The 57,671-nt window shown below is 43.4% G+C and carries 48 protein-coding genes and 1 pseudogene; 25 read left to right on the top strand and 24 right to left on the bottom strand.

Annotated features, from left to right (window positions below):
* Window positions 1–302: 302 nt before the first annotated feature.
* A complete protein-coding gene (locus tag V7K44_RS21395; RefSeq protein WP_041566417.1) occupies window positions 303–419 on the top strand; it encodes a photosystem II reaction center protein I in 117 nt (38 codons plus the stop codon).
* A gap of 197 nt (window positions 420–616) precedes the next feature.
* Complete coding sequence (locus V7K44_RS21390) at window positions 617–3,526, top strand: DUF3769 domain-containing protein (protein ID WP_334934109.1); 2,910 nt, start codon at window positions 617–619, stop codon at window positions 3,524–3,526.
* On the opposite strand, the gene V7K44_RS21385 is transcribed toward V7K44_RS21390, so the two are convergent.
* The 3 genes from V7K44_RS21385 to murJ form a co-directional block, all read right to left on the bottom strand.
* Window positions 3,523–3,816 carry a hypothetical protein gene (locus tag V7K44_RS21385; protein ID WP_334934107.1) on the bottom strand — a complete coding sequence of 98 codons (294 nt, stop codon included), beginning with the start codon at window positions 3,814–3,816 and terminating at the stop codon, window positions 3,523–3,525. The two genes, V7K44_RS21390 and V7K44_RS21385, sit on opposite strands and share 4 nt — an antisense overlap.
* Before the next feature lie 204 nt (window positions 3,817–4,020).
* Window positions 4,021–4,533, bottom strand: a complete 513-nt coding sequence (locus V7K44_RS21380; protein WP_334934105.1) for an outer membrane beta-barrel protein — start codon at window positions 4,531–4,533, stop codon at window positions 4,021–4,023.
* A 153-nt stretch (window positions 4,534–4,686) separates the two neighbouring features.
* Window positions 4,687–6,291 carry a murein biosynthesis integral membrane protein MurJ gene (gene murJ / locus V7K44_RS21375; RefSeq protein ID WP_334934103.1) on the bottom strand — a complete coding sequence of 535 codons (1,605 nt, stop codon included), beginning with the start codon at window positions 6,289–6,291 and terminating at the stop codon, window positions 4,687–4,689.
* Between the two features lie 761 nt (window positions 6,292–7,052).
* Here murJ and V7K44_RS21370 point away from each other — a divergent pair.
* Window positions 7,053–10,070, top strand: a complete 3,018-nt coding sequence (locus V7K44_RS21370; RefSeq protein WP_334934101.1) for a GAF domain-containing sensor histidine kinase — start codon at window positions 7,053–7,055, stop codon at window positions 10,068–10,070.
* 569 nt (window positions 10,071–10,639) lie between these two features.
* Here V7K44_RS21370 and V7K44_RS21365 read toward each other — a convergent pair.
* From V7K44_RS21365 to V7K44_RS21355, 3 genes are all read right to left on the bottom strand, one after another.
* Window positions 10,640–11,179 carry a hypothetical protein gene (locus tag V7K44_RS21365; protein WP_334934099.1) on the bottom strand — a complete coding sequence of 180 codons (540 nt, stop codon included), beginning with the start codon at window positions 11,177–11,179 and terminating at the stop codon, window positions 10,640–10,642.
* Window positions 11,180–11,225: 46 nt separating this feature from the next.
* Window positions 11,226–11,732, bottom strand: coding sequence for a pentapeptide repeat-containing protein (locus V7K44_RS21360; RefSeq protein ID WP_334934097.1), 507 nt, complete (start codon window positions 11,730–11,732; stop codon window positions 11,226–11,228).
* A gap of 110 nt (window positions 11,733–11,842) precedes the next feature.
* Window positions 11,843–13,360: an LCP family protein gene (locus V7K44_RS21355; protein ID WP_334934095.1), complete on the bottom strand. Its 1,518-nt coding sequence runs from the start codon at window positions 13,358–13,360 to the stop codon at window positions 11,843–11,845.
* Window positions 13,361–13,475: 115 nt separating this feature from the next.
* On the opposite strand from V7K44_RS21355, the gene V7K44_RS21350 reads away from it, so the two are divergent.
* The 3 genes from V7K44_RS21350 (at window position 13,476) to V7K44_RS21340 (ending at window position 16,593) form a co-directional block, all read left to right on the top strand.
* Entirely contained in the window at window positions 13,476–14,540 is a 1,065-nt protein-coding gene (locus V7K44_RS21350) for a mannose-1-phosphate guanylyltransferase (RefSeq protein WP_334934093.1), read from the top strand.
* A 78-nt stretch (window positions 14,541–14,618) separates the two neighbouring features.
* Window positions 14,619–14,915, top strand: a complete 297-nt coding sequence (gene yidD / locus V7K44_RS21345) for a membrane protein insertion efficiency factor YidD (RefSeq protein WP_334934091.1) — start codon at window positions 14,619–14,621, stop codon at window positions 14,913–14,915.
* Window positions 14,916–14,946: 31 nt separating this feature from the next.
* Window positions 14,947–16,593 (top strand): ABC1 kinase family protein, encoded by a 1,647-nt coding sequence (locus V7K44_RS21340; RefSeq protein WP_334934089.1) that lies wholly within the window; start codon window positions 14,947–14,949, stop codon window positions 16,591–16,593.
* A 406-nt stretch (window positions 16,594–16,999) separates the two neighbouring features.
* Here the strand turns inward: V7K44_RS21340 and V7K44_RS21335 are convergent, their stop codons facing one another.
* Entirely contained in the window at window positions 17,000–22,657 is a 5,658-nt protein-coding gene (locus V7K44_RS21335; protein ID WP_334934087.1) for a PAS domain S-box protein, read from the bottom strand.
* A gap of 173 nt (window positions 22,658–22,830) precedes the next feature.
* On the opposite strand from V7K44_RS21335, the gene V7K44_RS21330 reads away from it, so the two are divergent.
* Window positions 22,831–22,974, top strand: coding sequence for a hypothetical protein (locus V7K44_RS21330; RefSeq protein WP_334934085.1), 144 nt, complete (start codon window positions 22,831–22,833; stop codon window positions 22,972–22,974).
* A gap of 139 nt (window positions 22,975–23,113) precedes the next feature.
* Here the strand turns inward: V7K44_RS21330 and V7K44_RS21325 are convergent, their stop codons facing one another.
* Window positions 23,114–23,473, bottom strand: a complete 360-nt coding sequence (locus tag V7K44_RS21325) for a Rieske (2Fe-2S) protein (protein ID WP_334934083.1) — start codon at window positions 23,471–23,473, stop codon at window positions 23,114–23,116.
* Between the two features lie 259 nt (window positions 23,474–23,732).
* On the opposite strand from V7K44_RS21325, the gene V7K44_RS21320 reads away from it, so the two are divergent.
* The 4 genes from V7K44_RS21320 to V7K44_RS21305 all read left to right on the top strand — a co-directional run bounded on the left by V7K44_RS21320 (window position 23,733) and on the right by V7K44_RS21305 (window position 29,782).
* Window positions 23,733–25,577 carry a vWA domain-containing protein gene (locus V7K44_RS21320; RefSeq protein ID WP_334934081.1) on the top strand — a complete coding sequence of 615 codons (1,845 nt, stop codon included), beginning with the start codon at window positions 23,733–23,735 and terminating at the stop codon, window positions 25,575–25,577.
* A 256-nt stretch (window positions 25,578–25,833) separates the two neighbouring features.
* On the top strand, window positions 25,834–26,880 hold the full coding sequence (gap, locus tag V7K44_RS21315; protein ID WP_334934079.1) for a type I glyceraldehyde-3-phosphate dehydrogenase: 1,047 nt from the start codon (window positions 25,834–25,836) through the stop codon (window positions 26,878–26,880).
* A 318-nt stretch (window positions 26,881–27,198) separates the two neighbouring features.
* Window positions 27,199–28,629 carry a pyruvate kinase gene (pyk, locus tag V7K44_RS21310; protein ID WP_334840124.1) on the top strand — a complete coding sequence of 477 codons (1,431 nt, stop codon included), beginning with the start codon at window positions 27,199–27,201 and terminating at the stop codon, window positions 28,627–28,629.
* Window positions 28,630–28,777: 148 nt separating this feature from the next.
* Window positions 28,778–29,782, top strand: a complete 1,005-nt coding sequence (locus V7K44_RS21305) for a transaldolase (protein WP_334934078.1) — start codon at window positions 28,778–28,780, stop codon at window positions 29,780–29,782.
* 239 nt (window positions 29,783–30,021) lie between these two features.
* Here the strand turns inward: V7K44_RS21305 and V7K44_RS21300 are convergent, their stop codons facing one another.
* Both V7K44_RS21300 and psbN read right to left on the bottom strand, forming a co-directional pair.
* On the bottom strand, window positions 30,022–30,243 hold the full coding sequence (locus tag V7K44_RS21300) for a hypothetical protein (protein ID WP_334934076.1): 222 nt from the start codon (window positions 30,241–30,243) through the stop codon (window positions 30,022–30,024).
* Window positions 30,227–30,358 (bottom strand): photosystem II reaction center protein PsbN, encoded by a 132-nt coding sequence (gene psbN, locus V7K44_RS21295; protein WP_012410654.1) that lies wholly within the window; start codon window positions 30,356–30,358, stop codon window positions 30,227–30,229. The genes V7K44_RS21300 and psbN overlap by 17 nt, the downstream gene beginning before the upstream one ends.
* A gap of 85 nt (window positions 30,359–30,443) precedes the next feature.
* Between psbN and psbH the strand changes: the two genes are divergently transcribed.
* From psbH to pth, 3 genes are all read left to right on the top strand, one after another.
* Complete coding sequence (psbH, locus tag V7K44_RS21290) at window positions 30,444–30,647, top strand: photosystem II reaction center phosphoprotein PsbH (RefSeq protein WP_104905475.1); 204 nt, start codon at window positions 30,444–30,446, stop codon at window positions 30,645–30,647.
* 137 nt (window positions 30,648–30,784) lie between these two features.
* Window positions 30,785–31,057, top strand: a complete 273-nt coding sequence (locus V7K44_RS21285; RefSeq protein ID WP_334934073.1) for a TatA/E family twin arginine-targeting protein translocase — start codon at window positions 30,785–30,787, stop codon at window positions 31,055–31,057.
* A 280-nt stretch (window positions 31,058–31,337) separates the two neighbouring features.
* Window positions 31,338–31,979, top strand: a complete 642-nt coding sequence (gene pth / locus V7K44_RS21280) for an aminoacyl-tRNA hydrolase (RefSeq protein WP_334934221.1) — start codon at window positions 31,338–31,340, stop codon at window positions 31,977–31,979.
* Between the two features lie 269 nt (window positions 31,980–32,248).
* Here pth and rpsU read toward each other — a convergent pair.
* Window positions 32,249–32,368 (bottom strand): annotated as a pseudogene (gene rpsU, locus V7K44_RS21275) (30S ribosomal protein S21); the annotation flags it as partial.
* A gap of 19 nt (window positions 32,369–32,387) precedes the next feature.
* A complete protein-coding gene (locus tag V7K44_RS21270) occupies window positions 32,388–32,732 on the bottom strand; it encodes a hypothetical protein (protein ID WP_334934071.1) in 345 nt (114 codons plus the stop codon).
* Between the two features lie 206 nt (window positions 32,733–32,938).
* Between V7K44_RS21270 and V7K44_RS21265 the strand changes: the two genes are divergently transcribed.
* Window positions 32,939–33,067, top strand: coding sequence for a hypothetical protein (locus tag V7K44_RS21265; RefSeq protein WP_334893667.1), 129 nt, complete (start codon window positions 32,939–32,941; stop codon window positions 33,065–33,067).
* A 71-nt stretch (window positions 33,068–33,138) separates the two neighbouring features.
* The gene (locus V7K44_RS21260) at window positions 33,139–33,975 is read left to right on the top strand and encodes an SPFH domain-containing protein (protein ID WP_334934068.1); all 837 of its coding nucleotides are present in this window, start codon (window positions 33,139–33,141) and stop codon (window positions 33,973–33,975) included.
* 3 nt (window positions 33,976–33,978) lie between these two features.
* Here V7K44_RS21260 and folP read toward each other — a convergent pair whose 3' ends face one another.
* Together folP and tpiA are read right to left on the bottom strand one after the other, a co-directional pair.
* Complete coding sequence (gene folP / locus V7K44_RS21255) at window positions 33,979–34,839, bottom strand: dihydropteroate synthase (RefSeq protein WP_334934066.1); 861 nt, start codon at window positions 34,837–34,839, stop codon at window positions 33,979–33,981.
* 52 nt (window positions 34,840–34,891) lie between these two features.
* A complete protein-coding gene (tpiA, locus tag V7K44_RS21250; RefSeq protein ID WP_334934218.1) occupies window positions 34,892–35,623 on the bottom strand; it encodes a triose-phosphate isomerase in 732 nt (243 codons plus the stop codon).
* Window positions 35,624–35,896: 273 nt separating this feature from the next.
* Here tpiA and V7K44_RS21245 point away from each other — a divergent pair, with 273 nt between their 5' ends.
* Window positions 35,897–37,378: a GTP-binding protein gene (locus V7K44_RS21245; RefSeq protein ID WP_334934064.1), complete on the top strand. Its 1,482-nt coding sequence runs from the start codon at window positions 35,897–35,899 to the stop codon at window positions 37,376–37,378.
* A 390-nt stretch (window positions 37,379–37,768) separates the two neighbouring features.
* Here V7K44_RS21245 and V7K44_RS21240 read toward each other — a convergent pair whose 3' ends face one another.
* Both V7K44_RS21240 and hisF read right to left on the bottom strand, forming a co-directional pair.
* The gene (locus tag V7K44_RS21240; protein WP_094348875.1) at window positions 37,769–37,960 is read right to left on the bottom strand and encodes a hypothetical protein; all 192 of its coding nucleotides are present in this window, start codon (window positions 37,958–37,960) and stop codon (window positions 37,769–37,771) included.
* A gap of 99 nt (window positions 37,961–38,059) precedes the next feature.
* Entirely contained in the window at window positions 38,060–38,833 is a 774-nt protein-coding gene (gene hisF, locus V7K44_RS21235; RefSeq protein ID WP_334934062.1) for an imidazole glycerol phosphate synthase subunit HisF, read from the bottom strand.
* Between the two features lie 192 nt (window positions 38,834–39,025).
* Here hisF and ruvB point away from each other — a divergent pair, with 192 nt between their 5' ends.
* The 4 genes from ruvB (at window position 39,026) to V7K44_RS21215 (ending at window position 43,421) form a co-directional block, all read left to right on the top strand.
* Window positions 39,026–40,126 (top strand): Holliday junction branch migration DNA helicase RuvB, encoded by a 1,101-nt coding sequence (gene ruvB / locus V7K44_RS21230; protein ID WP_334704422.1) that lies wholly within the window; start codon window positions 39,026–39,028, stop codon window positions 40,124–40,126.
* 244 nt (window positions 40,127–40,370) lie between these two features.
* Window positions 40,371–41,174, top strand: coding sequence for a tetratricopeptide repeat protein (locus V7K44_RS21225; protein WP_334934060.1), 804 nt, complete (start codon window positions 40,371–40,373; stop codon window positions 41,172–41,174).
* A gap of 11 nt (window positions 41,175–41,185) precedes the next feature.
* Window positions 41,186–42,460, top strand: a complete 1,275-nt coding sequence (locus tag V7K44_RS21220; RefSeq protein WP_334934058.1) for a glycosyltransferase — start codon at window positions 41,186–41,188, stop codon at window positions 42,458–42,460.
* A gap of 118 nt (window positions 42,461–42,578) precedes the next feature.
* Window positions 42,579–43,421 (top strand): FkbM family methyltransferase, encoded by an 843-nt coding sequence (locus V7K44_RS21215; RefSeq protein ID WP_334934056.1) that lies wholly within the window; start codon window positions 42,579–42,581, stop codon window positions 43,419–43,421.
* 6 nt (window positions 43,422–43,427) lie between these two features.
* Here V7K44_RS21215 and V7K44_RS21210 read toward each other — a convergent pair whose 3' ends face one another.
* The 3 genes from V7K44_RS21210 to V7K44_RS21200 all read right to left on the bottom strand — a co-directional run bounded on the left by V7K44_RS21210 (window position 43,428) and on the right by V7K44_RS21200 (window position 46,227).
* Window positions 43,428–44,822 carry a cytochrome P450 gene (locus tag V7K44_RS21210; protein ID WP_334934054.1) on the bottom strand — a complete coding sequence of 465 codons (1,395 nt, stop codon included), beginning with the start codon at window positions 44,820–44,822 and terminating at the stop codon, window positions 43,428–43,430.
* Window positions 44,823–44,896: 74 nt separating this feature from the next.
* Window positions 44,897–45,712 carry a TIGR01548 family HAD-type hydrolase gene (locus tag V7K44_RS21205; RefSeq protein WP_334934052.1) on the bottom strand — a complete coding sequence of 272 codons (816 nt, stop codon included), beginning with the start codon at window positions 45,710–45,712 and terminating at the stop codon, window positions 44,897–44,899.
* Window positions 45,713–45,756: 44 nt separating this feature from the next.
* Entirely contained in the window at window positions 45,757–46,227 is a 471-nt protein-coding gene (locus V7K44_RS21200) for a DUF29 domain-containing protein (protein ID WP_334934050.1), read from the bottom strand.
* Window positions 46,228–46,363: 136 nt separating this feature from the next.
* Between V7K44_RS21200 and V7K44_RS21195 the strand changes: the two genes are divergently transcribed.
* Window positions 46,364–46,663, top strand: a complete 300-nt coding sequence (locus V7K44_RS21195; RefSeq protein ID WP_094333099.1) for a 30S ribosomal protein PSRP-3 — start codon at window positions 46,364–46,366, stop codon at window positions 46,661–46,663.
* Window positions 46,664–46,673: 10 nt separating this feature from the next.
* Here V7K44_RS21195 and V7K44_RS21190 read toward each other — a convergent pair whose 3' ends face one another.
* The 4 genes from V7K44_RS21190 to atpD all read right to left on the bottom strand — a co-directional run bounded on the left by V7K44_RS21190 (window position 46,674) and on the right by atpD (window position 53,109).
* Window positions 46,674–48,455: a serine/threonine-protein kinase gene (locus V7K44_RS21190; protein ID WP_334934048.1), complete on the bottom strand. Its 1,782-nt coding sequence runs from the start codon at window positions 48,453–48,455 to the stop codon at window positions 46,674–46,676.
* Window positions 48,456–48,688: 233 nt separating this feature from the next.
* On the bottom strand, window positions 48,689–50,794 hold the full coding sequence (locus V7K44_RS21185; protein WP_334934046.1) for an SPFH domain-containing protein: 2,106 nt from the start codon (window positions 50,792–50,794) through the stop codon (window positions 48,689–48,691).
* Between the two features lie 310 nt (window positions 50,795–51,104).
* Entirely contained in the window at window positions 51,105–51,518 is a 414-nt protein-coding gene (gene atpC, locus V7K44_RS21180; protein ID WP_179068253.1) for an ATP synthase F1 subunit epsilon, read from the bottom strand.
* A gap of 142 nt (window positions 51,519–51,660) precedes the next feature.
* The gene (gene atpD / locus V7K44_RS21175; protein WP_334934043.1) at window positions 51,661–53,109 is read right to left on the bottom strand and encodes a F0F1 ATP synthase subunit beta; all 1,449 of its coding nucleotides are present in this window, start codon (window positions 53,107–53,109) and stop codon (window positions 51,661–51,663) included.
* Window positions 53,110–53,514: 405 nt separating this feature from the next.
* Here atpD and V7K44_RS21170 point away from each other — a divergent pair, with 405 nt between their 5' ends.
* Window positions 53,515–54,339 carry a SirB1 family protein gene (locus V7K44_RS21170; protein WP_334934041.1) on the top strand — a complete coding sequence of 275 codons (825 nt, stop codon included), beginning with the start codon at window positions 53,515–53,517 and terminating at the stop codon, window positions 54,337–54,339.
* 99 nt (window positions 54,340–54,438) lie between these two features.
* Here the strand turns inward: V7K44_RS21170 and V7K44_RS21165 are convergent, their stop codons facing one another.
* Window positions 54,439–54,888: an SRPBCC family protein gene (locus V7K44_RS21165; RefSeq protein ID WP_334934039.1), complete on the bottom strand. Its 450-nt coding sequence runs from the start codon at window positions 54,886–54,888 to the stop codon at window positions 54,439–54,441.
* Between the two features lie 228 nt (window positions 54,889–55,116).
* Between V7K44_RS21165 and V7K44_RS21160 the strand changes: the two genes are divergently transcribed.
* Together V7K44_RS21160 and V7K44_RS21155 are read left to right on the top strand one after the other, a co-directional pair.
* The gene (locus tag V7K44_RS21160; RefSeq protein ID WP_334934037.1) at window positions 55,117–56,790 is read left to right on the top strand and encodes a mechanosensitive ion channel; all 1,674 of its coding nucleotides are present in this window, start codon (window positions 55,117–55,119) and stop codon (window positions 56,788–56,790) included.
* 315 nt (window positions 56,791–57,105) lie between these two features.
* Window positions 57,106–57,636: a hypothetical protein gene (locus tag V7K44_RS21155; RefSeq protein WP_334934035.1), complete on the top strand. Its 531-nt coding sequence runs from the start codon at window positions 57,106–57,108 to the stop codon at window positions 57,634–57,636.
* The last annotated feature ends 35 nt before the right edge of the window (window positions 57,637–57,671 follow it).

Here is a 57,671-nt window from a genome sequence, read left to right as displayed (position 1 = left end):
CCTGAAAGGCATGGGGGATAGTAACTATCCCCTGTCACCTGTTGCCTTTTTTGGGAAACCTTTGCCATCAGCCAACGTCACAATGTTAAACGTCTCTGAGTTACTTTCTTAAGGGCATCTACAAGTCAGACAACTTACATCTTGTACGTTATCAATTACCGTAGGGAAGACATTGCTAGTCCTGAGTCCCCAGAGTCCTCTAAAAAAGGGACGAGATTTGGGTAATATAAAGTAGCTATCTTTTCTGCATTGCAGATACTGAAAGAAAAGCTTTCTTTGTTTTACCCGTTGGAGATATTTCTATGCTGACTTTAAAAATCGCTGTTTATATTGTTGTTGCCTTCTTCGTAACTATCTTCATCTTCGGATTTTTGTCGAACGATCCAGCTCGTAACCCCGGCCGTCGGGACTTAGAGTAAGAGGGCGATAAATCATCCGCGACTTTGGAAGGCGGAAAATACTAAACGCCACGGAAACTTACTAAGCGAAAATTTAGTAAGTTTCTTCCTCCAAGTAGCTTGCTGTAGGTAGCAGAAGGCGACAGTCGGAAGGCAAAATGTATGTTTAATCCTTCCCTTTGTCATTTGGCTGTTTGTTAGCCCGATTTTGCTCACTTATGCTTCATCCAGTTCTGCCACCTAATCCGCCTCCTATCGTTGAATCTTTACAACCTGTAAATCCCGCCTCATCTGCTAGTCATACAAAGTTTCTTTCAGGTGTAGATACTGGAATACACGAAAAGACAGACAAATCCAAGCAGCCCAAGAATTTGGCTCAGTTGGCAATTTCGGGTAACACTAAAAGCGATCTTTTATTGTCAACTCCGATCGACTCAACTCAAGATGACTTGGTAGTTGCGAAGACTTCTTCTGTACCTCATTCACCAGAAACCTTTCCACCAGAAAGTTCCCCACTCCCCGGTTCTGCAACTGCTGGGCTTTTGGGACAGCCGCTGGTTGTTGGTTATCCCACGCAGGAGGTTACAACCTCTAATGGCCAAGTTAAAGAATACACAAAGACAAGTCCGAGCGTCGAACCCCGTCACTCGGAATTTGTCCTGATGTCGGCACTGCGTAAACGGGAGATGCAAAGAGAAGCCGCTGCCTTGCAAAAAAAAGTTGGAGCGGAGGCTTTAGACGAAGAGGTAAAAGATGAGCCTGCTCAAAAACTCAGTCAGCGATGTCTGACGACAAGCTGCTTTGCGTCTACGCTAAATCCAAACTCTAATGGTGGAGCAAAACCAACCTTTTTGGACTCTTCTAGCTTTACCTATAGAGTTTCTCCAAGTCCCATTGTCGCCCAATCTCAACACCCTCTTCAAATTACCCCAACTGTCACAAACAGCAACAAGTTAGGCAAATCCAAAGCAGAAATTTTAGCTGAGAAGTTAACTCAACAAAAACAGCAACGCGATATTACTGCACAACAGTCTCTAAAAGAAGACAATATCTCTTTATCTGCTGCCGATCTAGCACCGAGTTCTCAATCAGTACAAAATTTTATAACATTCAAGTCTCGTAAGCCCACAAACCAACTCTCTGTACCGATCACTGTAGAATTTAAGTCCCAATTCCAGCAACAAAGCCAAGTACCAACGCCTACACCACAAGTAAATACCACTCAGCCACAAACTCAACCATCTGGTACAACTGCGCCAGCTACCCCACCGCCAGCCGGGCCAAGAACTGTAGAAGTCACTTCAGATCGGCAAGAGTATGACGAGAAACAGCGAATTATTACAGCTGTAGGTAATGTAATTGTGCGATTTGATGGGGCGGTGGTGGATGCCGATCGCTTACAAGTCAATTTGGACAACATGATCGCAGCGGGATTCGGCAACGTAACCTTAACACGGGGCGATCAGATACTGCGTGGACAACGCTTTACCTATAACTTCGTTCAAGATCGTGGGGAACTGGAAAATGGTAGAGGAGAAATTTACGTACCTTCAGCACAAACAGATTTTGCTTTTTCACCCACGGCTGTAAGTGCTGGTGGAGTTTCAAAACGTCCGCCCAGCGATCGCATTAGAGCCAATCAACCCCTTTCCGGTGTCAGCAGCCCTGGAGGAATTGATGTGACATTTGGTGGTCAAGCAGGCGCTACCAACATACCAGCACCGAAATCAGGGGGTGTAGTCAATCGGCTCAGATTTGAAGCTGAACAAATTGACTTTTATCCGCAAGGCTGGCAAGCAAGGAATGTCCGCATCACCAACGATCCTTTTTCGCCCCCAGAACTAGAGTTACGTGCAAATACAGTAACTCTGACGCGAGAATCACCCTTGGTAGACCGCATCAGGACACAGAATCAGCGTTTGGTATTGGATCAAAGCGTCTCCTTACCAATTCCGATTAATGAGCGGACTATTGACCGCCGGGAGCGGGACGTTACACCTGCAATAGTCTCCCCCGGCTACGATGGAAAAGATCGGGGTGGTTTGTATGTTGAGCGTGGCTTTCCAGTAATCGATACAGAGCAGACACGCTGGACAATTACGCCCCAGTTATTGTTACAGAGAGCTGTGCAAGAAGGCACGGGTGACTTAGGCGCACTGTTTGGTGTGAAGACCAAGATAAATTCTGTTTTGAGTCCACGGACGATAATTCAGGGAACTGGGGAGTTAACTAGTTTTAACTTGAACGATTTGGAAGACAATTTGCGGGTGAATTTAGGAGTGCGCCAGACATTAGGCACTTCCCTTCCCCACACATTGAATGTGCAATATAACTACCGCAATCGACTCTATAACGGTACTCTGGGTTTTCAAACTGTCCAGAGCAGTTTTGGCGGCATTATTAGCTCTCCTGTAATTCCTTTAGGAAAAAGTGGCATCAACCTCAACTATCAGGCAAGTGCCCAGTATATTGATGCCAACACCGATCGCCAAGACTTGCTAGAACCAGTGCGGGAAAACGATCGCATTTCACTTGGTCGTTTACAAGGCAGTGCTACCCTCAGTAGAGGGCTGTTGCTGTGGCAGGGAAAACCATTACCACCTACTGCCACTGAAGGATTACGATACACGGCTACCCCTGTAGTTCCTTATTTGCAAGCGATCGCTAGCCTTACAGGCACTACCAGTTATTACAGCAATGGTGATAACCAAAGCACCCTAATTGGTACAATTGGCTTACAAGGGCAAATTGGTCATTTTTCCCGACCTTTTTTCGACTATACAGCCTTTAATATTAGTTACTCTCAAGGCTTAAATAACGGACTATCACCCTTTTTGTTCGATCGCTCCGTTGATAACACAGTTTTGACCGCTGGAATATCACAGCAAATCTACGGACCTTTTCGCTTAGGCTTTCAAACATCTGTTAACTTAGATACTGGTAAAGAAACTAGCACTGACTACATTTTGGAATATAGCCGTCGCACCTATGGCATTACCTTACGTTACAATCCGGTGCTGGAGTTAGGCGGTTTCAGCATCCGAATTAGTGATTTTAACTGGGGTGGCGGCACCGATCCATTTTCGGAAATTAAGCCAGTAGTGAACGGCGTGCAACAGGATAATTAGTCTAAGGACTGGGGACGACTCGACAGCCGAGCGATCGCACAATTAGTAAATGCCGCGTCAGGTATTCTCAAGTTGGCATAGTCGCCGCTTAGTTGAACGCCTGATGGTGGTTGGTGTAGGGTTACACAGCATCTATGAACTGCGGCTTGATACTCTCGCCATTGCCTACGGATTACAATACTTGCAGCATCGTCACCTAAGTCTGAAAATCTTAGCCCTGCTCGCATCAGCCAAGATTCTACGTCAGTTGTTTCACCAACTATTTCTGGAATGGGATTAATCTTTTTCATGAGTAATATCTTATACGTATATGTATTTGCTTCACTTTAAGATAAAGTAGCAATATCAGCCAATATCATTTTTTATTAAAATAATCACTAAAAATGATTCATGCGCAAGTATTAATACTTGCGCATGAAAGAATGAATTACTATTACGGCTGGTAAACATCATTGTTTTGGCTTCCGAATAAGCCCTTTTCTAGGTGGTAATCACTAGAAACGATAGCCTAATCCAGCTTGGAAGCTAACGGCATCAGCATCACTATTTTTGTAGGCGTCAATACCCCATTTAGTATCGCCGTAGGCAATGACATTTTTGCTAACTTCTGATTCAATTCCAAGGGTGACTACAGGTGAATTCCGATTGCCCAATGGAGTTTTTTGACCTTCGTCAGTTACAAAGGAATAACCACCACCGAAGTAAACGTTAGTATTTTTGGCGATGGGCGCATCATAAGTCACTATGGGCATAATTGCAGCAGCATCGCCACCATACAACACAGAACCCCGCAATGAAACAGGGGCATTGGGTACGGCGTATCGTCCTTGAATATTACCGCCAATTTGTGCTTCATCGTTTCGTTGTCCGCCACTGGTTGCACCAACAGCAACACCAGCACCGATGTAATTACCATTAGTACCGGCTCTTTGAGCAGATGCAATGCCGGCTGAGAAGACAATGGAAGCAACAGCAAATGCAGAGGCAGCTAATTTTGTAAGTTTCATAGAATTCTTCTCACTAGAGTTAGGTAAAATCAATGTTCTCTAGTACTAGAATCTCTTTTTTTACAAAATGTAACCTCGCACACCTGGTTCACCCAAATGGCTGAATTCTTTCTCACCCACTTGGGTGTGCTAACTGAAGAATTCAAATGACAGTTATTTCTTCAAAAAACGCTGACGTAGACGAGATATAAAAATATTCACCTCTGGTATTTTCAGCGATGAAGCGATCGCAGCAAACACCGCAATCCCTACAAAGCCAGATATACACAACTGCAACACCAGAATCAGTAAACCCGTTTTACCTAGCAAGTGCTGAGAACCAATCAATGTCCCATAGCTTGCTACCCCAGCAACTACGCTACCAGCAGCCAAACCCAGAATCGGCAAACCCCACTCGCGCCAAGGTAAACCATTGAGTTTGCGATCGAGCAACCATAACAGCATTAACATTGAGCTACAATTTACACCCACCGTTGCTAATACCAAACCGGGAGCGCCAAAAGGTTTAACGAAAAACCAATCTAATAAGATGTTGAGCAAAATGTTAAAAATACTGATGCGAAAAGGTGTCTGTCCATCGCCTAAAGCATAGAATACCCGCACCAAAACATCACGCCCTAAATAGACAAACATCCCAATTCCATAAGCCACTAGCAAAGATGAAACTAGCTCTGTGGCTTCTGGCTTGAATGCCCCACGCTCATATACCACCTGCACAATGGGTACTGATAGCGACACCATCAGTGCCCCTAGCGGTAACATGGTAAAAGCAGTGAGTAGCAGTCCTTGGCGAATCCGTAATTTTAAGTCCTGCCAATTTTCGGGGCCAGCAAGTTTGGCAAATATCGGTAATAGAGGCAGCAAAATAATATTAGAAATAATCCCCAAGGGAGTTTGTACTAATAGATTCGCATAGTTAAATCCTGCCGCCGCACCAGGGATAGGACTAGCAAAATAAAGATCCGTGGCAACATTAATTGGCATCATTCCAGAGGAAACTGTTGCTGGAGTCATGATTTTAATTACTTCTTGAACGCCTGGAGATTTAAAATCAAACCGCAGGCGTAATGTGCCCAATCCTAACCGCCATTGAACAATTAGCTGCACTACCCACTGGAGAATCGCTCCTGCCAAGGTTCCCCAAGCTAACACCATTCCCCCGATTAAAGCGTACTCCGGTTTAATAATGTCCTTGCCCAGTTGCATAGCTAAGATCGCAAGACCGCCAACAACGGTAATACTGGATAATAAAGGGCTAATGGAGAGTAACCAATATTGATTGGCTGTATTGAGAGTACCAAAGCCAATGCCAATTAAACCGGCAAATAAAGCCATTGGTGCCATAATGCGGAGTTGTTGAATAGCGATCGCTCTAGTTGTCGCTTCCAAACCATGACCGACTAAATCAACGATCGCATCCGCAAAGAAAACCTGAGCCACTGTCACCAGCAACAGCACTCCAGCTACCAGCGTTGTCACGGTTTCCACTAGGGGAGCCGCTTCTTCTCGGCGACGCTTGGCTAAAACGCTGACAAGCGCACTGTGTAATGGCCCATTTACACCACCGAGTAAGATCAATAAAAAGCCAGGGATAATATAGGCATAACTATACGCAGTGGCAGCAGCACCAACACCAAATGCGGCAGCGATCGCTTGCTGCCGCACTAAACCGAAGACTTTACTAATTAATGTGGCTGCGGCAACAATGCCAGCAATTCCAGCGAAAGAACGAGAGGGTTTTTGATCTTGTTGTGTCACGAATAATACCCGACAACTCTTGCAGAGTGCATACTTTAAAACATTTAACCTGAAATTCCGCAGTCTGTCAGGTAAATTTTGACAAATTAGTAATTTTAAATGCCTAAGCTCAGGGCAAAGGGGGATCGATGCCTACGGCAAGCTACGCCTACCCTCAAAATTAAATTCCTAAGATTGCGATAATACAGTGAATTACAAGTTAGTTAGATCGCGATTTCAAAGGGGTCAGGCCGCTTTTCTGATTTGCCCCGACAATACTAACTTAGTGACAGCCTTGCCTGAGTTTGTAGTGAATATACTCAAATAAACTTTGCGCTCCTCTATGTTTCAAATTAAACCCTCAATTGGCGACGAATTTACACAATTGCGTACTTAGTTATCTCCTCTGTTGTGTATAAGCCAAAATTATTTTTTAATCCATTACAAGGATAGATCGAGAAAGGGGAACTATAACAATAACCATCTTCTGGGAAATAGTTGAACTAGGGATTGGGGATTGGAGACTAGGGACTGGATATCGGGCGAGATTTGAATCCCAAACAAATTTTACTCATATTTTATTCCCTAGTACCCAGTACTCAGTCCCAAAGCGCCCATTCGTCCCCACCTCAACAAGTTGCTATCCATCTGAAATTGGTGAATCCTGGACGCGGCCAGCTGAAGACTGTAAAACTTTGCAGTTTGTCATATTTGTGACACTTCTTAACCCCATGAACTTTGGCGTGAGGAACCCTTGTATAAAAACGAGATAATCCAGAGCAATGGAACCCAATTCAAATTTCACAGAAAATCAACTTCTTTTGTCAAGCGCTCAACTTCAAGAGCAACTAGAGCAACAAAAAGCTCTGGCGAGTGTAATTGTCCGAATTCGGGAGTCTCTTGACTTAGAAACAATTTTTCAAACAACTGTTACACAAGTACGTCAGTTGCTTAATGCTGACCGAGTTGCAGTCTTCCAGTTTGACCGCGAACCAAACTGTGAGGGAGAATTTGTTTCTGAAGATGTTGCAATTGGCTGGGACTCAGCAATGGCTGTAAAAGTTTACGACAACTGCTTTGGAGAACAATTTGCTGCTAATTACCAACAAGGTCAAGTGCAAGCAGTAGCGGATATTTACAAGGCGGGACTGAGTGATTGTCATCTGGCAATTTTGAGTAAATTTCAGGTACAGGCTAACCTCGTTGTCCCTCTATCGCGGAAGCAAGAACTGTGGGGATTGCTTTGCATTCATCAGTGCAGTGAGACTCGTGAATGGAAAGAATCGGAAATTGAGTTTATTCGTCAAATTGCTGACCATCTTGTTGTTGCGATTCAACAAGCAAAGCATCTCCATGAAGTCAAATTGCAAGCTGCAAAATTGGCTCAAGCAGTTCAGCGCGACCAAGTAATAGCTAAAATTGTCGATGAAATTCGCTCGCCCCTTGATATTGAAACTATCTTTAAAACCACAACTCAAGAAATACGTAAGCTGTTGCAAGCTGACCGAGTTGCCATCTTTAGCTTCAATCCCGATTGGAGTGGTAACTTTGTTGCGGAATCATTTACGGAAGGCTGGACTCCCTTAGTTGGGGTTGAGCCTGCGATCGCTGATACTTATTTACAACAGACGCAAGGCGGGCGTTACGTTGACAACCAGACTTTTATAGTTAATGACATTTACCAAGCTGGATTAACAAACTGCCATATAACTCTGTTGGAGCAATTCCAGGCAAAAGCCTTTGCAACTGCCCCTATTCTCCAAGGAGATCAACTTTGGGGAATCATCGCTGCCTACCAAAATGCCTCACCCAGAGAGTGGAAATCTTATGAAGTCGAATCACTGAGCAAAATCGGTACACAAATTGGTGTGGCAGTTCGACACCATAAGTTGCTGGCATACGCTCAGTACCAAGCAGAGCAACAAAAGACATTAACTAGTGTGATTACTCGAATTCGGGAGTCTCTAGATTTAGATACAATCTTCCAAACTACTGTCACTGAGGCCCGGCAAATGCTGCAAGCAGACCGAGTGGCAGTCTTTCGTTTTGACCCGCAAAAAGATTGGGAAGGAGAATTTATTTCTGAGGATTTTGTACCTGAGTGTAACTCGGTAATGGCAGAAAAAGTTTATGACTATTGTTTCGGAGAAAACTTTGCACCCCTTTACGCTCAAGGTCGAGTAAATGCGATCGCTGACATTTATCAAGGAAAGTTCCCCGGTTGCTACGTCCAAATCCTAGAAAAATTTCAAGTGCGGGCAAATATGGTTGCACCTCTATTGAAAAAAGGTGAACTTTGGGGATTGCTGTGTATTCATCAATGCACCGCTCCTCGTTACTGGCAACCTTCTGAGATTGAATTTGCCAGTCAAATCGCCGAACAATTAGGAGTCGCATTAAAACAGGATTCTTATTTAAAGCAAGTTCAAATGCAGGTTGTCCAGTTAGCAGAAGCCACTGAACGGGAAAAAGCAATGGAACGTCAAGAACTGCTGGCTGCAACTATTGATAAAATCCGCCAGTCACTCGATATTAAAACTATTTTTAGAACCACTACTCAAGCTGTACGAGAGTTGCTCGAAGTCGAGCGAATTGCAATTTACCGCTTCAACCCGGATTGGAGTGGTAAATTTGTGGCAGATTCCTTTAAAGATGGTTGGAAACCTGTTGTACAAGACCAACCAATGATTATAGAAACTTTTGAGGACACAGACGACGATAACGAACTTCCACGTAACGAAACCTTTGTGCCGATTCGGGAAGGTGAAAAATTATGGGGATTATTAGTTGCTTATCAAAATTCGCAACCGCGTTATTGGAAAGAAGAGGAAATTAATTTACTGGCTCAAGTTGGGGTGCAATTAGGAATTGCGATTCAGCAAGCAGAATTACTTGAGCAAACTAAACGTCAAACCTTGGAACTTTCTCAAACTCTGCAAGAATTAAAACAAACTCAGACTAGGTTAATTCAGGGTGAAAAAATGGCGGGATTAGGACAATTACTTGCTGGAGTTGCCCATGAAATCAACAATCCCATTAGTTTTATTTTTGGCAATCTGATCCATTTAAATGAATATACTGAAGAACTGCTAAAGGTAGTGAAACTTTACCGTCAAAGCTCCTCAATATTGCCAACTATCCAGGAGCAAATCGACAAGAGTGATTTGGACTTTCTCATCGAAGATTTACCCAAAACCCTTGAGTCAATGAAAGTGGGAACAGAGCGGATTTGTGATATTGTGCTATCACTACGAAACTTCTCTCGTACAGATGAGGCTGAATTGAAGCCAGTAGATATTCATGAAGGGTTGGATAGTACTTTGCTAATTTTAGGGCATCGCCTCAAAAATAATAATGAACGCCCAGCTATTGAGATTATTAAACAATATGATAATTTACCTTTGCTCGAATGCTATCCCGCGCAATTAAATCAAGTGTTTATGAATCTTTTGAGTAACAGTATTGATGCATTAGAGGAAAAGTTTAACGCTATACAGCAAAGGTATTTGAAATTATTACAAACGTGTCCGAGAATACCTTTGACTATCTGGATTAATACGCAAGCGATTAATAACCAGATTGTAATAAGAATAGCTGATAATGGTCTGGGGATTCCAGAAGAAGTGCGATCGCATATATTCGATCCCTTCTTCACTACCAAAGCACCAGGTAAAGGTACGGGTTTAGGATTGTCTATTAGCCATCAAATAGTAGTTGAAAAACATCATGGTCAGATGAAATGCTCCTCTAAACCAGGAGAAGGAACAGAATTTTTAATTGAAATTCCCTGCGGTAATTAAAGGCGACTGATTTTTGACAATTCTCAGTCAATCTTAAACAGGGGAACCTGGGTTTCCTCCGTTCCCCGAAGGCATCATAACTGCCATTGCGTTATAGTTTAGGACGTTTTTTGGGATGCGATCGCAGAGTTGATATTGAGAAAGCGGCAGGATTGGTATAAAAAGCTACTAATTTGAAGCGAGAAAACTTTTGATCGTCTTAACTATTTCTTGTTGCTCTTGAAACCTAGAATTAAAGAACCCAGAATTATAGGAACCAATCAAAGATACCCTTTCACCAGATTTTAAGATTAAGATAACTCGAGTATCTGTGCTACCTTCACCATAATTAAGACTTTTAACTTTAATATCAACAATTTCATTCAACGAATATACCAAAACTACTTTTCCCAATATCCCAAACCATTTATAGCGGCTGATACTTAAACTATTTGACTCTTTCTCAAAATTAAAGTCTATAAATGAACCTGACGCTATAATTAATAAACCTAATAATAGGCAAAATATGGTTATCCCAATTGCAGCGTAGCCGACTAAAGTATCATCTTGCTTAACTATTAAACTTTTTTCTAAAGGTTGTATAAGAAATTATTAATTTTTAATATGATAAACTCCGCTTTGTCGGAAAAATAATCACTGTAAGTAATTCGTCTAAACGGAATACTTTCTGTTTTAGTTAATAACTGAACTTGATATTTATATATTATTTTTCCCTCTGCATCAGTTTTAGTTTGTTTTTCTAAACGACTTCCACTTAATTCAGAAATTTGTTTTTGGCTTTTTTGATGACCAAAACAATCAAATTCTATCAGTTGACATATAATTTTTGATGACTTTTGCTCAATATTTGAAGTATCTATATTTTGTAAAACACGGTTACAATCCAGTTGTGTAACAGGTATAAACATAAAAATAGCATATAAATAAATTATACCTATTTGTCCAATAAAGAACCCAATAAATCTAAGTAACTTCGGTTGAATAATAAATTTAAGCTTATTTTGTGTTTGCTCATAAATTTGTATATTTTTATCTCTGACCAAATCCCAAATTAAAATTAAATCGATAGCAAATAATACATAGTTTAATAAAGAATTTGTATTTTCCATTTTTTTGCAAAAATGTCTCTGTTTTTATGCTTAACGCGGAGATTCTTTATCTACAACCTAAACTATCTCGCGTTGACACACCCGTAACTGGATTTACGCCATCGGCTCTTTCACACAGCAGCGACACTTGATAGCGGTCAATTAAAGCATCGGTAAAATCAGCACCAGTGACATCAGCATCAAAAAAGCGGCTGCGGGTCAAGGTTGCTTCTGTAAAGATGGCATTTTTCAGGTTAGCACCATCCATAGTCACGCGATCGACTAAAGCGCCGCTCAAGTTCGCATCTTCCAAATTTGCCTTTAATAAAACTCCTTTAGTCAGAATTGCGTTGCTTAAATTCGCTCCTTGAAAATTTGTCCCCCGCATTTCTGCTGCTACAAAAGTTACACCTGCCAAATCAGCATGAGAAAAGTCACGATTTTCTAGATTTATATTGTTGTAATTGATTGTGTTTATCTGAGCAAAAGCCGGCTTAGGATTAAGTATTATCCACCCAAATGCTAGTAGCAAAATTACAATCAAACCCAAAAAGCGCAGTAAAATCTTTTTCATAACTTTATTATTTGATTTGTCATTAGTCCTATCTTACAAAGTTCTGAGCGGAGGTTTCCTGCGCTCAGACTTTGCGCTTTGTCATTTAACCAATGACTAATGACTCTTAGCTATTTCCAATCTTTCCCAATGCGGATTGTCAGGTCGGATTCTAAATCACCAATGGCAGACACCTCGATTTGACCCAAGCCTAAGACTTTTTGCAAATCAACCCCAACTCGTCGGTTGCCTTTTTGGACAATAATCTGAGTTTGACGTTGGGTATCTGGCCAATCAGGCACTTTGTAAATATTATTAAAGCCTTTCTGTTTGAGATAAGCAATAACTTTTTCAGTTAGCTGAGGTTGATTAGAAGCATTTTGAATAGCAATTTTGAGGTTAGGAACCTGACGCATATCTGGCTTTAGACCAGGCACATTTACCCCAACATAATCATTCAACAGGCTCTGTTGTCCAGTCATATTTAGCCAATAGCTATCAGGGTCTTTGCTAAAGCGGCTAAAGGTACCAGGCAACACAGTCATTTGGAAATTATCCCGATCTAGGTTGAGTCCGAAATTGACCAACGCCATCATTTCTTCCATCTTTAGGTTGGTATCAAAATATTTTCGCATTAGGCGAGTTAATTGAGGCAACCTGGGTAAGACGGTGGGACTATTTAAGCGTTGCAGCAGGGCTGCTGTTAGTGCTTGCTGACGCTGCACTCTCGGCAAATCTCCCAAACCTGGTTCGCGGAATCGGGCAAACTGTTCTGCTTGTTCGCCATTAAGGGTTTGCCAACCACTGACTAAATTAATCGACAGCCGACTGCTGGAGTCCTTATATTCCATTGATTGGGGAACAAAGACTTCTACACCGCCTAACTGATCGACTAACTGCCGTAAGCCGCTGGTAGAAATACGGATGTAACGATCGATTGGGGCGTTGTTTAAGGTACGGCTAACTACCCGTGCAGCCAAAACTGGGCCGCCTTTGGCATTGGCATCAGATACCTTAGTTAATCCCTTTTCTCCCTTTTCAGGGATGGCGATCATTGTATCTCTGGGAATGGAAAGCACCCTTACAGATTTTTCACTAGGGTTTAGTCGTACCAGTAGCATAGAGTCGCTTTTCCCTGCAAAGCTTTCTGGTGAGCCATCAACAGTACCGCTGACTGGTTCAATCCCCATGATTAAAATATTCATCGGACGTGAAAGCTTGTACTGGGAGAGTTTGCCCCATAACTCCCCTGGTAATGGGATTTTTACTTCGTCTTTAGCAGTAGTTCCTAAATCTTCATCTGTTCGATCTAGATTGCTCCATAAAGGAGTCCACAGCGCTAATGTTGACACCAGCAGCCCAGATAAGATGATGCCAATGACAACCGTCATAAACCATAACAGCCATCGAGGCATGGTTAAACCCAGTCTCTCAGAAAGCTGATTGGGAAACGCGCCCACAGATTCGATGACACTACGGTTCGGATTCGCTGGCTCGTTTAGTTCGACCTCCTCTTCTGAGTCGGCTACTGGTGCTGGTGTTACTTGATTTTCTATCCGTTGAAGTTGCGACGATCGCACGTCACTTTCAAACTCTACTACTTGCTGAGACGTAACCGGATTTTCCGACCATTCGACTTGTTTTATCACAATTATTTCCCCACTCAACCACTCCCTAAAAGTATGTTAATCCAAGCTACAAATATTGCCAGTGGAAAAGCTCACTGTAAACTTGTAATGTTCTTCGGTAGGCGTGTATGACAACATGAATACTTTATTGTTCCCAGTAATCCTTGCTGGTGGTAAAGGTGAACGTTTTTGGCCCCTGAGCCGCAAAGACCGACCCAAGCAATTTTTAAGTCTTGATGGTAGCTCTAGAAGTCTATTACAAGCAACCGCCGATCGATTGATAGAACTCGGTGGCGGGTGGGATTCCTTGTGGGTGATCACTTCTAGTCAGATAGCTGAAGGGGTAAAACAACAACTACCCGATCTACCAGTTAAAAACTTACTGATTGAGTCGGAAGGAAGAGACACAGCCGCAGCCGTTGCTTGGACAAGTTTAGAAATCAAACAGCGCTATGGTGAAGACGCTGTGATTGGCTTTTTCCCTGCTGACCACTGGATTGCTAACCAAGAGGCGTTTGCACACACATTAAATGCAGCTACGCAACTGGCAACAAGCACAGCAGCGATCGTTACACTGGGGATCAAGCCTACTTTTCCATCAACCGGTTACGGCTACATTGAACAAGGTGAAAAAATAGGTAGCTTTAATGAGTTGCCAGCTTATCACGTCAATCGTTTTACTGAAAAGCCCGACCGAGAAACGGCAGAGACTTTTTTATCTACGGGACGTTTTAGCTGGAATAGTGGAATGTTCGTTTTTCGGGCAGGGGTTGTTCTCAAGGAACTACATACCCATGCTCCAGAAATTATCGAACCTTTAGAACAACATGGCCCTGATATCTATCCCCAGTTGCCTAAGAAGAGTATAGACTATGCGTTAATGGAAAAGACAACTCTAGCATACGTTTTGCCAGTTGATTTTGGTTGGGATGATTTAGGAGATTGGAATGCGATCGAACGTTTACTCAAAACGGAAGATACTCCAAACGTGGAACTCGCTACTCACGTAGGTTTAGATACGCAAGGGGCGATTATTTACGCCTCAAATCCAGAAGATGTAGTTGTTACTATTGGTTTAGAGGATGTGGTGATTGTGCGCGATCGCAATGTCACCCTCGTTGTCAAAAAAGAACGTACCCAGGAAATCAAGCAGATCCTTAAAATTCTCCAAAGTGATTCCCGATTTACTGACCTGCTATAAAAGTTAGAACCCTTGGCAGAGGCGAAAAAGTCTATTTTCCTATTATAACTTGACTGTCTGTTATTTTATCTGACAGTTATGGACATTATTAGCTTTGAGCCTCTCGCCAAGACAATGGTAATTGACTCTATTACTGCCTATCAAAAATATATTTCTCCGTCCAAAGGATTTTCTTATTCCCATCGCTTATTACACGGTGGGGATTCCTGCTCTAGTTACGTCAAACGGATGCTGAGTGAACAGAAGCTCCACGAAGCCGTACAATCATCCATAAAAAGATTTCAAGATTGTGCCGCAGCTAGCAAAACTTTAACAAGCATCAAAACTAGAGCCGATTCCCGTTGTATTGTCATCCCCTGCTGCCTACCTCTTTAACTCCTCTGCCTCTTTGCAGTTTTTTACAAAAATGTTCCTCACCCAAACTGTTCCCCGTCAACGAGAAATCCTGGAAGTCTTCCTTCGCAATGGTTGGGACTATATGCGAAGGTTGCTTACTGGTGGCAAAGCTGATGAACCCCAGCTGCCAACACCTGCGGTTTTAAAAAATATTCTGGTAGACTTGGGGCCAGTTTACGTCAAACTTGGCCAGCTAATGTCTACGCGTCCAGATTTACTGAGCGCCGCTTACATTGAGGAACTATCAACTTTACAAGACGAAGTACCGCCAGTTCCTTGGTCAGAGATAGAAATAATTCTTCGCAAAGAATTAAAACGTCCATTAGCAGAAACCTTCAGCACAGTTAACCCGATTCCAGTGGCCGCCGGATCGATTGCTCAGACGCATCGAGCTACACTAGCAGACGGTCGAGAAGTCGCTCTAAAAGTGCAACGTCCGGGAATCGATCTGACTATTGCCCAAGATATTGCTTTAATTCAAGGTATTGCCGATTTAGTGGCGCGAACTGATTTTGGGCAAACCTACGAAATCAAATCCATTGCCGAAGAATTTACCAAAGCCTTAGAAGCTGAGTTGGATTTTACACGAGAAGCGGGTTTTACAGACCAGCTGCGGCGCAACTTATCCAAGAGTCGCTGGTACGATCCCACACAAATAGTAGTGGCGGAAATTAACTGGGAATTGACCACAGAGAAATTGCTGGTAATGGAATGGCTGGATGGAGTACCGTTCCTGGCGGCAGATTTGGATAATGACCCCAATGTTAAAGACCCTGCCGAAAAGCGTAAAGAAATAACTACTTTGTTATTTCGGGTATTTTTCCAGCAACTATATATTGATGGCTTTTTTCATGCCGATCCCCATCCAGGAAACTTGTTTTATCTCAAAGATGGTCGTGTGGCTCTGTTAGATTGTGGCATGGTAGGAAGACTCGATCCCCGGACACAGCAGATATTAACAGAGATGTTGTTGGCGATCGTTGATTTAGATGCTCAAAGGTGCGCTCAGTTAACTTTGCAGCTATCAGATTCTGCTCAACCAGTGATTTTGTCGCGGTTAGAAAATGATTACGATCGCATGTTACGTAAGTATCATAATGTCAGCCTCACGCAAATAAACTTCAGTCAGATAATTTATGAAGTTTTACAAGTTGCTCGCAACAATAAAATTAGGTTGCCTAGTAATATGGGTTTGTATGCCAAAACCCTAGCGAATTTAGAAGGTGTAGCGCGGACATTCAACCCAGAGCTTAATTTTTTTGATGAAGTTAAACCATTAATTACAGACTTATTTCGTCGCCAGCTAGTAGGGGATAATCCAGTGCGATCGCTTCTCAGAACAGCCTTGGATCTGAAAAGTCTGTCTCTCCAATCTCCCCGGCAAATAGAACTATTATTAGACCGTGTTACCTCAGAAACCTTACAGTGGAATCTATCGCTGCGGGGGTTAGATGGCGTGCGGCGCACTATGGATGATGCCGCTAACCGACTATCTTTTAGTATTTTAGTGGGTTCGCTGATTATGGGTGCGGCAATTATTTCTACCAGAGCGCAGACAACTCAGCTATCTTTTTTAAGCACTATCTTGTTTGCAGTCGCTAGTTTATTGGGTTTGTGGTTAATTATCAGTACATTGCGATCGGGACGTTTACGGTAAAATAATTTTGAATTTTGGACTTTGAATTGAAGGAAAAATCTAAAATTGAAAATTGAAGTTTGTAGTAAGGACTTTAGTGCTGAGAAAATTAAGGACTAAAGTCCTTACCCAACGGGAAAGTTAGTCGCTCATGGGGGAAACCCCCAAGACCGCGCTAACTCACTGCGAACTGGGTGCATCCCAGTTTTTACTTTGCGATCAGAGAATAACTTGTCATTGCGAACGCGAACAGCGTCTCGTAGAGAGGAGGGACGACGAACGCAAGTGCGTGTCGCAGACAAGCAATCCCCCAATCTCCTACTAAGCACCAGTTGATGGGATTGCCACGCTCCACTTCGTTGCGCTCGCAATGACAGGCAAAAAAGTGGGATGCTCCCCTACGAACTTGCTTAACCATCAATTTTTATTAACTGGATAATACTCCTGCAATACTCGTCAATTCCATAATTTTCTCAAACTGAAAATCATGAGCTAAATTCTTGATAAAATTTTGTAGTACAGCATTTTCTGAAGGGATTTGCTCAATCAATTCTAAAATCAGGTCATCACTACATTGGGCTGCGGCAGTATACACTTGTTTCACCCATTCCGGCGGCATTTCAGATAATAGAGTGACTAAATCTGTGAGTGTCAACATTGATTTTGGTCTTTGTTGCTTTAGGTTTGTTAACTGATAGCTTTCTTCTTGATAAATATATTGAACTCCCAAATATTCGCTCAACTTTTCTAGTAATTCTTCCTCGCGGAAAGGCTTGTTAATATAATCATCGCAACCCGCTTTGATTATTGCTTCTCGTTGTTCTTCAAAAGCATTAGCAGTTAAGGCAATAATAATTGTCTTCCAATTGGGTATTTGGGATTCGGTATTTTGGATTGAGGTTTCTTCTCTAGTTTTAATAACCCTTGTGGCTTCATAGCCGTCCATAATTGGCATCCGCATATCCATTAAGATTAGATGTGGTTGCCATGTCTGCCAAAGTGCGATCGCTTCCATGCCATTTATTGCTTCCTGGACTACAAAACCGATGGATGTGAGAATTTTCTTTAACACTAAACGGCTGTCTGTAGAGTCATCAACCACTAAAATACGGTATTCGCTTTGAGTGGGCGCTAAACTAATAACTTGGGGTCTAATTTGTTGGATCTGGATTTCGCTGACTGTGGCTAGACCAATTTGAATATCAAAAATAAATTTACTTCCCTCGCCAATAGTACTGGTGACGCTAATATCACCTCCCATTAGTTGCACATATTTGCGGCTAATTGCTAAACCTAGTCCTGTTCCCTGCTGCGATTTTCTTCCGGTTTCAGTTTGCCCAAAAGCTTCAAATAGCAAGTCAATTTCTTGTGGGGCAATACCGCGGCCAGTGTCTTGTACCTCGAAGGTTAGGGATTGGGCATTAATTATTCTCCCCTGCTCCCCAATCCCCACCCGCAGCGTCACCCTCCCAGTATCGGTAAATTTGATGGCATTTCCCAGGAGGTTAAGCAAGACTTGACGCAGTTTACTTTCGTCAACTTGGATGTATTGGGGAAGGTGAGATGTATATTCAAAGACTAATTCCAATCCTTTGGAGGTGGCGCGGAAGCGCAACATCTCTTCGAGGTTTTCCAAGAGGCGAATTAAGTCAAAACTGTTGAGATTTAAGGTTATTCTGCCAGCTTCGATTTTAGACATTTCCAAAATGTCGTTGATTAAATTCAGGAGATGTTCGCCAGCACGATTGATAATTGCTAGATTTTGCTGATGTTCAGTTGATAAATCACGATCGTGGCTCATGACTTGGGTAAAACCAAGGATGGCGTTGAGTGGGGTACGCAGTTCATGACTCATGTTAGCGAGGAATTCGCTTTTGGCACGATTAGCAGCATCAGCAATAATTACAGCTTCTTGCAATGCTTGTGACTGCCTTTGAGTTTGCGCTAGCAATTGCGCCTGCTGTAAAGCAACACCCAACTGATTGCCAATTTGAACTACGATGTTGATCTCTCCTGTTTTCCATTGGCGGGGATCGGAATTTTGATAACTCGCCAGTAATCCCCAAAGCTGACTACCATGTAAAATCGGAACAATAATGTAGGCTTTGGCCTGAAAGCGCTCTAAAAGATTGATATAAGCAGGATGAAACTCAGCGTTGTAAATGTCTGGCACACAGAGGAAACCTGCGCCTGGGGTTGCTTGCAGATCGGGATATTCTACGTGGTTATCCGCACTATCCAAAATTTTCGCTAGACAACGCCCATCTTGTAATACCCCCTCTGTGAGATAAGGGTCATTGTTGTGTTCTTCTATGAGAGAAATCCAACCGTTACCCACTGATTCAGAAACAAATTCGCCATTCCAGTTGGGATTGAAACGATAGACAACAACCCGATCGCAGTTGAGTACTTGGCGTAATTCTTCGGTTGTCGCCGCAAATATCGTCTCTAAATCAAGTGTTTGGCGCATTCTTTGAATCACTTGCGCGATCGCTCTTTCTCGCTCTGCACTCTCACGCAAGGCTTCTTCTGCCAATTTTCTCTCGGTAATGTCTGTAATTGTACCGATGTAGCCTTTAATTTCTCCATCATCTCTAAATTCTGGCAAAGCATGACAAATTCCCCAGATGACTGTATTATCATCATGCAAGAAACGATGTTCGTACTTATAGGTTGATTTAGCTACTGTTGCTTGATTCCATGCCAACAACAGCTGCTCGCGGTCGTCTGGATGTACGGCATTTGCCCAACCTGTTCCCAGAGAATTTTCTAAACTACATCCAGTAATTTCACTCCAGCGTTGATTAAAATATAAAACATTGCCATCGACATCAGTATGAAATATACAAGCTGGTGAGGCTTCTGCTAGAAGTTGATATCGTTGCTGACCTGACTGCAAAGCTAGTTCTGCCAATTTGCGATCATTAATATCTGCCCAATAACCAACCCATTCGATCGGGGAATTCGCTTCGTCACGAATTAACCTCATCTTTTCGTAGAACCAGTGATAAGTTCCGTCAATGTGTAACCAACGGTATTCGTAAGAAATGTACTCCTGCTTAATCAGGTGGGAAAATTTTTCCGAGAGCAGTTCAATATCTTGTGGATGGACGCGAGCGAGCCAAAAACTGGAGTTATCGATAAATTCCCGCGCTTCATAGCCCACCATTTTTTTAACGTTTTCACTGATAAAAGTAATGCTAAAATCGCCTGATGTTTTGCTGCTATAAATGACTACAGGGCTAGAGGTGAGCAGATATTGTAGGCGTTCGTTGGCTAAACGTAGTTCTTGTTCGACGTGTTTGCGTTCGCGTAGCGCTGCGTGTAGTTCGCTAATTTCTACTAAAACTGTACCAACACCAGAGGGGCGATCGCCTTCCCCAACAATCGGAAAATAAGAAGCTAAGAAGTGGCGGATAATATCTGGTTGTTTGATTGATGTGCTACTTAATTCTTGATTAATAATCGGTTGACCAGTTATCAGAACTTGTTGATAAATTGGTTCTACTAAAGGAGCGATGTTGGGTAAAATTTCATGGATAGTCTTGCCAATATGAGCTTGCTGGGGTAGTCCATTAATCTCCGCCAACAGTTGATTAATTTGCACAAATCGCAGCTGGTTATCTACAATATTCATGCCGACAGGAGCACTGCTAAAAAAAGCATTGAGACGAGCTTCTCTGAGCGCTAATTCTTGTTCTAAGGTTTTGCGCTCAATTAACCCACCCAATTGAGCCGCAACAGCACTGACTAGCAAGAGCAGACGCCGATCTACCAATACTGAGCTACGTTTAAAAAACACTAAAACAGCTAATACTTGGTTCCCAGCCAGTATGGGAACACCAAAACCAGCTTTGAATCCCACCTTTGCGGCTTGTGGCGATGCCTGCGGCGGGCTATGCCTACGCAAGAAAACTGGTTGTGTAACTTTAGAAACATCTTCTATCCATTCTGGTTCTTGACTCTGCCAAACTCTTCCTGGTAATCCCACTCCTAGAGCAAATTTCAAAGTTTGGCTTTGCTGACAGAATTCTTCTAAGCTGCTCTCCTCTCCGTACCACCCCAGACTATGTTCTAAAACAGTCTTATCTTCATTAGGTATCCAGGCTTCACCAAAATCCCAGCCAATGGTGTGACAAATTAAGCGCAAGACCACTGCTAACGCGCTGTTGACATCACTAGCGCGAGTAATAGCTTGGGTTGTCAACAGCAACAAACGACTTTCATTTTCTGCCTGCTTGCGTTCAGTAATATCTTTGGCAGTTCCCAGTACGTACCATTGCCCATCAATCTCGATCATTTCTGCACTCAAAAGTGTTGTTCTAATTTCTCCTGTTGAAGTGCAGACATCAATTTCATAGTTGCGGATGGCCTTGGTTTCTTGCAGAATGTGGGTGAGAAAATTATATTCTTCTGGATTCACCCAAATATGCAATTCTTCATCGGTGCGATCGATCACTTGAGAGCGAGAATAACCAAAAAACCGACAAAAGCTGTCGTTTACTTCGATGTAGCGTTTGTTGGGAACAGTAATTAAGGCAATTGGATCGGGAGATGACCGGAAAGCTGATGCTAACTTTTCTTCAGAAGCTCGTCGTGCTGCTTCTGCGCGTTGGCGTTCTTTTGCCTCCAATACCAAGGATACTAAATTACTCAGAGAGCGAGCGAAATTTTGGTCTTCTAACGTCCAACGATGAGTAACTTCCACTGCCTCCAGACATAAAACTCCTACGGTCTTTCCCTCTAGCCTAATGGGTGTATCGAGTATAGAAATGATGTTTAATCTTGAGTAAGAGGCAGAAAATTCTTGAGTTCTGGGATCGGTATGAGCATCATCCGCGGCGATTGATTGGTTTTGCTGCAAAGCTGCAAAATAAATTGGATAGTCTGCCGCTGATAAGGAAAGTCCTTCGCTATGTTGATTGCTACTGCCTTCAAATAGATCGAAACACTGGATTTTTATACCTGTTGCGTCATACAGCCAGACACTAGCTCGTTCCATGCCAATATTTTTGACAGCTGTTTCTGTGATTTTACTCAAGGCTACTTTCAAATCACCCTGATAAAGCGTTTGATTTTGTGCCAATTGTGTGAGTACGAGATTATGATTGCGGAGCTTAATCGCGCTTTCTTGGAGTAATTTTTCTACACCTCGACGCTGCGTAATATTACTAGCAGTGCCCGTCATGCCTATAACTTGACCCTCTTCGTTGCGTAATGCGATCGCATTCAACATTAGATAAAGTAAAGTACCATCTTTAGCTACACAAGTAGTTTCATGCTGAAAAATAGGCTTTCCCTGAAGAACACCCTCAAAGGCTACTTTATCTTGAGCAACTTGTGTAGGTGAGATGAAATCAATTAAGGCACGCCCGATCATTTCTTGTGGTTCGTAGCCATAAATCTGCTTGACTGCTGGATTGACAAAGGTAATTAGTCCATCAATATCCACCGACCAGATCATGTCCTGGGATGTCTCCACTAAAAGCCGATACTGACTTTCACTCTTCTTCAGGGCGGCTTCGACTACCAGGCGTTCGCTTTGATAAACTTCTCTACAAAAGGCTTTGCTAATGCTAACGGGAATTTCTTTAAAAATATCTTCTATTTGTTTGTTGCAAATATTTAACTCAGATGTAATCCGTTGACGCTCTTTAATTTCCTGTTGCAGCTGGGCATTTTTTTCTTTTAATTGTTTTTTCAGTCTTTGGACATTGAGTTGATTTTGGACGCGAAATAAAACTTCTTTAGTTTTGAATGGTTGAGTAATATAGTCAATATCGCCTAAATTTAAGACGCTTATTTTTTCAAAAAAATCATCTAAAATTCCGAAAATAATTATCGGAATCTCTTGAGTGCGATCGTTAGCTTTCAAATATTGGCATACTTGATAATCATCCCTCTCTATGATGAGAACATTTAGCAAAAGCAAATCCGGGGGAGAAACGAGTGCTGTATTGATTGCCAATTGCCCAGAAATGACACTTTGTACCTGATAACCTTGGTGTTGAAGGATGTCTGATAAAAAATGTAAATTCTCTAAGTTGTCATCAACTAATAAAATTTTTATTTTTTGAGCATCCATATCAGTTACTAAGTTAATTTTAAATCAGGAAGAATTTCTGGAATCAAACTGAACAGGAAATCAGAAAGCAAAACTCTGCCACCAGATTGTAAATAAAATCATCGTCGCTTACAACCATACTTCAGCGCTGGGTGTATAGAAAAGTTGCAGATAAACCAGGATAACTTTTAATTTTGACTTTACCCAAACTGGAGCAAGAACAAAACAAGGTATTCAAAGTCAATTTAGGCCAATCTCAAAGTGCTACAGCTTCTATAGAAGCTGGCAATGGTAACACACCCAACATTACATCACAGCAAAGCGTTCAAACTGCTTGAGAAGATGTTATATTTTCTCATTCAATGATTCCTATATCTCTGAAATAGGTAAATTTTGATAGAAACCCCAGCCAATGAGTTTAGCTGGGGCTTTTCTTTTTTTACTTAAAACTATTTCAGCAAATTCAAGGAGAGGGTGCTATTCCTCTTGGACATCAACCCAGATACTGCCTTCTTCAACACGAATTGGAAATACTGGCAGTGTTTTTGGTTGTGAAACCAACGAGAGTACCTTACCTACACCAGGTGGCCAGGCACACCATCCTTGTACTTCACCAGTCCGCAGGTCAAAAGCACTGCGATGGAAGGTACAAACTATTGCCCCACTTTCAGTGATTTTCCCACTTTTCAACGGTAATTTTAAGTGAGGGCAGTTGTTATCTACAGCATAAAGCTGACTTTCGTGATTCAAAAGCAAAATTTTTCGGTTGCCAACTTTCACCACTTCTCGCGCACCAGGGGAAAGTGCTTCGACTGCAAGAACTTTCGTCCAACTCATTAGTTTCTCCTCTCCTAATATATCTGCTTACAGTTTCCCGCAATAGTGACCAGTGCGATCGCCTTTCAGTAGCAGAGAGTCGAGAATGTCTATGATGGGCTTTGTCTACGTTGGCAAGATACTAAAACTATAAATTCTTACATTAAATACCATTTTTACACTGAATAAATTTTTTTCTGGGTAAACTAAATAAAGCACTTACTATCTATGCTTTACAAGGCTTTTAGCTGATAACAGACAATCATAAAGGATATAAAAAATGATTAAGACAAGTTACGAATTTGACCAGTCTATTCTCGCCGCAGGATCTTCATTAAAAACTAATATTCTGCTACGTTTTCGTGCTGACATAGCTAAATCTCCTCGACGTAACCTTAACCTTTCGCTTGTAATCGACCGTTCCGGCTCTATGGCAGGCGCTCCCTTGCATCACGCACTCAAAGCCGCTGAGTCTGTGGTAGATCAACTTGAGCCTGATGACATTCTCTCAGTAGTTGTTTACGACGATGAAGTGGATAGTGTTGTGCCACCCCAAGCTGTGACTAACAAATCTACACTGAAAAATTCCATCCGCAAGGTGAGAGCAGGCGGTATTACCAACTTATCGGGGGGATGGCTCAAAGGATGCGAACACGTGAAAACGCGACTAGACCCGCAAAAAATCAACCGTGTTCTCCTGCTTACAGATGGTCACGCTAATATGGGCATTCAAGACCCCAAAATACTGACGGCGACAGCAGGGCAAAAAGCTGAGGAAGGTATTATCACAACTACGTTAGGTTTTGCTCAGGGTTTCAATGAAGACCTGTTGATTGGGATGGCAAGAGCCGCCACGGGCAACTTCTACTTCATTCAGAGCATCGACGAAGCAACTGAAGTGTTTAGTATTGAGCTAGACAGTCTGAGAGCAGTAGTGGGACAGAACCTCAAGGTGACACTTGAATTGGCTGATGGTGTCAGCCTGGTTGATACCTTAAGTCTGGCTAAAGTTAGCCAGAATGATGCAGGTCAAAGTGTCATCACCTTGGGAGAGCTTTACGAGGGTGAAGACAAACTTCTCGGTTTGAGTCTGGGGATATCAAGCGCTCAAGTTGGCGATTTACCTGTGATGAAATTGCATTACAGCGCCGATGTTGTGCAAGATGACCGCATTCAAAGCGTGTCAGGTACTGTCGATATTGTCGCCAAAGTTGGCACTGTTGAGGAAGCAGCTTTTGCTGCTACAAGCCATATCATTCTGGAACTGAGTCGCCTGACCATCGCTAAGGCCAAAGAGACTGGACTTAATCTCTCTGAACATGGCAAGCATCAGGAAGCTGAACAAACCCTGCGGGCGCTTGTGAAAGATTTGCGGGATAAAGGGTTGAACGAGAATTTTGAAATTGCTGAAGAAATCGATCAGCTTGAATATTTCGCCAGTCGAATCGCTCAAAAAGCTTTAGGTAACGCCGGACGGAAAGAGATGCGAGATCAGACTTACCAAACGATGACGCGCAATCGCAGCGATTTGGTGGGTCGTGGTGTCACTGCTGGCGATGAAGTTTACGCCATGCCCATTGTGAATGAAGTCGGTTCAGGTGTTGAATTGTACTGCGTTCGTGAAGGCGGTAAACTGCGGGTCAAGGTCATGTCCGAAGGCTACGATTCAACCAAGAACATCCAGTTTCCCCGCGCCATTCGTGCCGAGGGGGCACGCTATGTTGTTGAAGGGTTGGAACTCTCAAGCGAACGCACTTTCTATCGGGTACGTGGTAATATCACCCGTTTTGCTCAACCCGGTGAAGCAGATATCTTTGTTACCCCTAGACAATCGCATTCAACCAACACAGGTAAAGCTTCCAAAGGCCCTGCCAGTGCTGCCGATCTTCCCACAACTGACAGTGTAGGGGACAGCATTTTAGTTCAGTGTGTCAAAGATGGCAGCAAGCTGCGCGCTAGGGTGGTTTCCGACGGATATGAACCGGATTGGAATATGCGTTTTCCGCGATCGGTTCGCGAAGAAGGAATGCTTTACGTCGTTGATGAAGTCAAAACAGCACCGGATGGCAAATCTTATATTGCCTGTGGTGAAATTAAGCGATTTGTCCAACCCAGTAGCAATTAATTAGGGATTGGGGATTGGGGATTAGGGACTAGGAACAAAGAGAATTAGAGCCTCGGTCATCCACCTTAGAACTCGATTCATCCACTTCAAAGACTCAACACCTCCCAGTCCCCAGTCCCCAATCCTTAAAAGATGCCAAGTAAATATGCCTTAGCCGACTGAGACTGTCAGGATCAAAGAGTAAAGAGTAAAAGGCAATCTATTTTGACTTTTAACTTTCTCCTTTTGTTCAACTTCCACAACGGGAGGTTTAATCTTGACTAAATTGAAAGTTGGTATCAATGGCTTCGGTCGAATCGGGCGACTTGTGCTTCGTGCTGGCATCGATAACCCCAATATTGAGTTTGTGGGCATTAACGATCTAGTACCACCAGATAACCTCGCTTATCTATTAAAGTACGATTCAACCCACGGTAAATTAAAGCACAAGGTTGAAGCCAAGGAAGACGGCATCCTGATTGACGGACATTTCATTCCTTGTGTGTCGGTGAGGAATCCAGCAGAGTTACCTTGGGGAAAATTAGGTGCAGATTATGTCGTGGAAGCGACTGGACTCTTCACTGACTACGAAGGAGCTGCAAACCACCTGAAGGCGGGTGCAAAGCGAGTGGTAATTTCCGCTCCCACCAAAGATCCAGATAGAGTTACTACCCTGTTAATGGGTGTCAATCATCACCTATTTGACCCTAGCAAGGATATCATTGTTTCCAATGCTAGCTGCACTACAAATTGTCTAGCTCCCATCGCTAAGGTGATTAATGACAACTTTGGGTTGACTGAAGGGTTGATGACTACAGTCCATGCTATGACTGCCACTCAGCCAACTGTAGACGGCCCCAGCAAAAAAGACTGGCGGGGTGGTCGAGGTGCATCCCAAAATATTATTCCCTCCTCCACAGGCGCAGCAAAAGCCGTAGCACTGGTTTTACCAGAATTGAAGGGCAGGTTAACTGGGATGGCATTACGGGTTCCAACTCCCGATGTCTCTGTGGTTGATTTAACTTTCAAAACAGCCAAAGCCACCAGTTATAAGGAAATCTGTGCTGCCATGAAAGAGGCTGCCGCAGGTTCACTAAAGGGTATATTGGGCTACACAGATGAAGAAGTAGTTTCTACAGATTTTCAAGGTGATACTCATTCCAGCATCTTCGACGCAGGTGCTGGGATTGAGTTGAATTCCAACTTCTTCAAGGTAATTGCCTGGTATGACAACGAGTGGGGCTACTCAAATCGTGTGATTGACCTGATGTTGTCTATGTCACAAAAGGAAAAACTTGCCCCGACAGCGGCTGTGTTTGATTAGTCATTAGTCATTAGTCATTAGTCATTAGTCACTTGTACTGAGCGTTCGCGTAGCGTCTCGTAGAGAAGCCGTTGGCGCAGCCTCTCGTAGAGAAGTATTAGCCATTAGCTTTTGACTGCTGACTCTTGACTAGGGACTTTTGGGATTTGGGTCAAATGGTAAATACTCCGAAAATAAAACGGAATCTAGTATTTTTATTTAGCAAACCAGTGATATGAAGCACGTGTGAATTTGGATGTTTTGTGCGATGTCTACGACGGGCTACGCCTACGCTCAAAGCATCCAAATTTGCAAGTTACTCCTCAACCCCCAATCCCTATGCGTCGAACCAAAATCATTTGTACTGTTGGCCCGGCTACATCTGCACCTGAAAAGCTGCAAGCCTTGGTAAAAGCTGGAATGAATGTGGCACGGCTGAATTTTTCCCACGGAGCTTATGAATTCCACGCCCAAACGGCTCACTATCTCAGGCAGATTAGTACTGAGCTGCAAAAGCCGATCGCCATTATGCAAGACCTGTGTGGCCCCAAAATTCGCTTGGGAACTTTACCACCGGAAGGTTTAAATTTAGAAGCTGGTACTGAAGTTACTTTTGTTTTGCAAGAAAAGGGTGAGAGTATTGACGAACTACCCTTACCATTGCCGACTTTGTTCGCAATGGTGCGACCAGGCGAACCAATTTTGATTAATGATGGTCGCGTCAAATTGATAGTTACCGATCGCGATGCCGATCGCATTCGGGCCCAAGTGAAAAATGGCGGGTTAATTTCTACGCACAAGGGAGTAAACCTGCCCCAAACTCCTTTACCTGTAAGTTCGATCACCGAGAAAGACTTGCTGGATCTGCGCTTTGGGATTCAGTTGGGTGTAGACTGGGTAGCGGTATCTTTCGTGCGATCGCCACAAGACTTAGAACCCGCCAGACGAATGATTGAAGCCGCTGGCGCTTCGATCCGCTTAATTGCCAAAATCGAAAGATCGGAGGCAGTAGAAAACTTTGACTCCATTCTGAAAGTTGCCGACGCGATTATGATTGCCCGTGGCGATTTAGGGGTGGAAGTGCCAATTCACGAAGTACCTCTAATTCAAAAAGATATTATTCGCCGTTGCAATCGTGCAGGCAAGCCGGTGATTACAGCCACCCAAATGCTAGAGTCGATGATTAGCGCCCCCGATCCCACCCGCGCCGAAGCAACCGATGTTGCTAACTCTATTTTGGATGGGACAGACGCGGTAATGCTTTCTGGTGAAACAGCTGTCGGACAATATCCCATCGCCGCCGTCCAGATGATGCACAACATCGCCGTGCGGACAGAACAAGCTCTTGATGAGGGTAGCAAACATGCTTGGTGTCATGAAGCGGGTAGTCTGAGCGTTACCGAATCTGTGGCAGAATCCGTCTGTCGCATCGCTTATGAAACTGGCTCACGGGCAATTCTCTGTAACACTTCATCAGGAAATACAGCGAGAATGGTGTCTAAATATCGGCCGACTTCTCCCATTATTGCCCTCACCTCCGACATCACCGCTTACCGCCAGCTAGCACTTTCTTGGGGTGTGGAAGCTTTGCTGATTCCACCAGTCCACAATGCCGAAGAGATGTTTACCAATGTAGTGAACACAGTTGTAGACATGGGTCTAGCAAATAAGGGCGATAAAGTAGTGATTACCTCTGGTGTTCCAATTGGTAAATCGGGCACAACTAGTTTAATCAAAGTGCATTCCATTGGACAGCCAATTTCGGCATAAGGCACTTAGAATAAGGCTGTGGCTCTGAATAGTAAGCAAACTTAGGCAATGATTCTGAAAAATTGCCAGAATCAGAATTGAAGGAAGAGTAGAGAGTGTAAAGAACTGGGGAATAAGTAAATCCTAAACAAACATCACGGAGTCTTTTATGTCTAAGAATTTACTGGAACAATTGCGAGAAGTGACTGTTGTGGTCGCAGATACAGGGGATATCCAGGCAATTGAAAAGTTTAAACCCCAAGATGCCACCACCAATCCTTCTCTGATTACTGCTGCGGCGCAAATGCCAGAATATCAGGGAATTGTCGATCAAACTTTACTCCAGGCAAAGAAAGATGCTGGAACCGGAGCTACCCAAACACAGATAGTTTCTCTAGCTTTTGACCGTTTGGCAGTTGCTTTTGGATTAAAGATTTTGCAAATCATTCCCGGTCGCGTGTCTACAGAAGTGGATGCTCGCTTGTCCTACGATACCGAAGCTACTCTGACTAAGGCACGGGAATTAATTGCTCAGTATAAAGCTGCTGGAGTTGGCCGCGATCGCGTTTTAATTAAAATTGCCACCACTTGGGAAGGTATTCGCGCTGCCGAAATTCTGGAAAAAGAAGGTATTCACTGTAACCTTACCTTGTTATTTGGTCTTCACCAAGCGATCGCCTGTGCAGAAGCTGGCGTTACCCTAATTTCTCCCTTCGTTGGCCGGATTCTTGACTGGTACAAAAAAGATACCGGACGCGATAGCTACCCAGCAGCGGAAGATCCAGGTGTTTTGTCTGTCACCAAAATCTACAACTACTACAAGAAATTTGGCTACAAAACCGAAGTTATGGGAGCTAGTTTCCGTAACCTTGGTGAAATTACTGAACTGGCAGGTAGTGACTTGCTGACTATTTCGCCGTCGCTTTTGGCTGAATTGCAAGCAACCGTTGGCGAACTGCCACGCAAACTTGACCCTGCGAAGGTAGCAAGCTTGGAAATCGAAAAGATATCCATTGATAAAGCTAGTTATGACAAGATGCACGCCGCTGACCGTATGGCAACTGACAAACTAGACGAAGGTATTAAAGGTTTCACCAAGGCACTAGAAGACCTTGAGAAACTTTTGGCAGACCGACTCGTTCGCCTGGAAGGAGAGGTAGTGGCAACCCATTAGAGACTTCCAATTAAAAAACATCCAAAGTAGTGTGCGTTACGGCTCAAGCCGTAACGCACTTCAAATATCATGTCTGGGTAATTAGTTATGATTGCCATAGTCATTTCACCTCATACATAGGTATTAATTTAACGTGAAATCCGCTTGGTGAAAAGGTTTTGCCCTCACCCCCCAGCCCCTCTCCCATCCGTGAGAGGGGAGCTAGACATTCAATTCCCCTTCTCCCTTGGGAGAAGGGGTTAGGGGATGAGGGCGTGAGGGATTTGCAAAACGCCTGTCCGATATAATTTTCGGCTTTTCGGCTTAAGTTGACACCAATGCACCCCACACAGCAGTCGCTCATAGAGAAAACCCCGACGAGCAACAGCAATGCTTGTCTGCGTGGGCGTAGCCCGTCGTAGACATCGCACCAAAAATTTACGTTGCGGACATGATATGACTCTTTTAATCTTCGTGGTCATCAAACGGATCGTTCAATTCCTTGCTGGGAGGGCCAAAGGAGGTATAAATCGAAATTCCAGTGATGGCAACCACCACGGCAGCCATAGAAATGCTAAGAACTATTGCGGGTTCCATAATTGAGAGATAGATGATGAGTGCTATTCTTATAGAATATTACAGAAGATTAAAAAAAGCTTTGGCAAGTAATCTTAGGTGAACTATGGCACAAAGGACTAGGTTGGGAGATATCCTGAAACCACTTAACTCGGAATATGGGAAAGTGGCTCCAGGTTGGGGTACTACCCCTGTGATGGCTGTTTTTATAGCGCTATTTTTCGTGTTTTTGCTGATTATTCTGCAACTTTACAATAAATCACTGTTGGTTCAGGATGTATTTGTCGATTGGCGCAGTTTAGGACGCTAACGCATACACAGCGAGTTTGGATAACAAGTTAAGTTATACCCGGTTTTTCCGGGTTTTTTTGTGAGTTGCGATTTCCGACTAGACTAACTATATATGTGAGTTTCTGTAGTGGTTTTAAAGTTTACAGGAGACAAAAAATGAATATATTTGGTATCGGTCTGCCGGAAATGGCTGTAATTATGGTAGTAGCGCTGTTAATCTTTGGCCCAAAAAAGCTACCAGAGATCGGTCGGAGTGTGGGCAAAACAATTCGTAGTTTCCAAGAAGCTTCCAAGGAGTTTCAAAACGAGTTTCAAAAAGAAGCAGAACAGTTAGAAGAAGTTGTCAAGACCACTGCTGAATTGGAACCTAAGCAAATCTACCCTGCTAAATCTGAGCAGGATACCGCTAGTTCATCCCAACCTAGCTAGTCTGTCAAGTTCGTAGTAAGCACTTTAGTCCTTATTTTCTAAGCACTAAAGTGCTTACTACAAACTCTTCATTACTAGCTTAGACATTGTACTAGTGTTCTGTCCCATTAAATATAATGGGTGAACTCATTCTTAACTTTTCTTCCTTTGCGCTCTTCTCTAACGAGACGCTGCGCGTAGCTTGCTTCCCCGAAGGGGTATGCGGTTCGTTCTCTTAATTCTCATAATTAATGGGACAGACTACTGGAAGAGTGATGAATATCAATTGACTGTAGGCAAAATGACAGAAGCTGTTACGCAACCAGCTTTGGTAATTCCACAACTAATCGTCGGATTAGGGAATCCAGAAGCTAAGTACGACCAAACGCGCCACAATATCGGTTTTGCTGCTTTAGAAACTCTCTCTCGTTCTTGGCGCATTTCCTTAACAGAAAACCGAAAGTTTCAGGGTGAGTATGGCGAGGGTATGGCCCCAGGTGGAGGTAAGATTCGCTTGCTAAAGCCATTAACTTATATGAATCGCTCAGGACAAGCAATACAAGCGGTGACAAGTTGGTATAAATTGCCGCCTGAGTCAGTGTTGGTGATTTATGACGATATGGATTTGCCCTTGGGAAAAACTCGTTTACGCTTATCTGGTTCGGCTGGGGGACATAACGGCATGAAAAGTGCGATCGCACATCTTAGTAGCCAAAATTTTCCCCGTTTGCGAATCGGTATTGGTAAACCCAAAGATGCAGCTAATAAAGATGATTCTGGTACTATCTCTCATGTGCTGGGGCGATTTTCCGCTGCCGAAAATCAGCAGATGTCTCTTGTACTTCAGTTCGTCGTTGAGTGTATTGAACTAAGTCTTAAACAGGGAGTAGAAAAGGCGATGAATGTTTGTAATAGCCGCACCATTAATAATTCTGAGTCTTAGGGCTGGATGAATACTGTCCTATCAGCTGATTAAAGAAAACTAACCGATGTTTAAAGGCGCTTATTTTGGTTGATGGGCAGCGATTTTAGCTTGCTCCATCTAACCAAGATAAAGTCTCTAACGCACTCTACGTATAGGAAAAGTAACTCATTTACACCCTATTAGCGGTGCGGCAGACTTTGCTTAATGTTTGTATGAATAATGGCGCAAGCGCTATTGCTTGTTTTTGGTCATAATCTCAAGCAACGCCGGTATCACACCAAATAGGTTTATTTAAAACGTCTTGTGCGTCTAGCTGTCACTACCTTACGTTTGCGTTTCTCTATTGGTGTTTCAAAGTGCCGATGATATTTTACATCAGCTAATATCCCAGCTTTGGAAACCTGACGTATATGATGAAAACAGATTTTAAAAGTTGATTCTGCCCTTATTTAGTAATTTATATCCAGTTGCTAATGCTGTAAAAGCAATTATGAAATTCCATAAGCTAGTAGGCTTTAAAATAACTCCACCACTTAAGAAAACTAGTACTATGCCAATGCCTAGAAAAATCCATCCCAAGTTACCAGTTTCTCTCTGGAAAAAGACTAATGCAAATATACCTATCATAGTTGCCAAAACTGAAGCTGTAGCAGGTAAGCTACGGTAAAAATATGAATAGTAACCGCTAACAAATATGATGTTTTGACCAAAAAAGTATAATCCTGTGAAAAGTAGAATTAAACCTATAAGTTTGATTAACAATCTGCCCATAATATTTTGATATTTTTAATGGCCCAAGCCAATTTTTATCCGATTATAGTAGGGTTTTTAAAATATAGCCAAATTTTACTTTATTTCAAATTATTTTACGTAAATATACTTAAAGTGAGTCCAGGCTGTCTGAAAATGCCAGTACAAGTAATGTTGATTACATCAAGTAGTCCTTGCCAGCGTTTTATCAAGGTGCTTTAATAGCGATGTCTGACGACAAGAAGCAGAGCTTCTACGCATTCTGCAAAACAGTCTCACTTAGAGAATATGTACAAAACTTGCAGCGACTCGACATCGCTGCTGGTGTTGATAAAATTACAGACTCAAAACATTAAACTCAAAGATATGACAAGCTAGTAGCATATCTTTGACACTAAATTCTCCCCAAAGCTGAATAGGAGCATACATGGAGCCAATTATTGCTATAGTTTTAGCCCTTATAGGTTATGCATTAGGTTCTGCAAAACTGATTAATCAAGGAAATGAAGCCCTAGTCGAACGCTTAGGGCGGTATCATCGGAAACTTAAGCCGGGGCTGAACTTTATTGTTCCCTTGGTAGATCAGATTGTGATGGAAGATACTACACGGGAGCAGTATACAGACATCAAACCTCAGAATGTGATCACCCAAGATAATATTTACGTAGAAGTGGATGCTATTGTATACTGGCGTATTCGAGATATTGAGAGAAGCTTTTACGCGATTGAGGATCTGCAAGGGGCATTAACACAGATAACCACAACTACGCTCCGAGAAATCATTGCCCAAAATACCCTAGAGCAGACCAACGTCTCTAGAGCAGAGATGGACTCAGCTATTTTAGATCAGTTGAATCATGTAACGGCAGATTGGGGAGTTGAGATTCTCCGGTTAGATATTCAGAGAATTACTCTACCTGAGAGTGTCCGAAAGTCTAGGGAAGAAGAACAAGCCGCTGTCATCAAAAAACGAGCGCTGATTACCGAAGCAGAAGGGGAAAAGGAAGCTGCGATTAAGAAAGCAGAAGGAACTATGGCTTCAGTGCAAATCATTTCTCAAGCTCTACGTTCCAATCCCGACAGTAGAGACATTCTACGGTATCTTGTAGCTCAAGATTACGTAGATGCTAGCCAAAAACTTGGTGAGAGCAGTAATGCCAAAATTGTCTTTGTAGATCCAGCCAACTCAAGTGAAATGTTTCAGGAGTTGATAGCCGAGTCGGTAACTCAAGAAGGTAATGGCAAAAAAAACGAAGAACGCTAATACCTAACAATTAGGCTGTGTGGTTTGTCTTAATAGGGCATCGGCTACTAGTGAAACATCGCGCATTTCTTGAACATCGTGAACTCGGAGGATATCAGCGCCATTAAAAATAGCAGTACAACAAGCTGCTGCCGTTCCCCAAACTCGTGCTTTGGGATCTGGTTGATTTAAAATGCGACCAATGAAACTTTTACGAGATGCTCCTACCAAGATAGGACAGTTGAGTGGTGCGAGCGATCGCAAGCCGCGAAAGATTTCTAAATTTTGCTCATAGTTTTTAGCAAAACCAATACCAGGATCGATAATAATTTTATCCAGATCAATGCCCGCAGCAGTTGCTGCCTCAATTTGCCGAGCCAAAAAACTATAAATCTCACCGAGCAAATCTTGATAATCAGTCTGTTGTTGCATTGTCTGTGGTGTTCCCCGGATGTGCATTAAAATCATCGGCACACCTAACTCTGCGACTGTTGCCAACATTTCTGAGTCAAAAGTGCCGCCAGAAATATCATTAATAATATCGGCTCCAGCTTCTACAGATGCCTTGGCGACAGCAGCACGGGTTGTATCTACAGAAATCGGGACTGAAATCTCTGGTCTTAGCACCTGTAATACTGATAGTACTCGGTCAAGTTCCTCCACCAGAGTTATTTGCTTTGCCCCTGGTCGAGTTGATTGACCGCCCACATCAATGATGTCAGCACCAGCAGCCACCAGTGCTTGCGCCTGTATTAAAGCGGCAGAGGAAGTGTTAAACTCACCCCCATCACTAAAGCTATCGGGCGTTACATTTAAAATGCCCATCAAATAAGTCCGCTGTCCCCAATCGAAACAGCGTCCTCGAATTATCAAGTTCCTTGGCATAAATCTACATTAGGCATTCCCATGCTCTGCATGGGAACGAGAAAAAAGCACATCACACTGACTTAAAATTCACAATCCGAGCGAAACTCTCAGGTTCTAGACTTGCTCCTCCTACGAGGACGCCATCAATTTCTGGTTGAGCCATAATCTCATCAATATTATTCGGCTTGACTGAACCGCCATATTGAATTGAGACATTTGGATTAGTCAACTTGCTACGAATTAAGCCAATTATTCGATTAGCTTCCTCTACTTCACAAGTGTCACCAGTGCCAATGGCCCAAATCGGTTCATAGGCAATCACCAAATTATCCTGATCGATATCTACCAAGCCTTTGTCGAGTTGGAGAGCAATCAGTGATTCAGCTTCTCCCGCATCTCGTTGTTGTTTAGTTTCGCCAACACAGAGAATTGGAGTCAAACCAAACCTTTGAGCAGTTCGGAGGCGCAGATTAACGGTAGCGTCCGTTTCCCCAAAATATTGCCGTCGTTCGCTATGACCGACAATCACAAAGCGCACTCCGCTTTCTGTCAGCATCGGGCCAGAAATCTCACCCGTATAGGCTCCATATTCTTCCCAATGGATATTTTGTGCCCCCAATTGGATGAGGCTACCGTGCAAGGTTTTGGACAAAACACTTAAATCAGTGAAAGGAGGACACAATATCACTTCTCGCCCTTGGGGGGTTTCCTCTAAGTGGGGCAGAAATCCTTGTAAAAACTCCTGGGTTTCTGCCTGGGTTTTGAACATTTTCCAGTTGCCGGCAATAACGATTTTCCGCACAGGTAATTTAGTCAAGATCCTAACGCGTTATATTTAGATGCATTTTTCAGTTTATGACTTTTTGTTAGCCATTAGTCTACGAGTTGGGCATTGGGTATTGGGCATAGGGCATTGGGTAAAAATTATTCTTCCTCTGTTCCCTGTGTCTCATCTTGCCAAACCCTTGCTAAAAATAACTAGGATAGTAGACGGGGTGAATCTAAAATCTAAAATCTAAAATCTAAAATCTAAAATCTAAAATCTAAAATCTAAAATCTAAAATCTAAAATTAATATGACTTCGACATTGCCCGTGCCTGAACCCGATCAAAGCGATTCCGCTAACACTGACGCAAATTCTCTCAGCTGGGAGGAAGAACTGGATAGTGCTATTTTCAGTTTTGAAGACATTCAGACGGAACTGAACTATAAACAAGCACAAACAGCGTTGCGAAACTTGGTAGCCAATCTCGACCTTACTCCCCAGGAAAAAACCGGGTTAGAGACGGAAATTGCTGAGTTGGAAACCATGCTGGGAAAATTAGACCGGATGGTAGTGCAGATTGCGACTTTTGGCATGGTGGGACGTGGTAAGTCTTCCCTACTCAATTCTTTAGTTGGGCAAACGGTATTTGAAACTGGGCCGCTGCACGGTGTTACCCGTACTGCCCAAACAGTTAATTGGAGTATTAGCGAGGAGATGATTGGGGAAACTGAACGTGCTTTGCGTGTCACTCTCCCTGGTGTAGGTCAATCCCAGGTGGAATTAATTGATACTCCTGGGTTAGATGAAGTAGATGGTGCAACCCGCGCCGCCTTAGCTGAACAGATTGCAAAACAAGCAGATTTGATTCTGTTTGTGATATCTGGCGATATGACAAAGCTGGAATACGCCGCCCTTTCTCAGTTGCGGGAAGCAGGTAAACCGCTCATTCTGGTGTTTAACAAAGTAGACCAGTATCCAGAAGCAGACCGGATGGCAATTTATCACAAAATCCGGGATGAAAGGGTGCGGGAATTACTCACACCTCTAGAAATTGTGATGGCTGCGGCATCGCCATTGGTGAAGACGGCGATTCGCCGCCCTGATGGTACGAGGGGCATACAGTTGCGTACAGGGAATGCCCAAGTCGAGGAACTGAAGCTGAAAATATTGGAGATTCTGCATCGTGAGGGCAAAGCCTTGGTTGCCCTAAATACTATGCTTTATGCCGATATCGTAAATGAGCAGTTGATAGAACGAAAACTGATGATTCGCGAACAGAATGCCAATCAGTTGATTTGGAAGGCTGTGATGACTAAGGCATTAGCGATCGCACTCAATCCGGTAACTGTGGTAGATATTCTGAGTAGTGTGGTAATTGATATTGCTCTTATTTTGGGTTTATCTAAACTCTATGGCTTCTCGATGACCGAAGCTGGGGCTGTACAGTTGCTACAAAAAATCGCCCTGAGTATGGGCGGCATCGGTGCTAGTGAATTGTTAGCAAATTTAGGCTTGAGTGGATTAAAAACTTTACTTGGAATCTCTGCAACAGCTACGGGTGGCATTGCGCTAGGCCCTTATATATCGGTGGCAATTACCCAAGGAGGGGTAGCTGGTGTTTCTTCTTACGGTATTGGACAAGTTACCAAAGTTTATTTAGCCAATGGCGCAACTTGGGGGCCTGATGGGCCGAAAGCAGTAATTAATCGGATTTTGGCAAACTTGGATGAGACTTCAATTCTTAACCGGATTAAAGATGAATTACTCCACAAAGTAAAACTCAAAAAGTGATGCATTAATAAACTTTGGTTAGCCATATTTATGCTTATATCTGATTCGTCAAGAAAAGCTTAAGGTGTGATTCGCTTTACCATCAGACGAATCAATGAGCCTTAACAATTTTGTGAATGTACAGGTGTGCTACCAACTGCGCTATGACCCTTTAGAGGGTGTTTTAAAAGGGGCTTTTGCTCTCATAATTAGCACGTTAAGCATTTAAGTATACAGGGAGAACTTTAGTATTTCATTATATTTACGTAGTGTAGAAGGCAAAAACGATACTTTCTAGTACTTTTACAATATCTTCTTAAAATCAGCTATATATAGTTACTTAGTTATTATTACTTTGTCAAGCTTTCTGGAAACTAAATTTTAAATATCCCCTCTCGCACTCAGCACTCTCTAGGATACTTGCAACAAATAGGTCATACAATGACCCATCAAAAAGTAAACTACTAACATGGCAGCAGCAGCCAGAGCAACCAATGTACCAGCCAACATTAGAGAAAATTCTTTACTCTCGTAGGCTTTTTCCATTAAGTGCAGCGACCACGCTACCAGGGCTACATCAAAAAGTAAAATAGGAAGCAACATATTTCTTAATATTTGTTAATACTTGTAAAATAATATTAACACCCTTTTCAGGAAGTGTGTCTAACCTTAGATGGATGTCATTAAATGGGAAATGGTGGATCAAGATAATGTTCTGACTGGCACGTTGCGATCGCGCAAGTAACTTTTAATTTCTACTACGCTTAATTGTCCGTAATGTAACAGTGACGCGAGTAATGCGGCTTCAGCTTTGCCTTCAGTTAGGGCAGTGTAGATATGTTCACAATTACCTGCACCACCAGAAGCAATAACTGGAATTTCTACAGCATCAGCAATTGCCCGTGTAATTTCAATGTCATACCCGGCTTGGGTTCCATCAGCATCCATACTTGTGACTAGCAGTTCTCCGGCCCCCCGTTTTTCAACTTCCTGTGCCCACAATAGGGCATCTAAGCCTGTATTTTCTCTGCCACCCCGCACATACACATCCCAACCTGGATTTTCCGGGTTATTTCTGCGTCTGGCATCAATAGCAACAACTATGCACTGATTACCAAAGCGATCGCTGGCCCGATTAATCAAGTCTGGTTCCCGCACCGCCGCAGAATTAATACTAACCTTATCTGCGCCTGCTCGTAACAAAGCTTTAACATTTTCTAAGGATTGGATACCACCACCCACAGTCAATGGAATAAAGACCTGTTCAGCAGTTCGGTAGACCACATCTAAAATTGTAGCTCGATCTTCATGAGTAGCTGTAATATCCAGAAATACTAACTCATCAGCACCGGCTTCGTTGTAAACCTTTGCCAGCTCTACCGGATCGCCTGCATCTTGGAGATTAACAAAGTTAACTCCTTTTACAACTCGTCCCGCCTTCACATCTAAGCACGGTAAGATTCTTTTAGATAACATAATAACTTTTGTATTTCTGGGTAATTGACCGGAATTTAAATTTTAAATTGGCGCGGGTATTCTCAAACTAAAATTTTCATGGGTATTGAGTATGGGGCATTGGGCATTGGTTCTTCTTTCTCCCCCTGCCTCCCCTGCTGCCCCACTCCTTACTCCCCACTCCCTAGTCCCTTAAAAGTAGATAGCTGAATTATGGCGATAATCTCCTCGAAAAAACAGCCTCCAGAACCCAACGGAGAACCAAAGCAGCGTCGAGAGTCGGCGAAAGCACCATCCACAGAAAATATTTTGAAGCCTGAAGCTGCTATTGATGAGCAAGAACAGCAAGAAGAAGGTATTCGACCACACCGATTTGCTGATTACATTGGGCAAAAAGATTTAAAGGATGTGCTAGATATTGCCATTAAAGCAGCTAAGTCTCGTGGTGAGGTACTGGATCACTTGTTGCTATATGGGCCGCCAGGATTGGGCAAAACCACAATGGCAATGATTTTAGCATCGGAAATGGGGGTAAATTACAAAATTACCAGTGCGCCAGCCTTAGAACGTCCACGAGATATTGTTGGGTTACTGGTGAACATGAAACCAGGAGATATCTTATTTGTCGATGAAATTCATCGCCTCTCGCGGATGACAGAAGAAATTCTCTATCCGGCGATGGAAGATTATCGCTTAGATATTACTATTGGTAAGGGTTCCAGCGCTCGGATTAGAAGTTTGCCGCTGTCAAAGTTTACCCTAGTAGGAGCTACAACCCGTGTCGGTGCTTTAACTTCACCACTGCGCGATCGCTTCGGTTTAATTCAAAAACTCCGATTTTACGAAGTTGACGAACTGACTCAAATTGTACTGCGAACCGCTCAATTACTCAAAACCCCCGTTACAGAAGATGGAGCCACAGAAATTGCCCGTCGTTCACGCGGAACACCACGTATTGCTAATAGATTACTTAAGCGAGTACGTGATTATGCTGAAGTAAAAATATCTGGGGAGATTAATGAAAGCATTGCATCTGAAGCATTGCAACTATTCCAAGTAGATCCTTGCGGTTTAGATTGGACAGATCGCCAGATGCTAAGTGTAATAATTGAACAATTTAACGGCGGGCCAGTGGGGTTAGAAACAATGGCAGCAGCAACGGGTGAAGATACCCAAACCATTGAAGAGGTATACGAACCTTACCTCATGCAAATTGGGTATTTAACTCGGACTCATCGTGGCAGAATGGCGACTAAGGCAGCATACAAGCATTTGGGATTCACGCCGCCTAATGAACAGTTGTCATTATTGTAATTATGGGAAATTGGGCATTGGGCAAAACAGTGCTGAATTAGGAAGTTAGGAGTTAGGAGTTAAGAGTTATTCTCCCCTCTGCCCCACTCAGCACGGGCTAAACGCCCCGCTACCACTAACGAAACTCGGAACTCAGCACTCTTGAGGGACATTAGGCATTGATACTCGGAAATGAGTCTTTGAACTCCATTCCTCTGCCCCATGCTCAATGACAAATGACAAAGAACAAATTAGGTAAACCTAGATGATTAAGTTGATTGGCATTTTTCTCAGTCTGTTACTTGTGATTGGCTGGGGCACACCAGTGATGGCACAATCTCAGCCGCCCATTACTCAAGAACAGTTAAAACAAGGTGATGAGTGGGCAAATCAAGCGTTTATAGCGACGAATCAAGGTGACTTTGGGACGGCTGAAACTTACTGGACAAAGATTATTGAGGAATTTCCCACGAATGCCGGGGCGTGGAGTAACCGGGGAAATTCGCGGGTGAGCCAGAATAAGTTACAAGAAGCGATCGCAGATTATAACAAAGCCATAGAACTAGCGCCAAATGTCACCGATCCTTATTTGAATCGGGGGGCGGCGTTGGAAGGGATGGGAAAATGGGATGATGCGATCGCAGATTATAATCGTGTTCTAGAACTCGATCCTAAAGATGCAATGGCATATAACAATCGCGGTAATGCCACAGCAGGTTTGGGAAAATGGGAAGATGCGATCGCAGACTACAAAAAATCTAATGAGATAGCCCCAAATTTTGCCTTCGCCCGTGCTAACTATGCCCTCGCTCTTTATGAAACTGGTCAAAAAGAGCAAGCAATCCGCGAAATGCGAAATATTGCCCGTAAATACTCCAAATTTGCTGATGTGCGTGCCGCCCTCACAGCTGCATATTGGGTAAATGGAGAACAAGGTGAAGCCGAAAGCAATTGGGTAGCAGCTTATGGACTAGATAGCCGCTATAAGGATATCGACTGGGTAAAAAATATCCGCCGTTGGCCTCCTAGTCTAGTTACAGCTTTAGATAAATTCTTGAAAATCCAGTAGAGGCATTGATCGTGACTCATTTTGGTATCATCTGTCCTGGCGCAGCAACTGGCCCCCTCAATACTATGCTTCCCTTGGGGCAGGAACTTCAACGGCGTGGGCATCGCGTCACCCTCTTCGGAACCCTCGATACTCAATCTAAAGCACTCGCAGCCGGAATAGAATTCCAAGCAATTGGTGAAAAAGATTTTGTTTCTGGCTCAACAGCAGAAACCTTTGGCAAGTTAGGTCAACTACGTGGATTAGCTGCGTTTCGATACACTATTGACCTGCTGAAGAATGTTTCATCTGTGACACTCCAGGATGCTCCAGCATTACTTAAAGCAGCAGGTGTAGAAGCGTTGCTAGTAAACCAAAGTTCTATAGAGGGAGGAACAATTGCAGAGTTTCTCAAAATTCCTTTCATCACTGTGTGCAGCGCTGTGGTACTGAATCGAGAACCTAGCATTCCTCCTTTTTTCACAACTTGGAACTATAGCCCAGCTGCGTGGGCACGCTTACGTAACCAAATAGGCTACACCTTACTTAATAGCGTCGTCAAACCAATTGAAGATTTGATTAATGAATATCGTCGAGAGTGGAAATTACCCCTGTATTCTAGTCTTAAAGATAGCTACTCTCTACTGGCTCAAATAAGTAATGCACCATCTGAGTTTGAATTTCCTAGAGAAGAATTAGCTCCTTGGTTCCATTTCACCGGAAGTTTCCATACCTCAGCCAGTCGAGTACCTGTCTCTTTTCCTTATGAAAAATTGACGGGTAAACCGTTAATTTACGCTTCGATGGGAACATTGCAAAACCGTCTGATTTGGGTTTTTCAGACTATTGCTTCAGCCTGTGAAGATTTGGATGCTCAGTTAGTGATTTCTCTGGGAGGTTCTGCTAAACCAGAATCACTACCAGACTTGGCAGGAAATCCTTTAGTAGTTGAGTATGCACCTCAATTAGAAGTGCTGGAAAAAGCCACCCTCATGATTACTCATGCGGGAATGAATACAACAATGGAATGTGTGAAAAAAGGAGTGCCAATGGTGGCGATTCCTGTTGCCAATGACCAGCCAGGAGTAGCAGCGCGGATTGCTTGGACAGGGGCGGGTGAGCTTATCACTCTCAAAAAACTGAATGTTCCGAGATTGAAAAATGCTATTAAGCGCGTGTTGACAGAAGAATCTTATAAACAGAATGCGCTCAGATTACAAGCAGCTACTCTGCGTGCTGGGGGAGTAAGTCGAGCTGCTGATATTATTGAGCAGGCTGTTTCCACGGGTAAGCCTGTTTTAGCTTAAACACAATAATAATAGACCTCTTGTAAAAATAGTTTTGCACTCTTGGGGGGAAGGGAAGAGAAATTAAGGTGTACTACGTATTTTCCAAAAAATCAAATAATAGTTCTATATTTTGTTTATGACAACTTTAATTCCAGAAAATACGCTTCCTAATGGCATGAAAATATTTTGCATCCGCAAAGAGGAAGTACCGATTATTTATGAGCAAATTCAACAGTATTTCCAATGTGGGATTGAGTTACACGAAAATGACACCGTGTTTGATGTGGGTGCGAATATTGGTTTATTCACATTATGGGTATTTCAGTTGTGTAAAACAAATGTGAATGTTTATGCATTCGAGCCTATTCCTGCCATTTTTAATGTTCTACAAGCTAATGCCCAACGCTTTGAACCAGAAAAAATAAAAGTATTTCCCTGTGGACTTTCACAGGAATCTAAAACAATCAAGTTTGCTTACTATCCTAACGCTACAGCATTGTCTAGCGCTTATCCTGATGGTTCAAAGCAACAACGAGATAAGTTTAAGAATGCTATTCTACGCAATAATCTCAAAGATGCACCAAGTCAAGTCCGTTGGCTTCGTTGGTTGCCGTCGTTTTTGCGATCGCTTATTCTCGATAACAAATTGGAGAAAGCTTTTCAAGTAGAACAAGTTACTTGTCAATTGAGAACTGTATCAGAGATTATCCGCGAGTACGATGTTCAGCAAATTGACTTGCTGAAAGTAGATGTGGAGCGAAGTGAGTTAGATGTACTTTTAGGTATTGAGGAGCAAGATTGGCCGAAGATTAAGCAAGTCGTTGTAGAAGTACACGATTTGGATAATCGAGTTAAAAGAATTACAGAGCTACTTCAAAAATACGGTTTGAGCAACGTTGCAGTGAAGCAAGAACCCTTTAAAGAGGGTTCCGACACTTTCAACTTATACGCCTTACGGGATTCATCTAAAGTATTCTAAAACTCTTCAAACTGAACTAGAGCTAGTCTGAAGGATGGGCTGATTTTGAGGACGCTTCCCCTTCACCACCATCTGCACACCTCTTGCTGGGCTAAATAGCAAACCCTTACGTACTGACTGCACTGGTTTGCTATCAGCCAGTTCCATCTCCCAGTGAGACAGCACTGTTGCCAAAACCAATTTCATCTCAAACAAGGCAAATGCCATTCCAATACAGCGACGGTTGCCGCCACCAAAGGGTAAATACTCATAGGGGGAAAATTGCCGTTCCAGAAAACGCTCTGGCTTAAATTGCTTCGACTCAGGATATAAATCTTCTCGATGATGGGTCAAATAAATAGAGGGATTGAGCAAAGTACCAGGCTCAAAGTTGTATCCTCCAATTTGTAGCGGTGATTTGACCACTCGATTTAGTGCCGATATCGCCACTGGGTAAAGACGTAGCGTTTCAGAACAGACAGCATTCAAATAAGGCAATCGAAAAATAGCATTTGGATCTGGTTGTTCACCCAACTTATCTAGTTCTTGCAGCAGTTTTTCCCGCACCTGCGGCTGATGATGAATCCAGTACAGTGCCCATGATAAGGAAGTTGCAGTAGTTTCGTGACCCGCCACTAATAAGGTCATCAGTTCATCACGTAATTCCAGGTCTGTCATCGGCTCTCCCGCTTCATCACGAGCAGCCATCATTAAAGATAGAATATCAGTTCGAGATGAATCGGGTTGTGCTTTGCGTTCTTGAATCTGGGCGTAGATGAGTTGATCGATTTGCTGCCGTAAACGCAAGTATTTCCCCCAGGGACTCCACGCTCCTAAATCCTGTCGCATTGCTGGGAAAAGAAGCAGAATTGTTCTTAATATAGGGATTTTGGGATTTAGGATTGCAATCAGGAGTTCATTGAGTTTTTCATAACGTGGTCCATCTTCTAGACCAAATACAGCCTTCAAAATCACTTGGAAAGAGATTGCTTGCATTGATGGCAGAACTGCAAAGGTTTCTTGAACCTGCCACTGATTAATCACTTGCTCAGTAATGTCGCGGATTAATTCACCATAAGTTAGCATTCGTTCCCCATGTAAGGGTGGTGTCAATAGCTTTCGTTGTCGCTGATGAGGCTTTCCCTCCAGCGCTAATAGTGATTGGCGTCCTAATAAAGGGGATTTAATCCCTGCTGGCTCACCAGAGTCTAATTGTTTTGGATCTGTAGTAAAAATCTGCTGAATCGCCTGGGGATTGCTAATGAAAACTTGAGGAGGAGAATTTTGTCCAAGCTGAAGGGTGAAGATATCACCATAGCGTTTAGCACAGTCTTCTAAGTATTCTAAGGGATTAGTCAGCCACTGATACGTCTGTACCCAAGGGTGAGTTTTAGGGCCGTTAGGCAGTTTAAATGCAGACATTTTTATTAATCTCCCAATGATTAAAGCAAGATTGTTATCAGCTAGTTATTCATGCACCCGTAGCTTGATTGATCTTAGACCACAGATTGGGCAGATGAACTGACCAATTCTTGAATCTGCCTTGGAGTCAATTCTTGCACATTACGCAAAACTACTGCTGCTCCGGCTGCTATTAGTGTTTCACTATAAGCATCACTACGCGCTGCTGTTTCCTGTACGTGGGGCGGTAAAACCCCTACACCAATCCAAGGGCGAGAAAAATCTAGACCTCGTGCTTTCTCGACGGTATACATATCTGCTACCGTATCCCCCACATACACTACAGCTAATTTTTGCTCAATTCCATTTTCTAACTCACGAACTGTAGCGAAAAGCCCAGTGGGGTCTGGTTTCCCTGGTGCATCTTCCATTGCAATTAACACCGGAGATTGCAAACCGAGACGTTTTTCTAAGACATAGTTAGCGGAAGCACGAGTTGCACCACTAAAAAATCCCCAAGCAATGCCGGCTTGGGTAAGTTGTTCTAAATAGCTAGGTTGTAATAATAAAGGTTCATTACAGATATACCCAGTAAAATTATTTGAGTCTGGGCCGCGGTAGCGCGATTGAAAAAAAGCAACGATCGCACTGTAATCTAGTTGTAGTTGTTCGCGCGTCTGTCCTTGGGTTTCAAGGTAGCGGTAAATTAATTCCTGCGATGCTTCCCAATCGTTGTTCCACACGCCTTCAGACTTTAGTTGGTCAATATCTAGTGGGGTTGGACGATATGCTTGAGTCGTAGAATATTCTACGGTATCTGCGATCGCCCGGCGATAGGAACCGCTAACATCGCGCACAACGCCATCAATATCGAAAATAGCGATCGCTTTTACAGAAGTTGGTTGAGTCATGGGGTAAGAAGCAAAAGAGTTTTACATCATCATAAAACGTGAGATCATGACTCAGGTAAAAAATCGGGGTCGAGAGATTGCTCTGGCGTGAAGAGAGATTTTTCTGGGAAAATAGCGATCGCTAATCCAGTTTCAATGACAGCCAGCCGTCTAGCGGTTTGGTAGCTTTCGTCAAAAACCCGATCGAAGTGAGACTTTAAACTCGGACTTTCCTTGAGTGCCTTTTGGACTCGCCTGCGGTGTTCCAAAATTGTGTACTGCCAACTTTTTGAGCGCTTTTCAGTTTGAATTTGATATTTGAGCAGATGCATCAGCAAGACTTCCAGATTGCTCTCCAATGCCCGCTTTTCACTTCTCCCCATCGTTTCAATTTCTTCAATCAGGTTGTCTAAGTCCAGTTGTGTGAAATTCTTTTGCTTGAGCAGTTCTGCCGTGGTTTGAATCCACAGGTAAAAGTCTTGCTCATACAAATCTGAACCAGATGTTGTTTGAGATTGGGGCAGTTGAGCAGTCATAAGCATCTCTTTTAACGCCGACTACACCTTATGCTAGCCCAATCCAATCACTGTTTGGTCATTTGATAGGGTATTGCGTTAAAATAAGCGATCGCTATCGTTGTTAAATAATGCCCGGAAATTCCCGGAGGTGTGATTGACCAAGTTTATTTTGAAAATTCTGTGGTTAGACGAGAACGTTGCTCTCGCAGTCGATCAAGTTGTAGGCAAAGGCACCAGTCCCTTGACTAAGTACTTTTTTTGGCCCAGAAATGATGCCTGGGAAGAGTTAAAAAAGGAATTAGAGTCCAAACATTGGATTACTGATCTGGATCGTGTTGAGTTGCTTAACAAAGCGACAGAAGTGATTAACTACTGGCAAGAGGAAGGCAGAAACCGTCCAATGGCAGAAGCTCAGTTGAAATTTCCAGAAGTTGCCTTTACAGGTAGCGCTTGATATTACAAAATTAGCTATTGTCCTGTTCTACAAGCTGCCACAGTTTGATAGTCTTGTCCCGGCTGCCGCTTGCAATTAATTGTGTAACTTTGCTCACAGCAACAGCAGATACTGAGTCTATATGACCAGAGAGAGTAACAATCTCTTCTGCTGTGCTTACCCTCCAAAGTTTAACTGTTTTGTCGCAACTTGCACTTAGGAGTGTTTCGCCATCGGCAGTGAAAGCCACAGCCACCACAGACCAAGAATGGCCTACAAGTGTGCAAATTAGCTGACCAGTGTTTACCTCCCACAACTTAATAGTGTTATCATCACTACCCGTCGCCAAAATTTTCCCATCGGGACTAAAAGCGACTGTCAAAACCGCCCATGCATGACCCGAAAGGGTGCTTAACAAGCTATAGCATGGGCGGTTTTGAATTTCTCTCTGGGAACCTTCTATCTGCCACAAGCGAATTGTTCTGTCATAACTAGCACTAGCTAAAAGCTGTCCTTGGGGACTAAATGCTACTGAATTTACCTGTAACTGGTGTCCAGTTATGGTGCAAATTTCTGTACCAGTATTGACATCCCAAACTTTAACTGTCTTATCCCAACTTCCACTAGCGAGAATTTGCCCATCTGGACTAAAAGCAACTGATTTTACCGCGTGTGAGTGTCCCAACAGGGTGCAGATTTCTGTTAATGTCTCAACCTGCCACAATTTGATTGTTTTATCGTCGCTAGCAGTTGCCAGAATTTGACCATCTGGACTAAAGGCAACTGATTTTACAGCCTGGGAATGTCCTGATAAGCTAGTTAGGACTTTTTTATTATTTAAATCCCACAACTTAATGTTTTTGTCATCACTACCACTGGCTAAAGTATAACCATCAGGGCTGATGGCAATGGTATTTACCCCACTCGACACACCAGAATGTCCACTTAGGGTATGCAAGCATCGCCAAGGAGGATTTGGTAATTTAAAATTTTGAGTTTTACATTCCATACCCATTGCTTGCATAACTTCATTAGCTGATTGAAAGCGACGGTCAACAGCATTTTGCAGCAACTTGTCGAGAATTTGCGCCAAGCGTAGACTTTTTGAGTCCTGTCGCCAGACATCGCTTACCTTAGTAGTAAGATATTGTTGCCAAACCCAGCAATCATTTGCAATATCAAATAAATCAAAGGGAGAAATCTGGGTAAGTAAGTAAATACAAGTTACACCTAAGCTATATAAATCACTAGCAAAAACCGCTTTTCCTCTCGTTTGTTCTGGTGCAGCATATTCTGGGCTACCGATACTGGTTTCAGATATTAAGCGATCGATTTCTGTAACGATTTTTGCAGTGCTAAAATCAACTATGACGAAATCCCCCTTCTTAGTAATTGGGGATCTACGGATGATATTGTGGGGTTTAATATCGCGGTGGATGATATGGCGATCGCTAATAAACTGCAAAACTGGCAACACATCTTCTAAAAGTTGCCAAATCTGAGTTTCATTAAAAGCGCCTTCTTCTTCAATCACCTGAGCTAAATTAGTGCCTGCAATAAACTCCTGCACTAAATAAAAATGCCCGTTATGTTGAAAATAATTTAATAAGGCGGGAATTTGCGGATGCTTTCCTAATTCCTCTAGCTTTTGCGCCTTTTGCTGAAAATTTTTAAATGTTTCGTATTCGAGCAATAATTCTTGAACGACACAAGGAATTGGCGGAAACTGACTTTCATCTACAGCGAGGAAAGTTTTGCAGAATCCCCCTTTACCAATCGGCTTGAGTAAACGATAACGTTCTTGTAAAAGCAAAATTTCTCCGCCATATTTACAGGGTAGGCTGTCCGGCTTACCCCACCCTAACCCTCCCCTTTATCAGGGGAGGGAACTAGATTTTTTTCCCCCCAATAAACGGGGGATTAAAGGGGGTAATTCAACTTGTGTGTACACCGTAGCCAATTTGGGTAAGGGCAAAACTCATGCAGCCAAGAGTTTTAACTTAAACACCAATCATGGCTGTGCGCGCCTACCAAATGTTCCTAATCTTACTTATCCCCCGGAAAATTCACAACTATAGGTGGATAACCGTTTTCTGAAGTTGGTTGTGCTTTAGTAACTACTGGTTGCGGATGCAAAGGTGTTGGTGTCAATTCACCTTTACCAGTTTGATTCCATAAAATCATGGATAGTAGCCCATCAACTAAGCCGTTATTGCTGCCATTACTGCCAACTAAGACATCTGGAATCAAACGGACATTGCGATCGCCGATAATTTGCATTAGTTGCATTGCTGTATAACCTTGTGGTCCCAAGGCTTCCACACCAGCGCGGTAGGTTTCAGCTTTGGCGTTACCTGTGGCCCGAATACCTTCAGCCTCAGCAATTGTTCGGAGTTTTGTCCCCTCAGCTTCACCGTTCGCCTCTTTGATTTGGGCTTGGGCTTTGAGGTCAGCTATATGCACACTTTGCTCCGATTTCACCATTTCTTGCTGAATATTAGCCAGTGCCGTTTCCCGAACAAGCTGCTGCCGTTGGGTTTGTGCCATCTGCTGGACTTCATAAGTCTTGCGCTCTTCTTCGGCAATTTTTCGGTCTGTTTGTGTCTGCATTAACGATGCTGGTGGCTTAATATCACCAATCAGGGTGTCGATCGCTTGCACGTCATAAGCCCGCAATGCTGTTTTAATATACTCAGCAGCCTCAGATTGTCGTTCACTCCGAGCGGTGAGAAAGTCTAGTACAGTATAGTCTTGGGCTGAGTTGCGGAAATAATTTCCGATAGTCGGTTCTAATACATGGTCTACCAGATTTTGCATTGCCCCAACGCGAGAAATTACCTTCGGGGCATCTAAAGCACCCACATGGATAATTTGCGCTACTTCCAAATCAAAGGCAAAACCATCACGCGATCGCACTGTCAAGGAAGCTAGTTGAGCATCATAGCTGTGGCGTTCGGTACGATCTGACCAATTTAATACAATGTTGGTCGTTGGCACCAGTTCCATCTTCATGATTCGGGAATTAATTGGGTGCTTGCCAGGATACAGCGGTTCAACCCACACGCCCTTATGTCCAGGATTCACCAAATTACCGTGGGTGAAAGCTGCACCGCTGACATCTTGATGTGCTTTACCCACGAAAGAAATCACCACACCCACATACCCAATGGGAATTTCCGTCATCGGCACTTGCTCAACTTGGACAAACCAAGGATTCAAGTTCCAAGAACCAGAAAGCAAAGTCTGTTCTTGTAAGCCTCGCCGTCCACCGCCATTAATAAATTTCTGACCATTTTGGAAGTTGTCGTGTTCTTCAATTATCGGGCCTGCGAGTTCACCAGCAGAAATTGGTACGCCATCTAAGGTAGTAACAATGCCAACTTTGTCAGATGCCAGACTGTACACCCGCAGTTGTTCTGGAGCCATGCCATGAGTGGCGGCATTTGATGCCATAATGACTTTAAACAAGGCGGTGTTAATCCGGTACGTACCAGCCGTAAGAAAGCCCATTTGCCGCCCTTTTTCGCCGCCTTGGGTGAGGAATTTTCGAGCATCTTGGAAGTTGTCACAACCCACGATTTTACCCAAAATCCGCTCTGGTGGGTTGGATGCTCCATCTGCCGCTACAATCAAAGCGATTTCCCCTTGGGGAACGACAATTACCGATTCTTTTTTTACAGAATATTGCCAAGGCCAATAGCCCCAGTGCCAACCAGGAGCTAAAGTGTCTGCCTGCAAGCCAGCTTCGCCGTTAAGGGCAATCAAGCTGCCGGCGGGTAGCCCACGCCCGGAAAGGGTAAATTTTCTAACTACAATGCCAACTTCCCGTTCGCCAATAACTACTAGTCCCCCAAAGAATAGGGGGACGAATATGACTAAACCGCCAACAAGTAGAATGGGAACCAGTACAACTGGATCAAGTCCAGCAGCTTGATATTGAATCCTGCTAGTTTGTAATTGAGCAATATTAGGTTTAGTCTGATTTAGCTGGACTGATGCTGGAGTAATTTCTTGTGCAGTACTTATTTTGACAGAAGTAGCATTGGCAGAATGAATACTACCAGAGAGTGCCAAAGTTGCTACGACCGATGCTGCAAAACGAGCTACCTTATTTTGTTTACGAGTACCAAGCAAAGATGAAAGGCTTTTCATAATTTGTGCCCAAAAGGGCAACTAATTAGTTAATTTAACACTCCACCAAAGCTTGGCTCAATTTCTTAAACTTGGCGTAATTTTTTTTAAGATTAATAAATAAGGAGTCAGAATTCAGAATGGGCTACGCCCCGCTGCGCTAACAGGATTCAGGATTCTGACTCCTCCATACCATAAAGGGATGGAGTTTTAGCATCCGTACAGAATTTATACTGAATTCTGGCTCCTGACTCCTGAGTTCTTCTTAATAAATATTTTATTTTGTAGGTTGGACATTGCCCAACCTACAAATTTGAAATAGAAATTGAATTTAGACCGAACCACCAGCGGCTTGAAACCGAGCGCGGGCGCGTTTGAAGGCTTGGTTCGCTTGGATTTGGGCTTGGCGATCGTCTGCGGAAACTTGAGTCAGCCGCGCTTCTGCTTGGTTGTAAGCGGTACGGGCTTCATCAAGGTTAATTTTGTCGCCACGTTCAGCGCCGTTAACCAGAATTGTCACTTCATTTTCTTCGACTTCGGCAAAGCCACCCAAAAGAGCGATCGCTTCCCAATTCTGATTTTTAGCGCCACGAACTCGCATGACACCAGTATCTAGAGCGGTCAAAAGTGGTGCGTGTCCTGTTAGGATACCTAGTTGACCAGTAGTACTAGGCAAAACGACTTCTTCAGCTGGAGCATCCCAGACTGTTTTATCTGGGGAAATTACACGAACGGTTAATGTCATTTGTCTTTTGTCCTTCCTTCGTCCTTCGTCCTTTGTCCTACCCTACGGGAAGCCGCCCAAAGGGCGTCTATGTCTTTTGTAATTGCCATTAGTCATTAGCGGTTGAACTAATGACTAATGACTAATGACCAATGACTAATGACTAACCTTTGATTTTTTCAGCTTTGGCGATCGCTTCGTTAATATCGCCAACCAAGTAGAAAGCCTGTTCTGGTAGAGCATCTAACTCACCAGACAGAATCTTTTTGAACCCTTTGATGGTGTCTTCCAACTTCACGTACTTACCAGGAGAACCGGTGAATACTTCTGCCACAAAGAACGGCTGAGACAAGAAACGCTCAACTTTCCGGGCCCGCGCGACGATGAGACGGTCTTCTTCAGACAATTCATCTAGACCGAGAATCGCGATAATGTCTTGGAGTTCTTTATAACGTTGCAGGGTTGATTGCACCGCCCGCGCCGTATTGTAGTGTTCGTCACCGACAATATTGGGCTGAAGCATGGTGGAAGTCGAACCAAGGGGGTCAACTGCGGGATAAATTCCCTTAGCTGCCAAACCACGAGATAGCACTGTTGTACCATCCAAGTGGGCGAAGGTGGTCGCAGGTGCGGGGTCGGTGAGGTCATCCGCTGGTACGTACACTGCTTGAATGGAGGTAATGGAACCCTCTGTAGTCGAGGTAATCCGCTCTTGCAGTTCACCTACGTCGGTTCCCAATGTGGGTTGATATCCCACCGCTGAAGGCATCCGACCTAGTAGCGCCGATACTTCTGAACCTGCTTGGACAAACCGGAAGATGTTGTCAATAAACAACAGCACATCTTGCTTGTTCACATCACGGAAGTATTCTGCTACTGTCAATCCCGAAAGACCAACCCGCATTCTGGCTCCGGGTGGCTCGTTCATTTGACCGTAAACTAGAGCAATTTTTGATTCGTTGAGGTTCTCGTTATTGATCACCCCAGATTCAATCATTTCGTTGTAGAGGTCATTACCTTCACGGGTGCGTTCACCCACGCCAGCAAAAACGGATACTCCACCGTGCTGAGTAGCGATGTTGTTGATCAACTCCATCATGATCACGGTTTTACCAACACCAGCACCGCCGAATAGACCAATCTTACCGCCGCGTCGATAGGGAGTCAGAAGGTCAACAACTTTAATCCCAGTCTCAAACACCGAAGGTTTGGTTTCCAGGTCGGTGAATTTGGGAGCAGAGCGGTGGATGGGTAGAGTTGCCTCAGCATTTACTGGGCCTCTGTTGTCCACAGGTTCGCCAAGGACGTTGAAAATCCGGCCCAAAGTGGCTTTACCAACTGGTACGCTGATGGGAGCGCCTGTATCGGTGACTTCAAAACCGCGGACTAAGCCTTCGGTAGAACTCATCGCCACAGTCCGCACCTGGTTGTCGCCCAGGAGTTGCTGTACTTCAATGGTGATGTTGATTTCCTGTCCAGCTTCGTTGGTGCCTTTGATTTTCAAGGCGTTGTAGATTTGTGGCAATTTCCCGCCGGGAAATTTAACGTCTACAACTGGGCCAATGATTTGGGTAATGTAACCAATGTTTGTTTTTTCTGCGGTTGTTACCATGCTGCGCCTAATGAGTGAAGCTAGATTTCAGATAAGGTCGTAGAAGACATAAAATTAAACAATGTCACCTTTCAGATTAGCACTGAACGCCCCTACTCTACGCCATAAATTGATCCTTAAGACTAGGGTTTGGGGATCGAGATTAGGCTAACCTAAAATAAGCAGTTAGAGTCTTTTTTTATTTGGAAGTCCCTTAGCTGAGGATTGCTGTTGTCATTTGCTCTCTGACAAAGCTTTTCAAGTAATTTAACTACACTACTTCCCACTCCCATCTAAGTTGTAGTTTAAATACCTGAGAATTGCTGTATAAATTTAGATACGAAAAAGCGCTTTTAGCCTAGCCGTAATACCTGCGGTTTTTGCTAGTCTACGCTTCATCCTCACACTTTCACCGAACAACAGCTTATGAATTTCTCGTCAGCACGTCAATATTTTTACCAGGAGATTCAGCAGTCTGACGAGCATATTGACTTAGCAAAGGCAGCTTTGTATATTGCACAAGAAGAATATCCCAAGCTAAACCCAGAAGAATACCTCAATGCCCTTGAGACAATGGCGTGGGAGCTTCAAGAACGCCTGCCTGATTCACGATATCCTTTGCGGATAGTTCAAGGTATTAATCAGTATCTCTACGAAGATTTAAAATTTTCTGGTAATAAAATTGACTATTACGACCCGCGCAACAGCTTTTTCAATGATGTAATCGATCGCCGATTGGGGATTCCCATTACCTTAGCGCTGGTTTACCTGGAGGTTGCGCGAAGAATTGATTTTCCGATGGTGGGTGTGGGGATGCCAGGACATTTCTTGATTCGCCCAGATATTCCCGATATAGAAATTTTTGTGGATGCCTTCAATGGGGGTGAAATAATATTTGCCCAAGATTGCGAGGAACGCCTATCTCAACTTTATCAACAACCTGTAACGCTACAACCAGAATTTTTAGCCATAGTCAGTAATCGGCAATTTTTGGTACGGATGCTGACAAATTTAAAATTTATTTACCTTAAACAGCAAGAATTAGAAAAAACACTGGCAGCAGTTGAACGAATTTTGTTGCTATTTCCTGGTTTAACTTTAGAATTGCGCGATCGCGGTTTGATTTACTATCAACTCGGTTACTACCCCCAAGCCATAGACGACTTACAACATTATTTAACAAAAGTTCCCGATGCCGAGGATGCCTCTGTGATTCGGCGGCTACTTACCGAATTGGGTAAAGGTGGATAGGGGAGCAGGGGAGCAGGGGAGCAGGGGAGAAGTTGCAGTAAGTTTTTACCCTCTGCCCCTCTGCTCCTCTGCCTCTTCTGCCCAATTACGAATTACGAATTACGAATTATTTTCTTCTTCTGCAACTCGTTTGAGGCGGCGCAGCTGGGCTTGCATATCTTGTTTCGTCCAAGATGCAGCAAAGGTGTTGAAGCCCCAACTGACTAAGGGGTTAGGAATATCGTACTCAAAGCGATTGAGTAAAAGCGTTCCCTTTTCTGTGGGTTGACATTCCCAGCGATCGCGCCCTTGAAAAAATCCTTGAAATTCCCAAACTACTAAACCTGGTTGTCGTTCTACAACTACGCTATTCAAGGTTGGTTTTATTAGAGGAATTTGAATAATAAAACGACTTTTACTGCCGACATCGGTACTCCAAGCTTCGCCCACAGGTTCGCAACGGAGAACGGGGTTGAGCCAACGGTGCATGAGAGCTAAATCGCTAAGACAGCGCTCCACCACCGTAGCTGTAGCATTAATTTGAATCGATTGTTCCAAAACTTGGGACATTCCACATCTTTGGTGCTGTTGCTGCAATTAGAGTAACGCAAAATTTTGGGGAATGGGGAAGGGAGATGAGGGAGCAGGGGGAGCAGGGGAGGCAGGGGGGAACCAATACCCAATGCCTCGCCCAATGCCCAATGAATTGATATATATGTATGTGTTTACTGGTAAATTGATAGGCAAAACACTGACTCAGTGTTTGCGGCGAATACTTAAGCATAATTCCCGAAAATCATGAACACGACTTGGCAAGAAATAACCCAGGTGATGTCTACGACGGGCTACGCCTACGGAGTTGGTTTATCCACGAGGGTGCAGCAATTTTTGGCACAATCGCCCAGCCTGCAACAGGTGCAACCAGCAGTGAATCAAGGAATCGCCGATGTGCAAGGTATTGTACAACAGTTGATTCTGTTTACGCCTCGTCTTTTAGGGGCGGTAGCAATCTTACTAGTAGGTTGGCTTATTGCAGCGATCGCAGCGGCACTGACGCAAGGAATCCTCAAGCGCACGAACATAGATAACCGAATTGCCGCTGGGATAACGGGTCGTCAAGATGTTCCCCAAGTGGAGAAATTAATCTCCAGCTTAGTCTTTTGGAGCGTTATCCTGTTAACTGCGGTAGCTGTTTTACAGACGTTGGATCTGGAAATAGCCTCTCAACCCCTGAATAATTTTCTCAATCAACTTATTGGCTTTTTGCCAAAGTTGGTTGGTGCCGGAATCCTTTTGGCAGCAGCTTGGTTTTTGGCGACCATTGTGAAGATTATCACTGTGCGGTCATTACAGGCATTTAATCTGGATGAGCGTTTGAATCCAGAACCAGAAAACAGAGCACCCAGCCTGAATCAGCTGTCTTTGAGTGAGACGATTGGCAATGCTCTGTATTGGTTTATATTTTTACTGTTTCTCGCCCCAGTTTTAGATACTCTCGGACTCAGGCAGGCTTTACAACCAGTACAAGCTCTAATTACAGAAATTCTGCTAATTCTGCCGAACATTTTAGCGGCGATCTTGATTGCTGTAGTTGGCTGGTTCATCGCTAATGTAGTACGGCGGATTGTGACGAACTTGCTGGCGACAACTGGTCTTGACCATTTAGGTAGTCGCTTGGGATTATCTTCAGCTGCGGGGGTGCAACCTCTATCGAATATTATCGGCACAATTGTCTATGTTTTGATTTTGATTCCTGTAGCGATCGCAGCGCTGAATGCCTTGCGAATTGATGCGATCTCAATACCTGCGATCGCTATGTTGCAACAGGTTCTCAACGCTCTACCTGCCATCTTTACAGCCGTGGCAATTTTGATTGTTGCCTATTTCGTGGGGCGGTTTATCGGGGACTTGATTACAAGTATCCTCACCAATTTAGGGTTTAATAACATTTTCACTATTTTGGGTCTGACAACACCCAGCAGACGAATCGTCATTTCCACAGAATCAACAACCCCACCGATTCCAACCCGCACTCCATCGGAAATTGTAGGCATTGTTGCCTTAGTGGGTATCATGCTGTTTGCCACGGTGGCAGCGGTCAATATCTTGAATATTCCAGCCCTGACAGCATTAGTGTCTGGTATTGTGATTATATTCGGGCGGATTTTGGCAGGATTGGTGATTTTTGCCGTTGGCTTATTCTTGGCAAATCTGGCTTTTAACATCATTACCAGTTCCGGCGAACGCCAAGCCCAGATTTTGGGACAAGTGGCGCGGATTGCAATTATTGCCTTAGTCTCTGCAATGGCTTTGCAACAGATTGGAGTTGCCAGTGATATTGTGAATTTAGCCTTTGGACTTTTATTAGGTGCGATCGCAGTTGCTATTGCCCTAGCCTTTGGTCTGGGGGGGCGCGATATTGCAAGAGAGCAAGTTCAAGAATGGCTAAACTCTTTCAAAGGTAGAAACTAAAAGTTGATTAAGGTGCAATTTCATATATAAGTATCGGAAAGTGCAGCCCTAAGTATCAATAGTGGAGAAAGTTATCAGCAAGTTTACTTACAAGGTTGAAAGTTAGAAGCTCAGAAACTCGGAGTTTGAGCGTAGAATTTGACATTTCGAGTTCTAAAGCTCAAACTCCGAGTTCTGAAGCTCAATGGTAAGCTAATCGGAATTGAAATTGATCGCTATCTCTTTAAAAATTTTTGAAGTAAATTGGTTATGAATGCTGAGGTGATTCTTCGTTTTAGAAAGAGAAACTGGAGCAAACACTCCACAGCAAAAAACATGGATTTTATCAACGAAGCACAGAAGTTGGCAGATACAGTTAGGGATAAAGCTCAAGAAGCAGCCAACAATGTAGTAAATGGGATGGATGAGGTAGTTGATGGAATAAAGAACGCTACTGCCGAGATGACTACTTCAAGTGTCCATGCAGTTAATGATTTACAAAATTTGTCAACCATTGCAGCACAGTCAGGTTTTCAAACTGTTCAAAATGTTAGTAAAACATTTCAACAAACTGCTGTTGGAGTTGCCGCATCTAACATGGTTATGGCTGATGCTTTGCAAAATTTACCAAAGACAGCTGCCGAATTAGCCCAAGAGATGCCCAAGATTGCAAATAGGCTGAGATATCGTGCTGGTGTTCGGGTGGGAGACTTACCTCGCTCTGATGCAGATGTCATGAAGCTTTTTGGGAAAATTCCTGGTACATCAAAGCTTGGAGGTAAAGAATATACAATTCGTCAATTTCTTAGAGATACAGCACTTGCGTCTATTATGAGGTACACTAGATTAAAATATAAATCCTTTTAAATGAAGTCCTACTCTGTCGATCTTCGAGAAAAAAT

The organism is Nostoc sp. (assembly GCF_036917235.1).
In the GTDB taxonomy this organism is placed as follows: Bacteria; Cyanobacteriota; Cyanobacteriia; order Cyanobacteriales; family Nostocaceae; genus Nostoc.
The sequence above is the reverse complement of the archived record's forward strand: the minus strand, read 5'-3'. Positions and strand labels throughout refer to the sequence as shown.

Bases quoted from the DNA above. Each gene is read 5' to 3' on its own strand.
- V7K44_RS21395 (WP_041566417.1), top strand. From the start codon at position 303: ATGCTGACTTTAAAAATCGCTGTTTATATTGTTGTTGCCTTCTTCGTA.
- V7K44_RS21390 (WP_334934109.1), top strand. From the start codon at position 617: ATGCTTCATCCAGTTCTGCCACCTAATCCGCCTCCTATCGTTGAATCT.
- V7K44_RS21385 (WP_334934107.1), bottom strand. From the start codon at position 3,816: ATGAAAAAGATTAATCCCATTCCAGAAATAGTTGGTGAAACAACTGAC.
- V7K44_RS21380 (WP_334934105.1), bottom strand. From the start codon at position 4,533: ATGAAACTTACAAAATTAGCTGCCTCTGCATTTGCTGTTGCTTCCATT.
- V7K44_RS21370 (WP_334934101.1), top strand. From the start codon at position 7,053: ATGGAACCCAATTCAAATTTCACAGAAAATCAACTTCTTTTGTCAAGC.
- V7K44_RS21365 (WP_334934099.1), bottom strand. From the start codon at position 11,179: ATGGAAAATACAAATTCTTTATTAAACTATGTATTATTTGCTATCGAT.
- V7K44_RS21360 (WP_334934097.1), bottom strand. From the start codon at position 11,732: ATGAAAAAGATTTTACTGCGCTTTTTGGGTTTGATTGTAATTTTGCTA.
- V7K44_RS21350 (WP_334934093.1), top strand. From the start codon at position 13,476: ATGAATACTTTATTGTTCCCAGTAATCCTTGCTGGTGGTAAAGGTGAA.
- yidD (WP_334934091.1), top strand. From the start codon at position 14,619: ATGGACATTATTAGCTTTGAGCCTCTCGCCAAGACAATGGTAATTGAC.
- V7K44_RS21340 (WP_334934089.1), top strand. From the start codon at position 14,947: ATGTTCCTCACCCAAACTGTTCCCCGTCAACGAGAAATCCTGGAAGTC.
- V7K44_RS21335 (WP_334934087.1), bottom strand. From the start codon at position 22,657: ATGGATGCTCAAAAAATAAAAATTTTATTAGTTGATGACAACTTAGAG.
- V7K44_RS21325 (WP_334934083.1), bottom strand. From the start codon at position 23,473: ATGAGTTGGACGAAAGTTCTTGCAGTCGAAGCACTTTCCCCTGGTGCG.
- V7K44_RS21320 (WP_334934081.1), top strand. From the start codon at position 23,733: ATGATTAAGACAAGTTACGAATTTGACCAGTCTATTCTCGCCGCAGGA.
- pyk (WP_334840124.1), top strand. From the start codon at position 27,199: ATGCGTCGAACCAAAATCATTTGTACTGTTGGCCCGGCTACATCTGCA.
- V7K44_RS21305 (WP_334934078.1), top strand. From the start codon at position 28,778: ATGTCTAAGAATTTACTGGAACAATTGCGAGAAGTGACTGTTGTGGTC.
- V7K44_RS21300 (WP_334934076.1), bottom strand. From the start codon at position 30,243: ATGACCACGAAGATTAAAAGAGTCATATCATGTCCGCAACGTAAATTT.
- psbN (WP_012410654.1), bottom strand. From the start codon at position 30,358: ATGGAACCCGCAATAGTTCTTAGCATTTCTATGGCTGCCGTGGTGGTT.
- psbH (WP_104905475.1), top strand. From the start codon at position 30,444: ATGGCACAAAGGACTAGGTTGGGAGATATCCTGAAACCACTTAACTCG.
- V7K44_RS21285 (WP_334934073.1), top strand. From the start codon at position 30,785: ATGAATATATTTGGTATCGGTCTGCCGGAAATGGCTGTAATTATGGTA.
- pth (WP_334934221.1), top strand. From the start codon at position 31,338: ATGACAGAAGCTGTTACGCAACCAGCTTTGGTAATTCCACAACTAATC.
- V7K44_RS21270 (WP_334934071.1), bottom strand. From the start codon at position 32,732: ATGGGCAGATTGTTAATCAAACTTATAGGTTTAATTCTACTTTTCACA.
- V7K44_RS21265 (WP_334893667.1), top strand. From the start codon at position 32,939: ATGTCTGACGACAAGAAGCAGAGCTTCTACGCATTCTGCAAAACAGTC.
- V7K44_RS21260 (WP_334934068.1), top strand. From the start codon at position 33,139: ATGGAGCCAATTATTGCTATAGTTTTAGCCCTTATAGGTTATGCATTA.
- folP (WP_334934066.1), bottom strand. From the start codon at position 34,839: ATGCCAAGGAACTTGATAATTCGAGGACGCTGTTTCGATTGGGGACAG.
- V7K44_RS21245 (WP_334934064.1), top strand. From the start codon at position 35,897: ATGACTTCGACATTGCCCGTGCCTGAACCCGATCAAAGCGATTCCGCT.
- V7K44_RS21240 (WP_094348875.1), bottom strand. From the start codon at position 37,960: ATGTTGCTTCCTATTTTACTTTTTGATGTAGCCCTGGTAGCGTGGTCG.
- hisF (WP_334934062.1), bottom strand. From the start codon at position 38,833: ATGTTATCTAAAAGAATCTTACCGTGCTTAGATGTGAAGGCGGGACGA.
- ruvB (WP_334704422.1), top strand. From the start codon at position 39,026: ATGGCGATAATCTCCTCGAAAAAACAGCCTCCAGAACCCAACGGAGAA.
- V7K44_RS21225 (WP_334934060.1), top strand. From the start codon at position 40,371: ATGATTAAGTTGATTGGCATTTTTCTCAGTCTGTTACTTGTGATTGGC.
- V7K44_RS21215 (WP_334934056.1), top strand. From the start codon at position 42,579: ATGACAACTTTAATTCCAGAAAATACGCTTCCTAATGGCATGAAAATA.
- V7K44_RS21210 (WP_334934054.1), bottom strand. From the start codon at position 44,822: ATGTCTGCATTTAAACTGCCTAACGGCCCTAAAACTCACCCTTGGGTA.
- V7K44_RS21205 (WP_334934052.1), bottom strand. From the start codon at position 45,712: ATGACTCAACCAACTTCTGTAAAAGCGATCGCTATTTTCGATATTGAT.
- V7K44_RS21200 (WP_334934050.1), bottom strand. From the start codon at position 46,227: ATGACTGCTCAACTGCCCCAATCTCAAACAACATCTGGTTCAGATTTG.
- V7K44_RS21185 (WP_334934046.1), bottom strand. From the start codon at position 50,794: ATGAAAAGCCTTTCATCTTTGCTTGGTACTCGTAAACAAAATAAGGTA.
- atpC (WP_179068253.1), bottom strand. From the start codon at position 51,518: ATGACATTAACCGTTCGTGTAATTTCCCCAGATAAAACAGTCTGGGAT.
- atpD (WP_334934043.1), bottom strand. From the start codon at position 53,109: ATGGTAACAACCGCAGAAAAAACAAACATTGGTTACATTACCCAAATC.
- V7K44_RS21170 (WP_334934041.1), top strand. From the start codon at position 53,515: ATGAATTTCTCGTCAGCACGTCAATATTTTTACCAGGAGATTCAGCAG.
- V7K44_RS21165 (WP_334934039.1), bottom strand. From the start codon at position 54,888: ATGTCCCAAGTTTTGGAACAATCGATTCAAATTAATGCTACAGCTACG.
- V7K44_RS21160 (WP_334934037.1), top strand. From the start codon at position 55,117: ATGAACACGACTTGGCAAGAAATAACCCAGGTGATGTCTACGACGGGC.
- V7K44_RS21155 (WP_334934035.1), top strand. From the start codon at position 57,106: ATGGATTTTATCAACGAAGCACAGAAGTTGGCAGATACAGTTAGGGAT.